This window comes from Peribacillus simplex, from assembly GCF_001542915.1.
Classification (GTDB): domain Bacteria; phylum Bacillota; class Bacilli; order Bacillales; family DSM-1321; genus Peribacillus; species Peribacillus simplex_B.
On sequence record NZ_LNNH01000027.1, the window covers coordinates 1 to 57671 of the forward strand.

Here is a 57671-nt window from a genome sequence, read left to right on the forward strand (position 1 = left end):
GAAGAGCCCAAATCTCGTAACCTTTGGTCAAAATTTCAAAGGAATTTCAAAAGGGGTTCGGAATTTTTTAATTCCGAACCCCTTTTGTCTACAAACTGGGATGACCCTTAATCGGGTCATCTTTTTTTGTTATGAACGAACCTAGCATCCAGCTTTACGATGCAATCCGGTCTGTCTTCCTCGTTTTCCCTCAATCATCCCTATGTATACTCCCAACCATTGCGATGGGCACCGTTTTCTCTTTGATATTTTCATCATGTCTTTCTCTTCCCGCGTAGCAAACACTCCAAATTCCTCATTTTACAAAAATATATAGATTTTTCCATTTATTTGTAATATTATCTTCTTTATTAAAAGGCAGTCTTTAGGAAATGGAGGCGGGCGAAATAACGAAACGAATCGTGCACATTGAAGATTCAGATGTTGCGCTGGATCAGGGGGTACTTATAGGCGGTTTTCCAGTCGATTCTGTGATATTCAGTAACATCCTTTCTGATAGATCGAAAAGAGCCTCCCGAATGATATATTCCCAGTTTGGAATCAAGACTACGATAGCATTGCCATATACCGACAAAGATTCTAAATTATTAGCCGATTATGTAAGCTTGTTATCGGAATTGAATATTGATCAAGTAATACTGAAGGTTGGAACGTGGGGGATCAATCATTCGTTCATGGATCCCGGTGGCTTCCAGCATCAGGATCAACAATCAATCGAGGGTTTACAATCATGGATTTCCGAATTCAAAGAATATCATGACATTCCGATTTATTTACATCCCATTAGACAATTATCACTGCCCCCCCAGTCATTTTATAAAAAGGTAATCACGGAGTTAAGCGGTTTACATGTTCCTTTATCCATCGATTTGGGACTGGTATTATCGGACTGTAAAAATTGGGGAATGAAGTATAAAAAAGAAATCCTCGCATTGCTGAGGAGTAACCCTTCCATATCAATGTTTTGGTTAAGCGCTGTCAGGAAAGCTGGTGATGCTTTCATCCCGTGTGCTTGTGAAAGTGTGGATGATCAAATATGGGAGATGGTTGATCTTTTGATAGGTGAAGATGCTTCACTGATCTTAATGACCGACAGACTGTCCAGTGAAACCCAAATCACTTCGGATGTAGAAAAACTAATGAATGCAAAGGGAGCTGTGCCTAAACATGAATACTACGGTTAAGCCTGAGCTGGCGTTACAGGATTTGCTGGTGAAAATGAGCATCGATCCTAAGTGGAGTCCAGATATCAAGGATGGGAAATTCCAGCGAACAGTAAAAAAAATGAATAAGGAAGAACTTCTTCAATTAAATGTAAGTGCGTTCCACTCAGAAAGAAAAGGAAGATGGTTACAGATTCTAGCCCACTTGATACCGATGTTTTCCATGGGCATTCCCTTGTTGAAGGATGAATTAAAATGCTCCAGTGATAATGAATTGATGGAAACGGATGTATTTAACGAATTCTTTTCATCTCCTTTTTTATGGAATATCGAATTCAGCATTCCTCATCCATTGGGCTATGGCAAAGGTATAGAAAAGGCGACTGCTTTCATTTACTTTCTTAGATCTTATAAGGAGATGCTTCCGCTAAAACTAGTGGAACTTTTCGAATTGGAATATGCCATATTCAAAGCTTCTTATAAATTGCCTAGCAAAAATACTTCCTTTTTGGTTGGAAAGCTCTATAAGAATACTTCAGCGACTATCATGAAAACGAAATACGATGTCTTGAGTGTAATTGAGGGCTGTGCCGACTTTCATGAACTATTGCCATGCGAATCTTTTTATATCATCTCGCCATTAAATAAGACTTATAGAATAAATTCAGATTACTATCGTCTTTTAGCTTCTTTTGAGGAAGGTCATGAAACGGATAACCTTACTGATGGTGAGCGGAATATAATAACTTCCGCTTTAAAACTCAGAATACTATGCGCAAACCCAGTGGATATTGAAGAACAGCTGATTGCCCATAAACGATAGGTATCATTTGTTTAGTACATGGATATGATTTGGCGCACCAATCTATAATAAATGTTACTACATAGTGGAAAGGAGGAATATTTATGGATAAATCAATCAAAAACCAAGACTTACAAACTGATAAAAAAGAACTTTCATTGAATGAATTGCAAGAGCTTGTTGCTCCCGGTTTTCTTGAGGCGAACCCAAATGGCGGCTTGACGGATGCCGTGCTTGGCCAGTTGCTTGGACCACGTACTGATAACTAATTCGGAAGGAGGCAAGGATCATATGAAAAATACGAAGAAGAATCCCGAACTTAATTCAGATAATAAAGAACTTTCATTGAATGAATTGCAAGAACTTGTCGCTCCTGGTTTTCTTGAAGCGAATCCGAACGGCGGCTTGACGGATGCCGTATTAGGTCAGCTGCTTGGACCGCGTGTAGATAATTAAACAGTATGAAAACTAGTATGTAAATTTATTATTTTGGTGCGCCATATCATATCCATGTATGCATTTGCGTATTATCATGTTCGATTTGGAGGTATAACATGTGCGGAATATCGGGTTTTTTTGGAAGGGAAGATAATAAACCTATCTATGTAAAGACTTGTTTAAATGAAATGGAGCATCGAGGACCTGATGATTGCAGCATTGTGGAATTAGATGAAATCGTCATGGGAACAGTTAGATTGTCGATTAGGGATTCAAGTGAAAAAGCGAATCAGCCATTCGTAAGTTCCTCTGGCCGGTGGATTATCACTTTCAATGGGGAGCTAAATAATTTTCAACAATTGAGGCATGAGCTGAACCGTTGTTGGGTGACGGAATGCGATACAGAAGTCCTGGCAGAGCTTTTTGAAACGTATGGGAAAGAAGGGGTGCGGAAATTAAAGGGGATGTATGCCATCGCCGCTTTCGATACGTATACGGACAAGCTTTTCTTAGCACGTGATTTCCCTGGAATCAAGCCGTTATATTGGACAAAAACGGAAATTGGCGCATATATCTATGCTTCGGAATTCCCTGCGCTCCTTAATACGTTGAAAGCCTTGGATGAAGATTGCAAAATGACGGAAGCACAAGTGTATGAATATCTCATGTACCGGGATACCCTGCTTGAACCCAATACCTTGATAAATTCCATTAAAAAGGTCTCTCCAGGGGAAATTCTCGAATTAAGTCTTGATAAAGAGGCCCTTTCAGATAAGATGTCAGGTGTCCATGAAAAAAACGAGCCCTTAGATTTAGAAAGGCTTTTCACGAAGGCCATTACCAGCGTAATTGAACTGAAACAAAAAATGGGGATGTTTCTTTCAGGAGGAGTGGATTCTAGTACCGTTTTATCAGAAATGGTATCGCAAGGAGCCGAGGTGGAGGCATTTACTCTAAGGTATGAAAAAACAGGTGAATTCTCTTATTCCGAAGTGCCCTTTAGTAAGTATGTCTGTGAATTTTTGAATGTACCCCTGCATGAAGTGATTTTAACGGAAAAAGATTTTATTGAATTGTTGCCCCAAGCGTTAGCCAACCAAGACGGATTATCGATGGATCCGACGATAGTCGCTTATTATGCATTAGGCGAAGCGGCAGAAAAAAGAGGCCTAAAGGTTGTTATTACCGGCACAGGAAGCGATGAAATATTCGGAAGCTATGATTGGCTGCATTCCGATTCAATAGAACGGTTCGATCATTGGATGAAATCGGCCACAACCAAAAGTCTTTTAAGGATGGATGAACAAGTCTGGAAAAATATAAGTGATTCAAGTTTTCTGGACAGAAAACATAAAATTGAAACATTTATGTCTGTTGGAGGAAATTTAGGCGATGCGATCCGGCTCTTCGGCTTTTATCATTTAGAAGCTGATGCACTGCCGCGGGTCGATCTTGGGACCATGAATTCCTCAGTGGAGTGCAGAGTGCCTTTGCTTGACCAAGATTTTGTCCAGGCTGCCCTATCCATGTCGCCCGATAAGGAAAAAAGCCTTTTTCGCAGTCTCAGTAAGAATAGAATCCCCATTGAAATACAGCAAAGGCCAAAATGCGGGTTTCCGCATCCTGTATTTATATGGATGAAGCATGGCCAATTAGGACGGGTTGCTTATGACTTTTTAAAAATAAGTCAGCTGAAAGACGTGATCAATTTTGAGGAATTAGATAAATTCCTGAATGATGGCTCAAGCCTTTTAGGTAGGAATCCTTCTGCCCGCTTATATGATGTGGGGAGCTCGTTCTGGTATATATATAGTTTTGCACTATGGTGTGAGATACATAAGGTAAGATTACCTAATTTGAAGAAGTGTAAGGAGGTATATTATGAAAACTGAAACACAACTGGCAAATGAAGTGATTTCAGGGAAAAGATTAGGGATCGGAGTGGCTTGGATAGACTCTCCGGAATATTTGGACTTTATAAATAAAGAGTTGGATCCTTCCTTCCACTATATTGAGGTGCACCTCCCATCGAATATTAATAATGTGCCATCGAATTTCGAGAAGATCGCTCATTGCAGCACGCTGCCATTGGCCGATTTACATGAACCGACAAGAAAGATAATAAAGGATGTTTTCCATCAAGCCAAGGAAATTGAAGCCCATTGGATAGGCGAGCACCTTTCAATTTTGGGAACGACGGATGGGCTTCAATTCGGTTATATTTTTGCTCCGATAAAAGATGAAGACCTGAAGGATAGAGTGATAAGAAGGATAAAAAGATATCAAGAAACCTATGGAATTCCATTTGTCATTGAATTAGGCCCCCGCTATCATGATTGGGGCGGAGTCGATGTTCTGGAGGACTATACCTTACTGAAAGAGATTTCCATTGAAGCCAATATTCCAATCATTCTCGATATTCCTCATACATGGGCAACAGCCAAAGCCTTTAATAAATCATTCGAGGAATTGTTAAGCTTCTTAAAAGGGGCCCATATTGCCGAAATTCATATCGGGGCAAGTGGCGTATCCAAAAAAGGGCAAATCTCATTTGAACAAAGTTGGAATCAGTTGGTCATTTGCCTTGAAATGTTCCCTGAAGTTAGGGGAATTACAGTCGAGCTGGGAAAAAATACGAAAACGGAAGACTATTGCAATACAATAAGGGAAGTATCTAAACGGTTCCAAAGCAGTAAATGGAGGATAAATGATGAAAACAATTGATTTTAAGAATTTATTGACTCCGGCTCCTTCGAATATTGGAAGGGATGTTCATAAACAATTACTTTCTCTCAGAAATATTAAAGCGTTAGAGCTAATCCTTCAATCAAACAAGGAGGAAAATCTAAATTGGCTGGGAAAGGCAATCGACCTGCTCAAGACCTGCGATGCAGCGGAAAGGGATCATGTCCTTAATAAGCCATATGTTTATTTATGGATTGAAAAGTATAAAAATTTCACTTCCATGGGCGAAACCGAAAAGCAAACTTGGATTTGGAAAGGATTTGTGCACATATTCTTACAATTGAACAAAAGGGTAAATCCTGTGCTGGAAAGTTTAAGGCTCAGATTTACCGTGAAACCAAAGGATATTTTTTTCTTGAAGGACATGACAGAAAATCAAGCTGCTAAAGAAATCTTGGTAATAAGCGAAAATAACCACATCACTTTTGAAGTGGAACATGTCCTGTACAGTTTCGATGTTCATACCTTTCATAAAGCATTTACCCTTCCATTCATTACGAACGAAGTTTTTTGGTTTGAGGAATATGTGAACATTGCATCCTCTGCGGAATTGCGCATGAATATGGAAATAACTGAAGTAGTGTCCGAAGACATTAATAACTCCTTTGAAGAAGCGTTGCAATTAATCAAGATCAGCTGGCCAGAAATGTTTGCCGAGATTGATGGAAACATAGAGAATATCGTATTCTTCAACCCGCCTGGTCTGCCGTTCTTTTCCGATTTTCGAGTGCATGGAACCATCTTTGCCTGCCATGTTGCAAGACCTGTGGTGAAAATTGCTGAATGGTTAATTCATGAAGCAAGCCATAATAGATTGAATACAATCATGTGCGCTAGGCCCCACATTTTTAACGATATGAAGCCAATTTACACTTCACCATGGAGAGATGAATTAAGGCCGTTATACGGTATTTATCATGGATGTTTCGTCCATTGCAGAGTATTGCATTTCTATCGGCTATTGAAGAAAAAACGGGCCACTTACAAGGGAGTATCAATGGAATCGGAAATAGAGAGAATCAGCGAAGAGCTGCAATTGGGTTTATCAACGATTGAAGAACATGCATCATTGTCTCCTGATGGTGAAGCGCTTGTACATGGTATGCAAAACTTGGTTATAGCTGATTCCAAGTAAAGATTGAAACTTGAAAGTGATCGATGGTCATTACGGCATCCAAATTAGTTGGGGGTATCTTATTGCATTTATTTCATCCATTTAAGAAATACACACCATTATTAAATGAAAAAAGGTTTACTTATTTATGCTTATCGGAGTCTTTTTCTACCCTTGGGAATATGGCCCAAGGGATAGCTCTAGCAGCATATATTTTCACCTTATCACAGTCGATATTCATCTTTGGTCTATATCTCATCATTCGTTTCGCCCCGCAATTCTTACTATTTTCCATAGCTGGGAATATAGTCGATAAATATTCAAGACGGTTCACCTTAACGATCATCAATCTCTTGTTGGCTCTTTTGACATGTGTAATGGCTTTTAATGCTCATAGTACAACCATCATCCTTATTATCACGCTTCTGATTGGGATCATCGAGCTGCCTTATCATCCTGCACTGTCCTCAAGCATTCCTGCATTGGTGAAGAAAGACCAGCTAGGGCTAGCTAATGGTCTAATCGGGATATTGACAAGTATAGCCAGAGTGATCGGTTCAGCTATTGCCGCTTTCGGATTATTAAATGACACTGTAATCGGTTTATTGATTTTCAATGCGGTTACATTTTTCATTGCCGGAATGATAACATGGACGAAGCTCCCCACTGCCAATGAAGATAGTGACCGAGCCCAAATGAAGGGGACTGAGGAAAGTGACGATCTTGAGCAAAGCGGGTTAAGCACTAGCATTACCTATATCCAAAAACACTCGGTTCTAAAAAACCTGATTTTCGGCTCTTTTTTGGTTTGGGGATGTCTAAGTATCACAGATGTTTTGTTAGTGCCCTTATTGAATTCCACGATTCAAGGCGGAGAGAAGTATTACGGGATTTATCGGTTCATTGCAGCCTTAGGCATGTTAATTGGGAATTACTTGGCTGTTCCTTGGAGAGAACGATATTTATCCTTGAAAAGAACTAAATATGGATTTGTAGTCCCGTTAGTCATTTTATCATTCAGCAGTATCGGCATTGCTTTCTCCCCACTCATATTAGGTCCGATATTATATTTGTTTTTATGGATAGCGATGTTTTTGCCTTCCAATCTCTTGAATGTTGAACTTCAATCCACCCCTAATAACATTAGGGGCAAGGTCATTTCGATAGCGGATGCATTGGATGGAATTCTCTTTATCTTGTTAACGGGTCTTTTACCTTATTTATCTCATTTCATAAGCGTGAAAAAATTGCTGATAGCCGCATCGATACCCTTCGTGGTGATAAGCTTGATTTTAACCTATAGGTTTATAAAATCGGTTTATATCAATAAAAAGAATAAAGGCTTGGAGTTAACATGAGAAATGATTTTGTCACAAGGGAGCAAGGGAATTTCAGTTTTCATCTTTTGCCTTCGGAGAAGTATGTTCAAACGACGATCGCCGTGAGAATCCATTTGGATCTGGATGAGAAAATGACTACGGGTGCTGCATTACTGCCCTACATATTGCTTCATGGAAGTGAACGATTTAGAAATGACTTTATCATCCAATCAAAGCTGGATGAAGAGTACGGAGCGAAACTAGGAGTCTCCATTGATAAAAAAGGCGATAAGCAGGTTTTATGTTTATCGCTAAAGTTTTATAATCAAAAGCATAAGATGATCAAACCGGAAATTTTGACAGTGTTACTTGATTTATTAACCCAGCCATTAATTACTAAAAAATCCGTTGAACTTGAAAAAAAGCTCCACTCACGAAGAATCCAAAATGAGATTTTTAATGCGTATCATTATTCGTATAAAAAGAGTTTTCTATATTTACAAGGAAATCAACAAAAATTGTATCTAGATCAGGTAGGTTCGATAGGTGATATCGAAACGTGGAATGAGTCAAAGTTGCGGAATCTCCACCAAAAGATACTTCAAACAGCCCCCATACATGTATACGTTATCGGTGACATTGATGAAGAAGAGGTGTTGGAACAATTAAGCAGCTGTTTATGCGGAGGAGTCGAAGAATCGGAGCGTTCCATGATACCTCCAACACCCGTGCAAAGCCCTGTAAAAACATATCATTGTGAAAAATTCCAGTCCAAACATGCCATAATCACAGCATGTTCCAGTACTGGTGGGATAACCTTGAAAAGCGAAAAATACCCGGCATTGGTGGTGTTCAACCGCCTTTTAGGCGGGTTCCCACACTCGAGGTTATTCATGAATGTAAGGAACCAGCTCCAAGCAGCTTATTCGATCATAAGCATATTGGATGCAATCAATGGCCTTCTGTTCATCCAAACGGCCATTGATCCGGCTTCTGAAGAATTGGTCCTTAGGAAAATATTTGGTGAAATGAAGTCGATAAAAGAAGGAGGCTGCACCCAAGAGGAATTGGAGGCGACAATCAAAACATTGAAAAATAGTTACAAGCTTTCTCAAGACTCCCCCGTAAGTTTAATTGATTTTCATCAAAATGGGATAATCAGCGGAAAAGTTAGGACCATGACTGAAATGATTGATTGCATCGATCGCATCGAATTACAGGACATCCAGGAAGTGGCGCAAGTTTTTAAAGGCTATTCCATTTTCACTTTAGGAGAGGGATAGGGATGAACCATGGTTATTGGTAGTCATATCGAAAAAAAGAACATAAACGGATTGGACACTCTATTGGTCAATAAAAAAGGTTTTCTCGAAAACTATATTCTCCTATCGGTCGGATTTGGAGGGATGGATAGCCATTTTCAGGATGGATGGAATAGGAAAATCCCCTATGGAACTGCACATTTTTTAGAGCATCTCATTATACAAAATGTGCAGTTCGACGCCATATATAGATTTGGTGAAATAGGGGCTTCTCTAAATGCCAGTACGAATTTCGAACGTACATCATTTTCCATATCCTGTACGGAACAGCTTGGATTAAATATTCAAATGATTCTAAAACTTGTCCAGTCGATTTCCATAACAAAGGACATCGTGGAAAAAGAAAAAAAAATCATCAAGCAGGAGTTTATGCAATTACATAGTAATAGAAAAAACAGCTGTTACACCCATCTATTGTCTGATTTATATGGGGGAGAAAGCGGGTTGGCACAGCCGATCATTGGCAATTCAGGAAGTATAGAATCAATGGATGCCTGCATGCTGCAGAAGTGTTTTCAAAAATTCTATTCAATAGAGAATATGAAAATCATCATCATAGGAGAATTAAATCCTGAAGAGGTCTATGACGTCATCGAACGTGCGCTTGCAAATTCCCCAGTAAAAGAAAAAGAACGTTTTTCGCCATTCATACCAGTCAAAAGAGAGAGCCTGAAAATCGAACAGATTAATAGCACTCAATCTGTCCTCTTCTGGGGGAATGCAATCACTTATGGAAATGATGCTGGGAATCCTTATAACGATATCCGTAAGGAATTCAGCATTAGAGTCGGGTTGGAAATTCTTTTCGGCAGGACCTCCGAATTTCAGCGGAAAATCCATGGCCAGGGTTTAATAGATGGAAGCATCGATGTCAAATGCGAATTTTCAAATAGATATTGCTTTTCGTTATTAAACACAATCACAAACAAGCCATCAGACGTGATGGAAGAAATCGATAAAACAAAAAAAGATATACGGAAGAGGAGTATCGGTGATGTTGAATTTCTAATTTCGAAACGAAGGATTATCGGAAGGATAATCGATGTATATGATCACCCAGCAAAGTTAGCCAATTCGATCCTCCATTATTCCATTAGAGGGATGGATTTTTCCGATGTTCTTGACGTAATGAATCTAATTACAAAAAAAGAGGTCATGGATGCCATGCATTCCCATCTGTTATAAGGAAAGGCGAGCGACAATAAATTCCTTTAAATTTGTTCAATGAGTCACTTGGAGAAGTACTGTTCATGTTGTTGGCAGTAGCCAGTTTGAATTTACCTTAGAATGAAAAAAAAGGCTCCGTAATATAGTCATGGAAAATATATAAAGAAGTTAAGACAAATCATTCCATATAAAATCGTCAGGAGATACACATGAAACGACTGCTTGCTCTATGCATATCGCTGCAAATTGCCTTCGTCCTGCTTTACATCACGGGAATTCTTCCTGAGTTGAACGCTTATGCCGGTGCCATCGTTTGCTTGATCATTGGGTTTGCAAGTATGGTGCTCAGCTTATATTCGGCAGGCAAGAAATTCAGCTTGGGCGTTTCGTTCTTGGCATTCATCTTTTCCTTATTCATCATTTGTTTCACCATTTTCATTTATTTCCTGCCAGAAGCGGGGATGCCTCCGGTAATTCCTTTGTTTGATTGAAGCTTAATCAAGGCATAGGGAGCAGGATGGGGAATCACAAAAAACCGGAACGATGGACTTGTTCCGGTTCTTTATGGTTTTTCAATGAGCGGCTGGGAGCCATCCTTTTTCGATGGCCACTTCTTGTATCGAGCGGTAAACCGTGTCGACCATGGCATTCAATTCCTCTTCCGACATGGCCAGGATCGGCATCATCGTGATGACGGGGCCAAGTTCGCGGATGATCAGGCCATTTCCCCGTGCCTTATTGATGATTCCGGAAACGACGTTCTCTTGAAGCGAGAACGTTTCTTTCGTATGGCGGTCTTTGACGATTTCCACTCCTATCATCAGCCCGCGCTGGCGGATATCGCCGACGATGGGAAGTTCGTATAGCGCCTGCAGTTTTTTTGTAAGCTGCCTGGCTTTCTTCTGGATGTCATGTATGAGTCCGCGCTCCTCCATCAGTTCGATGTTCTTCAGCGCCAGTGCGCAGGCTAGCTGGTTACCTGTATAGGTATGGCCGTGATAAAAGGTTTTATGCTCCTCACGCTCCCCCAGGAAGGATTGGAAAATCCGGTCATTCATGATGGTCGCCGCAAGCGGCATATAGCCGCCAGTGATCCCTTTGCCCATGCACATGATATCCGGGACGACATCTTCTTGCTCGCAGGCGAACATCGTACCGGTACGCCCGAATCCTACGGCCACTTCGTCACAAATCAAAAGGACATCATACTGCTTGCATAACATTTCGACTTCCTTCAAAAAGCCATCTGGATGGGTGATGATGCCTGCCGCTCCTTGAACTAACGGCTCGATGATCAATCCGGCAATTTGTGCGGCTTGCTGCTGCAGCAGCTTCTCCAATTCATTCAGACAATGGTTTTTCACCGCTTCTTGATCTCCGTATTCGGTCATGTGATAGGCATGTGGCGAAGGGACGGAGATGCGTTCGAATAAGAGGGGCTTGAAGATCCTATGATACAGGTCCATGCCGCCCACGCTTACAGCTCCAACGGTATCTCCGTGGTATGCTTCGTCGAGGGAGACGAATTTGTTTTTATGCCGATGCTTGTTTGGATCGATATTCTGCCAATATTGATAGGCGACTTTAAGGGCGATTTCGACAGCCGCAGATCCCGTGTCAGAGTAGAAGACCTTGGATAAATGTCCGGGTGTGATCTCCGCCAGTTTTTTTGCCAGCAAGATCGAAGGAACATTGGCAGATCCGAGCAGCGTCGAGTGCGCGATTTTGTTCACTTGTGCAATAAGGGAGCCATTGAGCTCCGGCTCATTATGGCCGTGGACATTCACCCATAGGGATGCATAGCCGTCGAGATAGCGATTGCCATCCACATCAATCAGGTAGCTGCCCTCACCGCGCTCGATGATTAATGGCTTGCTTTCGCGATACGTTTTCATTTGGGTGAATGGGTGCCAGACATACTCCTTATCCCATTGCTCCAATTCGATATGGTTCATGCATGGAACACCTCTTTCAGTTGTTGGATATATCCTTGGTCGCCAAGGAGTTCAAGGATTTGGGTCCTCAAGTCTTTTCTGACATCGGCAAAAGTGGGCAGGCAGGCAAGCCGCTTGAGACCTGTCAGTTTTTCAATCGTTTCGATATTGTCGCGATGAATCAGATTCTCAGGCCGGTAATGGTTATAAGCAATCGCTTTAACGGTAACATCATGGGTGCGGGCATAGGATTGCGTCGTCACGACTTGATGAATCGCACCTAATCCACATGTCGATACAATTAGGACAGGCATCTCGCAATCCTTGATGAAATCCTTCGTCATATAGAAATCATCCTCCCGTTCAATGAGCGGTACTGCCAATCCACCTGCACCTTCGACGAGAACGATGTCATACAGGCCCTCAAGCTCACGGACCCTTTCCACGGCTTTTTTCTCATCGATTGGACTTCCCGTCAATTTAATCGCCAAATGCGGTGAGGTTTCAGGCTCAAGGGTGTAGAAACCTGGATTTTTAACACCGAGTTCTTGCTCGAACCAGGAAATGTCCGGGTATGTATGATTTTCAACATTGATTCCGGTTTGGAAAGGCTTGAAAATCGTGACGCTTATCCCCAATGTTTGAAGGGATAGGTAAAGGGCACTGGTGATGATCGTTTTCCCGATATCCGTTCCGGTTCCGGTTATAAAGTAGGCTTGGCCCATGGATGATTCAGCTCCTTAACGTTGATATATCTTGATAGGCGCGGACGTACTTGCTTGATGATGACGGCACATAGTATGCACAGCAATAAATCACCGGGTGCCGGTATGAAGAAACCATAAAGCAACGTTTGGTAAAGGGATAGCGGCGCTTCGGCCATCCACTTCATTGCTCCATACAGCCAGACGCAGCCGACTAAGTAAACGGTCAGCAATGTCGCAACATTGGCAAGGAAAATGGAACGGATCGCCGAGAGATTGAAGCGGTTGATCAGCCATCCGTTGACATAGGCGCCAAGGATATATCCAAGCAAATAGCCGAAAGTGGGCTTGAATAGATACCCCAATCCCCCGCCCTCCGCGAACACCGGCACCCCGGCCAGTCCGATCCCGACGTAGCATAATATACTGAGTGACCCAAGCCGGGGCCCAAGCAATGCGCCTGCCAAGTAGACCGCCAAAATCTGCAGTGTGAATGGGATGTAAGGGACAGGTATTTTAACGGTGGCGCCAATTGCCGTTAACGCAGTAAAGAGGGCTACATAAGAAATCGATCTTGCTTTCAAGTCAATCATCTCCTTTTTTAAATAATGGGCAGGCAAAATGCCCACTACTAGTTTGCCTGATTGATATTTTATATGTCAACTAATTTATTATTTAGTTAACATATAAAACCTTGATGCGTAGCGATTAAAAAGGGGATAAAGGAAAATAGTGAGAATTTGTGCTTGGAAAATATAGTGGTTGTATGATATTATTCGTAAATATGTTAACTATATTATATTTAGGTTAACATATAACCAGATTGGGAGGTTCGTTTATGATTGGACGATCGGTGAGTGATGAGGAGCATGCAGGATGATTTGGGATCAGGAACTGGCAGCATTAAAAGAAAAGGGACTATATCGGCAATTACAATCGGTTGAAACGCTGAAAGAAGATGGACAGGCTTTGGTGAATGGACGGAAAATGTTGATGTTCGCTTCCAATAATTACTTAGGACTTGCCCAAGATCAACGAGTGATGGAGGCGTCGGTACAGGCGACCGCAAGATTCGGGGCAGGCTCGACAGGCTCAAGATTGACCACTGGCCATTCCATCATCCATGGGAACCTCGAAAGAAAACTGGCACAATTCAAGCAAACGGAAGCGGCGATCGTGATGAATACGGGATATATGGCGAATATGGCCGTATTGACGACCATAGTAGGCAAGGGCGATCTCATTTTATCGGATGAAAGGAATCATGCGAGCATCATCGATGGCTGCCGTCTATCACGTGCGGAAACGGTGATATACAGCCACGCTGATTTAGCCGATTTGGAAATGAAGCTGCAGAGCAATCGGGGCTTCAAGAAAACCTTGATCGTGACCGATGGCGTCTTCTCGATGGATGGCGATATCGCTTCACTTCCTGGCATCATTGATCTTGCCGAACGTTATGGCTCCTTACTCATGGTGGATGATGCACACGCGACTGGTGTGCTGGGCAAGGATGGCAGGGGAACGTCCGAGCATTTTGGATTGAAGGGGAAGGTGGATATCGAGATGGGGACACTATCCAAAGCGATCGGAGCGGAGGGTGGGTTCATTGCCGGAAGCAAGTCGTTGATAGACTATCTCTTAAATGAAGCCAGACCATTCATTTTCTCTACCGCATTATCGCCAGGTGTAGTGGCCAGTGCATTGGCTGCGGTCGATATCATCCTGACCGAACCTGAACGCAGAGTGCGCCTTCAAAACATGAGTCGGCGGCTTTATGACGAATTAACCTCCTTAGGGTACACGGTGACAGGGGGGGATACGCCAATTATCGGCATTATTTGCGGGGAACCGGAACAAGCCACACTCCTTTCGCAGGAATTACATACGTACGGAATTTATGCACCAGCGATTCGCCCCCCGACAGTGCCGATTGGAACTTCCCGCATTCGGCTCACCTTAATGGCCGAACACCGGGAGCCACATATCGATCACGTGATATCTGCGTTCAAAGCAATCCGCTCCACTATAAAGAGGATAGGGACATGATGGCTGCCCGCTATAAAAGTTAACGAAATGAGGAATTGGATATGGAAACATTAGCAATTGATTGGAAGGTGCTCGCCGAAAGCGTGATCAAGGGGTACAAAGTGACGGCCGAAGAGGCTTTATCCATCGTACAAGCCCCGGATGAAGAAGTTCTGGAAATCTTGAATGCTGCTTACCTCATCCGCAGGCATCATTATGGGAATAAGGTCAAATTGAATATGATCATCAACACGAAATCAGGCTTATGTCCCGAAGATTGCGGCTATTGCTCACAGTCGATCGTTTCGGAGGCACCAATCGATAAATATGCGTGGCTGACGAAAGAGAAGATTGTCGAGGGTGCGCAAGAATCAATCCGCCGTAAAGCGGGTACGTATTGCATCGTTGCTTCAGGGAGGCGTCCAACCAACAGGGAAATAGATCATGTCATTGAAGCCGTGAAGGAAATCCGCGGAACGACCGATCTTAAGATTTGCTGCTGCCTTGGCTTCCTGAATGAGGAGCATGCCGGGAAGCTGGCAGCTGCCGGGGTTCATCGCTATAATCACAACCTGAATACATCACAGGAAAACTACGGCAAAATTACATCGACGCACACCTATGAGGACAGGGTGGATACAGTCGAAGCCGTGAAGGAAGCAGGCATGTCACCATGCTCGGGTGCCATTTTCGGTATGGGGGAATCCGAAAAGGAGGCCGTGGAGATCGCCCTTTCCCTCCGCGGTCTGGATGCGGACTCGATTCCTTGTAATTTCCTCAATGCCATTGACGGTACGCCGCTTGAGGGAACGTCCGAGCTGACCCCCACTACATGCTTGAAATTGATTTCAATGATGAGATTCGTTAATCCAAGTAAAGAAATCCGTCTCGCCGGCGGTCGTGAAATCAACCTCCGTTCGATGCAGCCCATGGCCCTTTACGCGGCCAATTCCATTTTTGTCGGTGATTATTTAACGACAGCTGGTCAAGAACCGACTGCAGATTGGGGCATCATCGAAGATCTGGGGTTTGAAATTGAAGAATGTGCCCTTTAATATCGGATGATCTCACGGATAGAAAAAAGGAAGGCCGCTGATGCAGTAGCCTTCCTCTTTAAAATGTCTCGTGAATGACGGAGCCTGTCCGCGAAATATCATAATCACCTAAAGCATCGATTTCCGCTTGAAACGGAATCGAGTTTACTATCGTTTTGACGGCAGTGATGAGATCCTCGTTTGTTGACGTTTTTAATATAACAAGGTCGTAGCGTTCCGTTATCAATGGAACGAAGTCGACGCCAACCAGTTTAGCCGCTTTTTCGATTCCAACACCCACGTCCGCAGCCCCGGATGAAACGGCCGATGCGACACTTAAATGGTTGGTTTCCTCGTTTTCATAGCCTTTAAGGCTTTTAGCAGAAATCTTGTTGATCCGTAACTGCTCATCAAGGAGGATTCTTGCGCCAGATCCCCTCTCCCTATTGATGAAGGTCAGCTTGTCATGGGTTAAATCCGTCCACGAGGCGAGGTTGAAGGGATTCCCTTTTTTTACGTATAAGCCTGCCTTCCTTGAAAGGAGGTTAAGCAAAATGTAGGGATAACCAACCAAGATTTTTTTTATATAAGGAAGATTGTATTCTCCTGTATCACCATCGAACATATGCAAGCTCACGATATCGGCTTCGCCATTGTACATGGAAATCAGTCCGTTTAAGCTCCCTTTATGGGACCGCAATGCCTTATGGCCGGAATTTTTTTCGATGTACTGCCCAAGTAAATCCAGCACCATGTCCTGCCCGCTGATGACAAGGGGGGAGGCATCTTTTGCCTCGGGCGCTGAATAGGCTGGGGACTTGCTGTCGGCGATATATTTCTCCAAGTCCTTGGCATCCATCCTCATTTGCCTGCCAACGCGGAATACAGGCAGTTCCCCTTTTTTAACAAGATCATAGATCGTCAATTTAGATACTTTCAATAGCTGTGCGACTTCTTCGATTGTATAGGATAGCTCTTTGTGCATGTGCATCCCTCCCTCCACATTGTAGCTTAGTGACCTTTCAAAAGTAAATTGTCAAAGAAAGGGGGATTGATTAAAAGCCTAAATTCGTTTTATACTATTTATAAACAGTTATAATTAGATATAACTAGTTATAAATAGGGTGAAAGGAAGATTGGTTTTGAAAAAATTAAATTTCTTGATTTTTGCCATCATGCTGCTTGTGCTGATCGGTACGGGCTGTTCGAATGATGAAGGGAAAAACAAGCCGCAAAAAGACGGCGATCAAGTCGAATTGACGGTTTCCGCAGCTGTTAGCTTGCAGGATGCTTTAACGGATATAAAGGCAGCTTTTGAAAAGGACCACCCAAATGTGAAGGTCCATTATAACTTTGGGGCCTCAGGAGCGCTTCAGCAACAAATTTCCCAAGGGGCACCTGTGGACCTGTTCTTCTCGGCCGCGGAAGATAAATTCGAAAAATTAGTCGATGAAGATCTGATCGATGAGAAAAATGGGATCGACTTAGTCGGCAATAAGCTGGTGCTCGTCGTTCCGAAGGATTCCGATAAGCAATTGGGATCGATCGAAGACCTCACCAAGGCAGATAAAATATCCATCGGTACGCCCGAGTCTGTACCGGCTGGGCAGTATGCCAAACAAACATTGGAAAACATGAAACTCTGGAAAGAAATTGAAGGCAAAGTCGTATACGGCAAGGATGTCAGACAAGTGCTCACATATGTGGAAACGGGAAATGTCGATGCTGGTCTCGTTTATAAAACGGATGCACTTAGCTCATCTAAAGTTAAGATGGTCGCAACGGCCAAGGAAGATCTGCACGATCCAATCATCTATCCGGCAGGATTGATCAATGACCAAAAACATGCCAAAAAAGCAAAACAATTCTATGACTACCTCCAAACGCCGGCAGCCATGAAAACCTTTGAAAAATACGGATTTGAAGATTTGAATCGATGAGCAGGTAGCCGGAAAAATCCACTCCCTTCTATAATAAGAGCCGCCAATTTGGGGGCTTTTTATTATGGCTTTTTCGTCAAAGCCGATTGGAACGGAGTACGAAACACCGCTGGAAGACCCCGCCGCCCAAGGGAAACACTCGCACAAAAGCGAGGGGGCACAGTCCCTGGGTAACTTCATCGAAACGAAACGTCTAAGACCGAACCGTCCAAACCTGTCGGCGATCAGTCGTTCTTTTTTCGAAGCTTTGAAGTGCTCTTTCAGGGCCATTTTTTTATTTTTTGGCTCGCTTATAGGAAACGGGGGATGTTTGATACGTCCCTCCTTACTTGTTATAATTAAATGAGAACGGATATTCGGGTTCGGTAAGTGTGCAGCTCATTCAATGGGGCAGATGAAGCGATATCTGAATGACAAAAGGAGGAAGAATGATGTCCAATGACGGGAAACGAAGAAGAGTGATTTTAGATTTAGCCGTTACCTTAGATGGTTTTATCGAAGGGAAAAATGGCGAAGTCGACTGGTGCATCATGGACCCTGATATGGGGTTCACGAATTTCCTGAATCAAATCGATGCCATTTTATATGGCAGGAAAAGCTACGATTTATGGGGACAGTATATTCCTGAGACGCAAGACGCTGAGGCGGAAAAAGAAATTTGGGATTTGATTCATCGGAAAGAGAAATATGTGTTTTCCAGAACACAAATGAAGTCGGATGATCAAGCAATATTCATTAATGAAAATATTTTGGAAAAAGTAAATGAATTGAAGAATAAGCCAGGTAAAGACATCTGGCTGTATGGCGGAGCCAGCCTCATTACAACCTTCATGAATTTAGGGCTTGTGGATGAGTTCAGATTATCGATCCACCCTGTTATTTTGGGAGAAGGAAAACCGATGTTCATTGATATAAAACAGAGGGTGGATTTGAAATGGGTCAATACAAGAACGTTCGCATCCGGCGTCGTGCAACTCATTTACCAGGGGAATGGCCATTAAAAAAAGGATAGAGTTATTTCAAGAAGAAAGGGAAACCGTCACATAGTGGGTTTCCCATCTTTCTTATAAAAATGGATAGTGGAGGAGTCTTGAAAATCAATAGGCAACCATTCATTTTCCTGGGGCATGGTCGCGAATGGGCCGGTTGTTTTTCGTTTTGATGAAGATGTGAACCAGCTTAATCGGCAAGTATCCGATAACCCCGCCAAGCGTATTCAGGATTAAATCATCGATATCAAAACTGCCTAATACAAATAAAAGCTGAAGAACCTCATAGGTGAAACTTAAACCGAATGTGGCAAAAACGATTGATCGAAGCCGCGATATTCTTTTCGATAGTAAAGGCAGCAGGAAGCCAAAAGGTATGAACCCAACGATATTGCCGGCTATGTTTTCAATCCGGATGGATGTGTTGATATTCTCTACGAAGATGTACTGGAAAATGGTTTTAAATGGGATGAAGTTATGGGAACCCCAATAGCGCCCATTGAAATTGATTCGAATATGATCATTGATATCGATGATCGAGATGTATTTGAACAGAATTAGCTTTGTCAGGATCAATAGATAAAGAAACATACATAATGATAAGACTGCTTTAACCAATATTTTCATGCTGGACCCCTAGAGTAATATGATTTAATACAATTCTACCCTTTATTTCAAAAAATGAAAATATAACTAGATAAAGAGAGATGAGACTTTTATTTACTTAAATCAATCGTTCAAAAAGATTCAATTGAAATATTTTCCAATGATTGTTAATATTTTTATTAAGATCGACCCTTTTATTAAGGAGGGATAAAGTGGAGGAAGCGATCATGGACTATCTGCTTGCGTTTTTTTTGATGGTTGGTTTCACATATGGTCTTTTTAGACAAATGGGGCAATGCGTCAGAATCAGGCGCGGAAAGGGCAACGGACATGCTTCTTACAGGAGAATCGTCATCGGAAACGATTTGGCATGCCTATCTTATGCGGGTTTCCTTGTTTTTTATATGTTGAATCTTTTATTAGGATTACGGATGATGCCAGCTGGAATCTTTACAAGCGAGAATACTAGTTTTAGCTGTTTTAGCTTCCTAGCCATTTTTTTAATCGCTAAATTTGGGGTTATACCAAAAGAAGTGAAACAGGTTGAATGAAGAAGTTGGGTAACAAATACATAGTCGAGAAAAGGGGATATATGAAGAAAATTTCGCTTACCCTGCTAATGGCATGCATATCGCTCAGCTTTCTTTTGAGTTTTGCCGTGCCTGGTTTCGCCAGCAAAATGAAAGGCAATATTAGCTCGATGAAAATCATGTATTCTTATAGCGTCACGAAGTCATTTTCTGAAAGAACCCACGAAACGATCCAAATAACATCCGTCCCATCAGGAGAGGTAGAGACAAAGGATATCCACGTCCGCATGGATGCCAAGCTTGAGTATACTCCGCTTAATATTCAAGCGGTAGTGAGGGAGAGCCTGAATAAGCCGGAGGAATCCAACTATACATCCACATTTGCGGGACCCGCAAAAGGATTTTCTCAGAGGCATTATTATCTTACGAAGAACTATGATAAAGGAAGATACACCGTCATTCGAACGAATAAAATGACTGGAGCGGAAAAGATATATGACGGAACTTACTATGAACCAAGTGCTCAGGATCCACTCGTCAACTGGTCGCGTGATGAAAAATGACCGCTTACATCCTATCAAAAGCAGGTGGATTTATTGGAAATCGACATCGAGGATTATAACCCGAAATGGGTTAGCGAATTCGAGCAGGAAAAAACGAGGATACTGACAGTGTTACACGGTCATCGTCTATATATGGAGCATATTGGCAGTACCTCCGTCAAAGGATTGGCAGCAAAACCGGTGTTGGATATGATGGCTGGTGTCCGGCACTTGGACGAGGTGGAACCGTTCATCGAGCCCTTGAAGTCGATTGGGTATGAATTTGTCTCACATAAGGAGTTTCCCGAAAGGCGTTTTTTTAGAAAGGGTCAATGGCGGGCGGGTACCCATCATTTGCATATCTATAAAATCGGAAGCGACCAGTGGAAGGATCAACTTTCATTCAGGGATTATTTAATCGCACATCCTGAGGTGCGAAAACAATATCAGCAATTGAAGCAGGACTTAGCCGAAAAGCACTCAAATGACAGGACGAGTTACACGGAGGCAAAAGCTCCGTTTATCCAAGCTGTCCTGAAGAAAGCGAAAGAGGAAGTACCCCATCCGCAAGCAGAGGGGACCGATGTCGATGACGATACCATTTAAAGAGTTTTTCAAAGAAGAGCTAACGATAGGTGAGATACAATCCGCCTTGGAAAAAGGAGACATAACAGCAAAAGAGCTGACCATGTATTATATGTTTCGGATTGCCCACTTTGATCAAGATGGCCCAAAACTGAACTCCATCCTTGAGATCAATCCAGATGCCATCTTCATTGCTGAGGCATTGGATCATGAACGAGCATCCAAGGGAGCCAGGGGACCATTGCATGGCATCCCGATTTTATTGAAGGATAATATCGAAACGAATGATAAGATGCATACGAGTGCCGGGGCGATTGCGCTTGAGAATTATAACAGCAACGAGGATGCATTTCTTGTTAAAAAGCTTCGTGAAGCTGGAGCCGTTATCCTCGGTAAGACGAATATGACCGAGCTGGCGAATGGGATGTCTTATGAAATGTGGGCGGGATACAGTTCACGAGGCGGACAAGTATTGAACCCATATGGGGATGCGAACCTTTATGTGGGAGGGTCCAGTTCAGGATCGGCAGTGGCGGCTGCTGCGAATTTCACGGTATTATCTGTAGGCACTGAAACGGACGCCTCCATCTTAAGTCCAGCGATAACCAATTCCGTCGTGGGGGTTAAACCGACCGTCGGCCTGTTGAGCCGTAGGGGAATCATCCCTTTCACCTATTCACAGGACACGGCAGGTCCGATGGCAAGAACCGTCACCGATGCTGCGATTTTATTGGGAACGTTAGCGGGCGTGGATGAGCTTGAGCCCGCGACACATAAAAGCGCAGGGAGGCTGGTATCGGATTATACGGAATATTTAGATCGAAACGGGTTAAGGAATGCCAAAATCGGTGTATACAATCGGGCACATGACGAGTTTTATGCATCAGCTGAATTTGACGAAAGCTTATTTAAGGATGTTGTTCGAACCTTGAAGGATGAAGGGGCCATCGTCAACGAAGCTATAGACATACCTTCATTCAATCGCGAATGGAGCTGGGCCGTTTCTTTATATGAGCTAAAAGCTAGCTTGGATCATTTCCTTTCGAAGCTACCGCCGCACATACCGGTTCATTCCATTTCGGAATTAATTGCTTTCAATAAGAACATAGGCGAGCGGGCATTGAAATATGGGCAAAATAAATTGGAAAATAGAGAAAGCCTGACCAATACGTTAAGAAATCCTGATTACTTGAATGCCAAACTGGAAGACATCTATTTTTCTCAGGAACAGGGCATTGATTTCACCTTGAAGAAGTATGATTTGGATGCCATTCTTTTTCCTTCTTATATAGGCTCCACCATTTGTGCCAAAGCAGGGTATCCTTCCATTGCCATGCCTGCAGGATTCATGAAATGCGGCAGGCCGTTTGGGGTGACTTTCGCCGGCACCGCTTATAGTGAAGGGAGATTAATAAAACTCGCCTATGCCTATGAACAGGCTACCAAGCACAGACGAAAGCCAAACCTATGACCAGCATCGTTGGACGGAAAGGGAGGTTTCTATGAGAAGAGTCGAGGTCGTTGCACATAAGCAGGAGTGGCGCGTATTATTCGGGGATGAATGCGTACGTTTAAGGGACATATTCGGCGCTGAATTGATGGAAGTATCTCATATTGGCAGTACGGCCATTCCGGCCATCCACGCCAAGCCTGTCATAGATATGTTGGCAGTGGTTCGGAACATCGATCATGTCGCTGATTTTAATGAAGCGATGGGAAGGATTGGCTATAAGGCAAGGGGAGAGAATGGCATCGCTGGGCGAAGGTTTTTCAGTAAAGGCGGGGATGAGCGGTCACATCATGTGCATATGTTTCAAGCGGGTCATGAGGATATTGCCAGGCATCTTGCTTTTCGGGATTATATGCTGGCGCACCAGGATGAAGCCGAAGCGTATAGTCAGCTCAAGCGACAGTTGGCTGCCGAATTCCCGGAGGATATCATGGGATACGTCAACGGGAAGAATGCGTTCATCAAGATGATTGATGAAAGGGCGAAACGTTGGGGATGTGACTGAGAAGTTTTTTGAAAAAGATTTTTGGAATAGGGAGGTGACTGAGATGAAGTTACATCATGATACACAATACATCAGGGGCATGTACCTGAATCGGGAGTGCATTTCTTCTTATGACTTTTTCCCGCTTAATCTGCCGGTTATTAAGCATCTTCGAGAATTGGCTTTCCATCCGAATGTAACCTATGTTGTCGGGGAAAATGGCATGGGGAAGTCGACTTTGCTTGAAGGAATTGCGATTGCGTATGGCTTCAATCCAGAGGGCGGGACGTTGAATTTCAATTTTTCCAATTATGATTCGCACTCCAACTTGGACGAATACCTCCGTTTGAAAAAGGGCGTGTATAAACCGCAGGACCATTTTTTCTTTAGGGCAGAAACCTTTTATAATGTAGCCACGAATATAGAAGAACTGGACAGGGAGGCGCTTGGGCCGAAAATCATTGATTCCTACGGTGGAAAGTCGCTGCATCAACAATCACACGGTGAATCGTTTTTCGCGGCTTTCGTAGAGCGGTTTCAAGGCAATGGGGTGTATATCCTTGATGAGCCTGAGGCTGCTTTGTCACCATTAAGGCAAATGTCGATGCTCGCCAGGATCAACGAGCTTGTCAATCAAGGGTCCCAGTTCATCATTTCCACCCATTCCCCGGTCCTCATGGCGTATCCAGATGCAAACATCCTCCAAATTACAGAGTCTGGAATAAATGAAGTGGCACTGGAGGAAACAGAGCACTATTTGTTAATGAAACAGTTTTTTGAAGATAAAGATCGACTGCTGCATCACCTGTTTCAATAAATATCGTCACATATTTTAGTCCGTCCATGGAAAATCTAGCACCATGATACCCATTTTTGCCGATCATAGGAAGGGTGAAACACATGATTTTAATTACAGGTTCGACTGGCAACGTAGGAAAGGAAGTAGTGAGGGAGCTGCAATCCGAAGGTATTCCGTTCGTAACGGCAAGCCATCGAAGCGGTCACGGTGACCGTTATTTGAACTTTGAGGATGCCTCTTCGTTTACCGGGGCTTTACAGGGAATCGACTCCGTCTTTTTGATGCGCCCTCCGCATCTTGCTGATGTTAATAAGTATTTTCGTCCGTTCATAGAAGAGGCGGTCAAGCAGAATGTGAAACACATCGTATTTCTTTCCGTGCTCGGGGCGGACAAAAACAAAATCGTCCCTCATGCCAAAATTGAAAAAGTCATCTTGGAATCCAATATCCCCTATACATTTCTGCGCCCGAGTTTCTTTATGCAGAACCTGCTTACGGAGCATGGTGAAGAATTAAGGGAGAAACATGATATATATGTTCCGGCGGGCAAAGGGAAAACGAGCTTCATCGATGTCCGTGATATAGGTGTCGCTGCCATGAAGACGTTGATCCAGGAAGAGCATCGAGGGAAAGCTTATGACTTAACTGGAAACGAAGCCTTGTCGTATCAAGAGGTAGCCGAAATATTCAGTGAGATAACAGGGGAAAGCTTCACTTATTCGAATCCAAGCATTCTTGAATTCTGGAAAACATACCGAAAAAAAGGAATGAGTAATGACAAAATCGTCGTAATGGTGGGGATTTACACGACCGCGAAAATCGGTTTCGCGAAGCGGGTGACAAAAGATTTACATACTTTATTGGAACATGCCCCCATTACCTTTGAACAATTTGTCAAGGATAGTATAGACACACTGAAATAGCAGCAAAAACCTCGAGTGCCCTGCATTCGGGGTTTTTGCTTGGAAATTAATGTTGACAGGTTTGGTGTATTACGAGTATAGTACATCTATAAGGTGTATGAACCACGTAGTACATACACGTAACAAGCCAATCAGTTTTTATATAAATAGGGGGTGGTTTTATGAACGTTAATACCCGGGAACCGGTATATTTACAAGTCGTTCGTCATTTTAAAGAGCAAATAGCCATCGGCAACTTCGTGGCTGGACAGGAGATTCCCTCCCGAAGAGAGCTGGCTGCTACATTGAACATAAATCCTAATACTGCACAAAAAGCGTATAAAGAAATGGAGGAACAGGGCTTGATTCATACTGAACGTAATTTTCCCAGTCAAATCACTACGAATGAAACGGTATTACAGGCTGTGAGGCAGGAACTGATCTTGGAAGCCGTCGATTCTTTTGTCGATGCGATCCGTCCGATTAATGTGCCAGTCGATGAGTTGCTTCGTGTCGTGAAAGAAAAATACTCGGAAGAAATCAGGGAGGAGGAAGGGAAATGATCGAGGTAAAACGAGTTTCCAAAAAATATGGCCGCAAAAAAATATTGGATGGTGTGTCCTTTACCGCCAATAAAGGCGAAGTCACCTGTCTGATCGGGATTAATGGTGTCGGAAAAACGACTACACTCAAAGCGATCATGGGCTTGACACCTTATAAAGGGGAAATCCTGATCGATGGTCAACAAATGACAAAGGACAGCTATGAAAAAATCACCTTCATTCCGGACGCTCCGACGATGCTTCCGCAAATGACGGTCAAACAGGCAATGGTGTTCATGGAGGATTTCTATCATTCATGGAATCAGGAAAGGGCCCTGCAATTACTTGAATTCTTCAAGCTGAAAGAAGAAAGCCGCATTTCGGAATTGTCCAAAGGAAATACAGCTAAGCTTAACTTGATGCTCGGGCTGTCCCTTGACGTGGATTATGTCCTGATGGATGAACCGTTTTCGGGAATCGATATATTCAGCCGCGAGCAGATCGCCAATGTTTTTGCGAGCCATCTCATTGAGGACAGGGGCGTCATCATCACGACCCATGAAATCGGTGATATCGAGCATCTGATCGACAAGGTCATCTTATTGGATAACGGGACGGTGCTTAAGGAATTCAATACGGAAGAAATGCGTGAAGAAGAAGGGAAATCGGTAGTCGACGTAATGAGAGAGGTGTATCAAGCATGATGCGTTATATAAAGCTAGTCAATTTCGAAATCAACCGTTTTAGTAAAATTTATCTTACTCTATTGCTGATCACCGTCCTTTCGCAGTTTGCCGGGGTGCTGATCGTAACCAAGAGCCTTATTAATGATGCCAAGGAAACCATGCTGCAGGAAAAGCTAACGGAAGCCGATTATCTTAGTGAATATGGCGGCATTGACTTCACCCATATCGCCAATACCCTTTGGTTTCTAGGCCCGATCGCATTAAGCGCCGTTGCTCTCATTTTCTACATTTTTTTAATTTGGTATCGTGATTGGTTCGGCAAGAATACGTTCATCTATCGCCTCTTGATGTTACCGACATCCAGATTATCACTCTATCTTTCCAAAGCTACGGCCATCTTCCTGATGGTATTGGGACTGATCGCCTGGCAGATGATCCTTTTACCGCTGGAAAATGCGCTATTCAATTCAAGCGTGCCGGAAGCGTTCTTGAATATGGAACTGTCAACTTCCTCCATAGCTGCAGCGAATAGGGTACTGATGTTGATCATTCCAAGTACATTCACGGCGTTCCTGCTTTCCTATGGAACCGGTCTTATGATCATGTCGGTATTATTCACGGCGATCATGTTTGAACGGAGTTTCCGCATGAAAGGAATTCTATTGGGGCTGGTGTATGGCGGTGTTGCCGCTATGCTGTTTTTAACTCCTGTTTTCATAAATAACAGTGGGGTTTTCCATTTTTATTCGATTGAATTATTCGGTCTTCTGCTCACATTGGGAATCATCGTGACAGGGTTATCGATTTGGCTTGGATCATGGTTATTGAAAAACCGCGTAACCGTATAAAAACAAACAAAAAAGGAGCGTGAACAAGGTGAAACGTTATTTATGCAGCATCATCATCAGCTTGGTTGTCCTCTTAAGCATCGGGACTTATTATGTGAAAGTAGCTTCCTCCGCTTCAAGCCTGCCGACGTATACATTCAAGACAAGTGAAGGCAGCGTTAAAGAGCTTGATCCGGTCATCGTCCAAGCAACACTTGAACATCATAATATTTATGAACCATTGACGATTGAATCCGATCGAACCAAATATGACAGCGATAGGCCATTCTGGTCTGACAGAAATGATGTTCAAATTGAACGATTGATAAAGAAACATCGTTCATTCATGCGCGGGAGGGACTTTATCAATTCCTTTTATGAAGACGATGATTTCCTCGCTTACGCATCCGTGAATAGCGAATATACGAAGAGCGGGAAAATGAAAGCGGAGTTCGATATCGGTTTATTGGAGAAGAAAGATGAAGATGAAACGTCCTTCCGCATCGACGTTCCCGGTCAAGAGAGAGTAATGAATACGGAAGTCAGGGATGTGCAGCTGATTCATTCGAAGCTGCAGGTATTGACGATGAATGATGTGTACTCGAATGATGATAAGCAAACGAAAGAAGTACATCTGTATACGATCGATTTAGCCAAGAAAAAGGTAGTGAACGACAAAACCCTTGTCTCCGAAACCTTTACGTACCCAAATCAAGTGGACTTTGAGATGCCGGTGAATACATCACCTTCAAAGCCAAACAATATGATCTTAATTTCAATCATTAAAGCCGTAACTGATGAGGAAGGTGTTTATGAGGAAAAGCTAAAAGAAAGCAAGCTGTTCTCTTACCAGTATGACACGGAAAAATTATCAACGATCAAGGGTGCCAAGAAAGAATCGCTCAATTTGGACATCGCAAGATCCGGCTATACGGATGGGAAAAACCTATACGCAATTGCTTTCAAATCCGGAAAATATCAAATGAAGACATTTGACATAAGCAGTGGAGCGTTAACGAATAACATACAGCTGGACTTAGCTGCTGGTAAAGAGGAAGCAAACTACGTTGCGATTAAAAATGGGCGTGTGTACTTCCTATTAAGAAGCGGTATGGGTGAAAACGTAACGTACAAACCTGCACACCTACTGATCGCTGATTTAAAGACAGGAAAAACTTTATATAAAGGTGAAACGGTCATGCATGCTGCCAAAAAGAAGAATGAACAAAAAACTGGTTTTTCTGTAAATAACCTCGAAGTTAAATGATGAAGCGAAAGGTCCCCTCATTAATGAAGGGACCTTTACTTTTGGACTCGATCTGATCAGGCAAAATGGATGTACCCCGCTTACCCAGAGGCGGTCCGTGAACATTCTCTCCATCTAAGATGAACGTATAAAAAAGGGCTGGGAATGAAATCATTCCCAGCCCTTTAGTCTTAAGCTGAAGCGATTGTTGCTCTTGCTGCACGTTCTTTCCGGCCATGCAGGAAGAAGTACAGGACGGAAGTGGCGATGACCGCGACGCCTAGAATGACATAGAGCGTGCTGTAGCCTGTGATTGGAATGATGAAACCAAGAATATATGGGCCGAACCCAAGACCTGCATCAAGCATGATAAAGAAGGTCGAGGTCGCCATTCCCATACGGTGAGGCGGTGTCAGTTTAACCGCAATCGCCTGCGAGCTTGATTGCATATTACCGAAGCCAAGTCCGATGAGGAAGCCAGCCGCCAATAAAGTGAAGCTATTGGTCGTAATGCTTAGAAGCAGCAAACCTGCACCAAATATCATGAAAGCCGGATACATGATGAAGTTCGCTCCTCTCCGGTCCATTAACGGTCCAGAGAAAGGACGTGATACTAATACAGCCACAGCATAAATGACAAAGAAGAAGCTTGCCGTATTGACCAGGTCGATTTCAATGGCGTAAAAACTGATGAAAGAAAGGACGCTGGAATAGCAGAATGCCAATATTAAAGTGATCAATGAGATGGGCAGTGCTTTTGGTTCGATAAAGTTGGAGAGCTTGAACCCTTTGCTTTCTGCCGCTTTTGCAGTTCCTTTCAAAGCCGGTACATACAGGAAGAATGCTGTGACCAGACTGATCAGCCCTAAGGCCAGGCAGAAACTGAAAATCACTTGGAAGCTTGTGTGCTGAGCCATATATAGACCGATGAAGGGTCCGATTGCCGTTGCAAGTGTCGCGCTCATGCTGTAATAGCCGATGCCCTCGCCTTTACGTGTTGCCGGAATGATTTGGGCGACGATCGTTCCCGTCGCGGTACTGGCCATGCCCATCGCCATCCCATGGATCAGGCGGTTAACAAGCAGGAAGCCGATTCCGAGATCGACAAAATATAGAATGGTCGTCAACGTAAAAAAGATCAACCCGATGAATAACGTTTTCTTACGGCCGATTGAATCGATGAAACGGCCAATGAACAAGCGTCCGATCAATGTCCCGATTATGAAGATACCTGATATGAGTCCAGCTTGGCTTGTAGATGCATTCAATTCATTTACAGCATAGATGGCAAGTGTCACCATCAATAAATAAAAGATTAATGTTATGAAAAAATTAATGGATGAGACGATGATGAAATCTTTCGTCCATAGGTTTGGTCTGGATTGTTCCATTTTATGATCTCCTTACTTTAAGATGTTATTTCTTATTTCACCCATGATGCGTATCGCTGCGAGTTGTTCCTCTTCAGTGATTCCTTCCAGGATGTCCTGTTCATATTGGTCGATCGTTACACGGACTTCGTTGTATATCTTTGTGCCGAGCTCCGTAAGCCGCATCCTTTTCTCGCGCCGATCCTTGCTTGGTACATGCTCGACATACCCCAATTCCTCCAAGCGGGTGATGGTCCTCGTAATCGTGGGCTTTTCAACGCTTTGATAATTGGCAAGCTCCACAAGCGTTGCCGATTCATAATTGAATAAGAAATGTAATATGGACCATTGCGCCCTGTGTAAATCATGCTTGCCCAGCTGGATATTAAGATTATTTTCAAATGGACGGTACAGCAGTAAAAGTTGCTGGAAGAATTTTTGGTAAGTCTTTATAGGAAACACCTCTTTTATCATTATATAGTTACCTTAAGTAATTGTTACCCTGAGTAACTATAATAGCAGAATTAATCTATTATGTCCAATCGGATTGGTATTATTTAAGCAAACAAGGTTATTTATCAGGGAAAGAGGGAAAATAGGAACGGGAGTTGATATGGGACATGTATAAATCGATCATTGCACTGGTTGCCTCAGCAACCATGCTGACTGCTTGCAATAGTGACCTGGCGAATGACCAGGAGAAACCAAAGGAAAATGAACAGCAAAAGGAAACGAAAGCGGGCCCTGAAAAAAATAAATGGTCCTCCTTGCCCGAATACGACGAAATCATCGAGCAGATCGGCGATAAAGACTATACACTCAATAAGGAAACGGATAACGATGATAAACGTGTATTCCTGATTGAACTAAACGGGGAAAAACAATATAAAACCATTTTTATCAAAAGAACCAATCGACTGAAAATCATCGAAATAAATGGCAACGGTGAAGTCTATGATAAAATCATCCAATAAAAACCATTCCGACTTTAAAAAAAGGCCACATTAAATCAATTCAACCGGAAATAAATGGTCCATCTATGCGTATAAATCGACCGAATGTGAAGATAATCAGTCCGTTAGGAGGAAGAATTCGTCCCAACTGGAAATTTCCCCTAGTCGGCGCGACCGGATTCGAGTATAGTGAATGCAACCGACTAGAGGGGAGTGGTACCAGTCACTCCTCTTTTTGATGGTTTAATGGGAGGGATGACATTGTCAGAGGGGTTCATTCATCATATTGAGCTTTACGTTTCAGATTTGAGACGGTCCATTGGTTTCTGGGGCTGGTTTTTGGAGGAAATGGGTTATGAGCCATATCAGGAGTGGGAGAGCGGGAAGAGCTGGCGATTAGCGGACATGTATATTGTTTTTGTTCAAGCGAAGGAGAGGTATTTGGATGTTCCCTATCATAGGGGAAGGGTCGGTCTTAACCATCTTGCCTTTCATGCTTCGTCTCGTCAGCAGGTTGATGAGATGACGATGAAATTGAGGGAGAGGGGAGTACCCGTCCTGTATGCGGACAAGCATCCGTTTGCCGGCGGAGGGGATCATTATGCGGTATATTTCGAAGATCCTGATAGGATGAAGGTCGAACTCGTCGGCCCTTGACTGCTTTGAACGGCGGCGGGAAGCAGGTTATCCATCAAAAATTGGCATAGCTGTACCGGGATAGATGCTCATCACCTTCGGGTTCAGGACGATAAAAGGCGTCGATTAAGATAAAGGCACCGGCAACCTGGGCCCAGCTGCCAAGCAAGAGGATATGCTCCCCTATCCGGCGTTTTTCATTTAGAATGAAGATGTTTCCGATCGACTCAAAAAAAGAACCTGCTGCAATCAAGGCATTTCCTTTCAATTCAAGGGAACGTGAAATGGAATCCTCCGAAAGAAAGGCACCGAACGCTTCAAAAGCGGCTCCTAGACCTTGGATGCCGCTGCCGAGAGCATCCGTTTTCGTCCCCTCCTCATCAGAGCCATTCAGCTGCATATTGATTCCCACTGCATTTGCGGTGTTACCCGCAGCCTCAAGCCAAGCGCCTAAAATGAAATAGGATTCGGAAATTTCATTTTCCGGCTCCAACATTTTCGTTCGTCCGATGGCTTGCAGGGAATTTGCGAAGGCTTCAATGCCATTCCCTTTTAATACCAAGTCCTTTCCGAGGTTCGTTCCGGTTAACGTTTGCTGGGTTTGCCCGATTGCACCTGTGAGTGTGCCGATGCCCAGTAACCATGCTCCTGAAATAAGGAGGTCATCTCCATGAGTGATCATATCTCTAACGCTCCTTAAAAGTGGTTACATTATAATATTCAGGAGGCAGTGTTTGTTTACATATTGCTTGAACACACGATGCGGGCTCCGATTATATGAAAATAAACCAATTATTGGTATAATGTCAGCTGGAGGAGATGGAATTGACTATTAACTATTTTACACAAATGATAATCGCTGCATTTTTCTTTATGCTTTTTTCATTTTGTGCCTGGTATGAGGGCAGCGAAATACTGGATAACTCATGGGAATGGAAGCATTCAACGTATTTTTCGGATCACGTAATCGATGCCGATGATATTTCGGATTTGGACCATTTCGTTTATGCCGCTAAATTCAGGCCGTTATTTCCGGTGCTTATGATTTTGACCGCTTCGTACATCATCATGCTGACGGGCCATCGTCTTTTCAAAAAAAGCATAACAAAAAAAGCTGTATTTCTGTCCGGCTTCGGAGCTCTATTTTTGTTTGCAAGCGGTATTGTTTCCAATTCGCCGACCATAGGGGGGGGTATCTTTCAAGCCATATTTTTGATAGGCGGAATGCTCTTGATTCTTGCGGCGGCCCTATGTTACTTTTGGTTGCCAAAAGGGTTCAAGACAGAAAGATAAGGTTTCCTGGCTGCCAAGAGAGGCAGCTTTTTATTTGCCAGCAAACGAGTGGGATGGACACAAATTAACGGAAAATAATAGCCCTTCACGCGAAATTCTTAGTTTGAACTCCACGTACATCTCAATTATAGTTAAGTCTGAATGAAGGGGATGGGTGGTCCTTTCCTCGTCATTCATGAAAAAAGTGAAAAGGTGATACTATGCCAGGCAAATTCAAAATTGAACAGCCCAAGATCGAAAAAGAGTTACCCCAAGGAAACTTTCAGGAAATCTATTATAAAGATGAGCCATATCTTGATGCCTGTATCATCACCAATTGTACGATTGATCGCGAAAAAATCGACAAAATCGTATTATCACAGGTGGTTTTTAAAAATGTGACATTCAGTGATGTATCGTTCAGGAATATTGAGCTGACGGATGTAATTTTTGATCATTGCGACTTGACCAATGCCGATTTCATGGCTGGTTCGATTCATCGTGTCGAATTCAAGGATTCGAAATTACTGGGAATAAACCTGTCCGATGCCAGTTTAGGAAATGTCCAATTCGATAGCTGCAACTTGAATTTAAGTGCCTTCGGTTATGCATCATTAAAACAAGTGAAATTCGATCATTGCTCATTGGAAAGCGCAGATTTTTACGAGTGTACGTTCAAGAAAGTGATGTTCGATGCCTGCAGATTGAATGAAGTGAATTTTTCCCGGACGCCACTTAAAGGAATCGACCTTAGCAGTTCCACCTTCCAAAGGCTGACCGTATCCTTGGAGGATCTAAACGGCTGCGAGGTTTCCCCGGATCAAGCGATAGGCTTTGCTTCCATGCTCGGACTGAAAATCAAAGAGTGACCTATAATGGGGCATTTATATGAAATCAGAGGATCGCCAATTTGGTGGTCCTTTTTTTGCGGGGTGCGGCCATATATATATTATTTATGTAAATAAAAATGCAGAATGTTTCCACAAATGAAGATTTGCTTTACAATATTTGTTAGGTGGTTGAAGGGGGTCAACGATGATTATCAATAAGGTCACTTTATACAGTCATGTCTTGGATGAAATGCGGGATTTTTATGTAGGTGAGTTAGGGTTCGAGTTACACTCACTAACCGATGATGGTTTTGCCATTAAGGTGGGGGACAGTGTGCTGGAGATGAAAAGCTATCATCTCCAAGATAAGCCCTTTTATCATTTTGCCATAAACATTCCGACGAATTTATTTACCTCGGCAAAAAAATGGGCAAAGTCCAAGGTAGAGTTAATGAAGGAAGATGGTGTGGACGAAGTTCATTTTAGCCTTTCAGATGCCCATGCCTTTTATTTTTTGGACCCATCAGGCAACATCGTCGAGTTCATATCCAGGTATGCCGTATCACCTGAATCCCAGTCAAAGACTTTCTGCGCACGAGAATCGTTGTGCATAAGCGAAATAAACCTTACGACAGATGAAGTGGGGGATATCGGGAATACGTTGATGGGCTTAGGGCTGCCGGTAAGGAAGGATGAATCGATAAATGAAGGCGGATTGAATTTTATAGGGCAGCATGAGGAAGGTTCGTTTTTACTGTTGGGTCCCAGGAATAGGCGCTGGTTTTTTTCGGATAGGGTGTCGGAATCCTTTCCGCTTTCGGTGGTCATTGATGACCAGCTGACCATTTCATTGGATGATGAAGGAAAGATGAAGGCTGAATCAGGTGTAACCGGCCAAGGAGGGCGATCGTTATATGTCAGAAAAGATTTGGAATGAGGTAGATTTATATTTTAGTAATAAGCTCCATACGACGGATCAGATCATGGATTCGATATTGAAAGCGAATGCTGAAGCGGGGCTGCCAGCGATCGATGTATCTCCAAACCAAGGGAAATTCCTTCATCTGTTAGCGAGACTCACTGGAGCGAAAAGCATCTTGGAAATCGGGACCCTTGGCGGCTATAGCAGTGTGTGGCTCGCTCGTGCTTTGCCGGAAAATGGCCGGTTGATAACGCTGGAATATGAGGCGAGGCACGCAAAAGTGGCTGAAGCGAATATCAAGCATGCAGGATTGGCCGATAAAATCAAGATTATCGTGGGGGCGGCGCTGGATACCTTGCCAAAGCTTAAAGAAAAGGGATTATCCAGCTTTGACCTCATTTTTATCGATGCCGATAAGTCCAATAATCCCGAGTATCTTAAATGGGCGCTGGAACTTTCCCGGCCGGGGACCGTGATCATCACCGATAATGTCATCCGTGATGGAAAAGTGCTCGCCCCGGATAGCGATGATCCGAATGTGAGGGGAATCCGTACTTTCATAGATAAGCTATCACAAGAACCAAGAATTGATTCCACGGTGATGCAAACGGTCGGAATGAAGGGGTATGATGGGTTTGTGATCGGGGTTGTAAAAGAGTGAAATGCATGCACAGGGGAAATGAGAAAAGGAAATCACATGTGTGAAACGTACATCATAATTCAGGGAGCCGGCCATGAAAAAACGAGTAAGCATAGTGATCGGAATCGGAGTGATCATCATCGGGATCATCTTCTTGGCAGCGGGGGTGTCTCAAACCACTCAGACGCCAAAGGAAGAGATGGCCGCTAAAAGGGCATTTCCGCAGCATGCAATTTATCAATCAGGAACGATAAAACCTGACCATATATCACAAGAGGAGCTGGACGTTGCGGTCGGGGATTTTTATGAAACTTGGAAAAATCACTATCTCAAACAGCCAGCCGATAAACAAGATGAATATTATATCTATTACAACGATAAAGGATATGCAGAACCCAAAAACGCCGTGACCGTTTCGGAGGCCCATGGCTATGGAATGATGATGACGGCCATCATGGCAGGCAACGAGGATAAGCGGTATTTCGATGGACTTTACCGATTTTATAAAGCGCATAAAAGCGATAATGATCCTTCGTTGATGGCGTGGCAGCAAGTGAAAGATAAAACCGGGAAAATCATCAATACGCCAGGAGATGCCGACTCGGCAACCGATGGCGATATGGATATCGCTTATTCGCTGCTGTTGGCTGATCGTCAGTGGGGAAGCGATGGGAACATCGACTATCTTGCCCAGGCAAAAGACATCATGGAGGCGATCATGGCGCATGAAATCAACCGGTCGAAGTCGCTGATCAAATTGGGCGACTGGGCCGGGGATGATGATGAGGTATACGGAAAAGCCACACGTTCTTCCGATTTTCTTCTCAATCACTTGAAGGTATTCGAGGCGGCAACAGGGAATCATGACTGGGCGGCTGTAACGAATAAGGCGCATGAGATCATGCATACGATTTATGAAGAACAAAGTCGCGATACGGGTCTGATGCCGGATTTCATTGTCCTATCCAGGGATGGATATCAGCCTGCACAAGCGGACTTTTTAGAAGGGGAGAATGATGGCGATTACAGCTGGAATAGCAGCAGGACTCCATGGCGCTATACGGTTGATTATTTGCTGACCGGCGATGATAGGTCGCTGCCGCAATTAAAGAAGATGAATGAATGGATCAGAGCGGAAACGGATGGAGACCCTAACAATATTCAATCCGGCTATACGCTAAGCGGAAAAACAGTGGAGGAAGGCAATAGTACAAGCTTCGTTGCCCCACTCATGGTAAGTGCCATGATCGATTCGTCCAACCAGCAATGGATCAACGATTTGTGGGATCGGACCATACAGTCAAAAGTAGACGATGACTATTTTGCCAATACGATAAAATTACAGGCAATGATTGTGGTATCAGGGAACTGGTGGGCACCATAATCGGGCAATTGATGAAAAGGGAGTTGGATGACCAATGAAAAAAGTGATCCCATTCTTGATGTTCCAGGGAAATGCGGAAGAAGCCATGAATTATTACACCGCTTTGATCGAAGAGTCCGAAATAACAAGCATGACGCGGTATGGAGCCAATGAGCCAGGTGCAGAGGGAAGCGTCACGCAAGCCACCTTCACCTTAAAGGGTCAGGAGTTCATGTGCATCGATAGTAATGTGGAACATCAATTTACGTTTACACCTTCGTTTTCAATCTTCCTTACATGTGATGGTGAAGAAGAAATAGACAGGCTTTATTCGGGTTTATCCGAAGGCGGACAAGTGCTGATGCCATTGGGTGATTATTCCTTTAGCAAGAAGTTCGGATGGATATCCGATAAATTTGGTGTCTCCTGGCAGCTGACCCTCCCTTTGGAATGAACAGGAAACCACCACTAACGGCAGCGTGTAGAAATTTTCCGAGTGTAGGCCGAATTATATGAAATGTAGGACGAAATAATTGGGTGTGGGACGAATTATATGTAGTGTGGGCCGAATTAATGGGCGTGCAGGCCGAATTATATGAGATGAAGGTCGAATTATATAAGTTGAAGGCTGAATGAATGGGCATGCAGGCCGAATTATATGGGTTGCATGCCTTACGCATATAGGCCGGATTATCAACGCCGTGACACAGGTGGGAGCATTTGATTGATGGTTCAGGAGAAACCGTTTGTGCTCCGGAGGAATTAATTATATAGTAATCGTTGAGTACATTCGTCTTGGAGTAAAAACGGTGATAAGAAAAGGCGCGGAGGAGAAATCATGAAAACTATTGGCACAGAACAAGAATACCGTGAACAAATCAAACAAGAGGGGCTGACGGTCGGAATTTTTACGACTACGTGGTGTCCAGATTGTAAACGCTTGGATATGTTCATCGATGAAATCACACAAGAACATCAAGACAAACAGTGGTTCACGATCGACCGTGACGAGTTCCCCGAGATTTCCGAGGAGCAAACGGTGATGGGAATTCCATCGCTATTAGTGTTTAAAAATGGTGAGAAGGTTGCACATCTGCACAGTGCAAATGCAAAAACTCCAGAGGCGGTCAACGAGTTTTTAAATGAACTGTAAATGTCTCTGACAAAGGAAACCCCGCGTGATATCGTCATGCGGGGTTTCCTTTTGCCTTTCTGTATTTCCTCGGTACTGTCCAAAAAGAAAAGACTTGTAAATTTTTCTATAAAATATCTTGATTTTTAAGTTGAAACGCGGTTTAATAATAGATACGAAATATCCATTATGGATATTGGATGTCCACTTATGTATAAAGAGGTGAAAGGAATTGCAATTAACAAAAGGGGTGGAGCAAGCGATATGCATCATTGTCATACTCTCGACTCAGGATAAAAGAGTGCCACTTTCATCTAATGAGATCAGCAGAAGGTTAGAAGTTTCGCCTTCGTATTTGAAAAAGATCATCCGGAAATTGGTCGTGAAGCAAATCATCACTTCCGTACCAGGAAATAATGGCGGTCTCTCTCTTGCCAAAAGTGTAGATGAGATAAAAAACATCGAAATAATTGAAGCGATGGAAGGCCCGATCGCGATGTTTCCGGATACAGGACTTATTGAAAAAGCGTTTAAAGACGGCGAGTATGCGGAAAAGGGAGTGGATGTTCTTCGCCGGATGTTTACTCAGGCGGATGAACTTCTGATGGAGTTCTTTTCTAGTCAAACGGTGGCAGATCTGTTAAGAGAAAGCTTTGGTACAAAAGAACTTCCGACCCTGAATTGGAACTCGGCGTCATTGAATGAATTAAAGTGTGAAGAGACAGGTGATAAAAATTGAATATGCTTAAACAAGAATGGAAGCTTTTCCTAACGAATAAAAAACTGGTGGGTGTCGCCATTGTTTTACTATTCGTTCCGATTATTTATGGAGGATTATTTCTTAGTTCCGCCTGGAACCCGTACGGCAAAACAGGTAATTTGCCTGTAGCCGTCGTGAATAATGATGTGAAGGCAGAATATGAAGGGAAGACCTTGACGGTCGGCGATGAGCTTGTCGATCGGTTAAAGGACAACGACGATCTGGAATGGCATTTCGTTTCGGAAGAACAGGCGAAAAAAGGATTCAAGGATGGTACGTATTATATGGTCGTGACGATTCCGCGTGATTTTTCGAAAAATGCGTCAACCGTTATGGATAAGAAGCCTAAGAAAATGAATTTAACGTATGATGCGAATCCTGGACGCAGTTTCGTTTCTGAAACGGTCGGGACCAAGGCAACGAATAATTTGAAAACGGAGATTGCTGAAAGTGTCACAAAAGAATATGCGGAAGCGATTTTCTCGCAGCTCGGAGAAATCGGGGATGGTTTCAGTGAAGCAGCGGATGGGGCATCGAAATTGGATGACGGCGCCGAAAAGCTTCATGATGGAAACAAAGCAGTGACAGACAATCTGAATAAATTAGCGTCCAGTACATTAACGTTCAAGGACGGGGCGAATAAGCTTCAAATTGGCGTTGGCAAGTTTTTGGACGGTGTTCATAAACTGGAAGGCGGCGCAACGGAATTAAACAAAGGGATAGCCCAATATACGAATGGAGTCGGGCAGCTCCAAACAGGTGTTAATGAACTAGCATCGGGTACAGGAGAGTTAACGAACAACAGTGAGGCGTTGATGCAAGGCTCTTCACAGCTTTCGAATGGATTGGCCAAAGTGGTCCCGGGAGCCCAAAGCTTGAATAATGGCTTAGCGGAAGCACAAACCGGCAGTGCCAGTCTGAATGATGGCTTGAATCTATTATCGGAAAATGCAAGTCAACTGACGGATCAATCGACAGGCATTCCAAAGTTGGCGGAAGGCCAAAGGAGCTTGAATGATGGAATTACCAAGCTGTCGGAGGGAAGTCAGGCGTTGAATGATGGTTTGAAAAAACTGGATGGCCAATTGCCTGCTGGTGAACAGCTAAGTCAGCTTACACAAGGACTGGCAAGCATCCAAAACGGCGTCAATAAATTGCAAGAAGCGATCCCGGCAGGAAGCAGCACGTCCGGCACCGTATCCAGCATCAAGAAGGATCTTGAGAACAGCCAAGCAGCACTAACGCAGCTTCAATCATCCATTGCGAGCAACGGACAAAGCACAATCGATGCCGTCAAAGGAACGGAAGCTTACAAAGGCATGACAAGTGAACAGCAATCCGAATTACTCGGGGCGATTCAAAACGAAGCGCAGATCCAAGCAGGATCCCAAAAGGAAATTGCATCGGCGCTTGCAGGCAGCATATCCGATTTATCTGCACAATTAACGAATCATGTGATGCCAGTATTGAATGGTTTAGGTCAGTTGCCGGAACAAGTGGCAGCCTTGAATAGTGCTGTGAATAAAGTCAATCCGAACGCGGTTTCAGCGTTGAATGGATACACGGCCATAAAGGATTCACTGGAAAATCAGTTCATTCCGGGTGCATCGCAATTAAATACAGGTCTGTCGGAAGCGGTTAATGGCAGCAATCAATTAACGGAGGCAACCGATAGCCTAAATGAACGAACACCGGAACTGGTGAATGGCATCAATCAGCTGGCACAAGGCGGTTCGTCGTTGAATAATGGCCTCTCGAAACTAACTGAGGGTTCTGGTCAATTGGTAAATGGGGTCTCCCAGCTCCAAACAGGCTCGGCAGCCTTTGGAAGTGGTTTAGAAAAGTATACGTTCGGCGTTAAAAAGGTAGGCGAAGGGGCGAGCAAACTGGCCGATGGCGCCAACGAACTGAATGCCAACTCAGCCGCCTTGAACAATGGATCGTCCGCACTTGTTGAAGGTACAGAACAATTGGCAAGCAATCTGCCGACATTAAGCAATGGTGTCATCCAGCTTGCTGATGGTGCAGGTAAGATTAATGAAGGTTCATCGAAACTAGCAAAAGGGTCAAATAAACTGGGAGATGGCATCTCCTCACTGAAAGATGGAACGAAAGAGCTTTCGCAAAAATTAAGCGATGGTGCGGAAGAAATAAACAGTAATGAAACATCAGAAGCTAATTACAGCATGATTGCTGAACCAACAAAGGTTAAAGAACAAAAAATCAGCAAGGTACCGAATTATGGCCATGCCCTGGCTCCTTATGTATTGTCTTTAGGATTATTCGTAGGTGCGATTGCCTTCAACATGGGCTTCCCGACAGGCATGCCGTCCACACGGCCTACATCGGGGGTGGCATGGTGGTTCAGTAAATTCACCGTGCTATTCATTCAAGCAACGATTTCGGCATTAGTTCTTGATGCAATCATGATCTGGGGAATGGATTTACAGGTCGAGAGCTTGGGGCAATTCATCATCGTTTCAATCTTGACCTCCCTGACCTACATGTTCCTTGTAACCTTCCTGACCGTAGCCTTTGGAAATCCTGGTCGCTTACTAGCGATGATTTTCCTTGTATTACAGATAGGTGCAAGCGGGGGAATGTTCCCTGTCGAGCTAATGAATAACTTCTACAGGGCGGTTCATCCGTTCATTCCGATGACGTATTCCGTCATGGGCTTCCGTCAATCGATGAGCGCGAGCCTTGGAGCGGATGCATTGACCTCCAGTTATCTTTTCCTTACTGGGTGCATCATTGTATTTAACCTGCTCTTGTTGCTCACTTTGGTTATTCGCAAGCGCAAAGAACAAACGATCGAAGTTGAAGCATAATAATAAATGAGAAAGCCCCCGGAGCCATTGTGCCGGGGGCTTTAATTTCCTATCTATTCTTCGACCTTCAGTCCCTTTTCCTCGGGATTTTCAACCACATGCTTAAGGATGGAGAGTTTGTTATCCCAGAATCGTTCATAAAATGAAAGCCATTCCTTCAATTCGTTTAAGGGCTCGGGCTGAAGCCGAAAGCGTTTCTCTCTTCCTACCTTCCGCCCGCTGACCAATTCAGCTTCGGATAGAATATGAAGATGCTTGGCAATCGCCGTACGGCTCATCGGAAAATGAGAGGTGATGGCCGAAATGGGTAATTCCCCTCCAGCAAGCAATTGCAGGACTTTCCTGCGGGTGGGGTCGGCCACAGCTTGGAATACATCATATTTTTCTGCGGAAGAGGTCACTTAGCCCTCAACAGCCTTTTTAAGTCGTTCATTAACGATTTGATCCCACCCATGCGCCATTCTATCGCGGACAACCGAGCTTTTTTCATTCGCTTTCGGAAGAATCGATCCAGGCTGCTTCCACCCGCCATGGATCAGGGTGAATTCAGTTTTGCCATCCTGCTCTTTTAAATGGAATGAAACGATCCAACCGTCAGTATCCCACGAGAAAGAGAGGCGATGTGGGGCATCTATCTCCAATACCTTACATGGAGAGGGGCCAAACGGTGATTGTACATGGAACTCATGTCCCACTTTCGGCTGAAAATCATTCGGCATGAACCATGAAGCGATCCCCTCGGCAGTCGATACTGCATCCCAAACCTTTTGGATCGGTGCTTCAATAATGACGGTCTTCTTGACATCCTCTAAAGTATGCTGCTTTTCCATAGTGACTCTCCCTTTTAACTGTAATGTGAAACCTTTTGGTTTTTCTTTAATGATTATATAAAACCATTTGGTTTCATGTCAACGGTTTTCACTGGAGCGATCTTTCCTGGTTTTATTCATTCCCTATTTTTTCAATTTGTTCCGATAAGCTCGTTATTTGATCGATGGTTTGCATGATTTCCGATTCTTCCAATGCTTTAGGATCGATTTGGCCTTTTTCAATATTATTCAGGTATAATTCAATGCCATCTGACAGCTGCTGATTTGAAGCAACGATTTTTTCATGGATGGTTTCGGCGATTTGAGGCGGCTCAATTGCATTGAATTCTTCAATCTCCGTTTTCAGCTGCTGCAGCTCTTTTTCAAGGCTTTGCCTTGCTTCGGTATTCGTGACGGCATCTTGGGCCAATGCAGGTAGCTCATTGGCAAATCCCTTAACGGTATTCACATACTCCGTCGCATTATCTGCATATTCCAAGGATGAATGGACTTCCCCCAAAAGCGAGCACCCGCTTAAGGCAAGGATGGAAAGAAAAGCGATCGCGATTATTTTTTTCATAAGTGCCTCCTGTGTGATTTTATTCGGATCGATTAAATGGGTAAGAATCTTTTTTTATAAATCGCTGCAATCGAATTCAATATGAAACCGGGAATTCGTTTCGGGAAAAATGACTTTGAATAGAAAAGGTGAAAGGCGCTTTTCAAATCATGCCACTGATTGCAGGATTTAACCTGCTTGAACCTTGCTACATCGATGATTTTCACCTTTTTTTCGGAAGTGATGAAGATGTTCCTTAAATGGATATCCGAAGGGTTCAATCCTTCTTTTCTTGCTAATTGCAAAGCATGGTCAATTTCCTCAATATTTTCTTCCGTTATCGGGATCCCTAACGTCAAACATTCAAAAAGGGTGTTGCCTTCGATATGATCGATGACCAGAAAATTCAGTCCGGCAGCATATAGAGTTGGGTAATAATCAATGGATTGAACGGTTCGATATATTTCGGCTTCCACTTTAGCTGTTTGAATTTGGTCCGGGAAAAAAACCTTTAGCGCTTTATTGGTGGAATGTATCCGGAATACATAAGCGCTGCGGCCCTTGCCGATAAGAGTTAGGGATGGGTCGGCATCAAGCAATGAATACTTCTTATCATCGGAAATCTTGACGCTTGCTGCTAAATCATTATAGTTCTGCATACTGTTCACCTCTAATGTGCAAATTTCAAATCAAAAAAGACGGTATGACCGATTATTGGTCATACCGTCTTTTAAAAACCAAAAGACCTCACCAAATAATCGGCAAGGTCTTGCAAACAACTGGAATCAGTTGCCAATAAAGCCGAGGATAAAATCCTGTATTGACGACTTTATTGTATAGCTACTCCCCTTAACAGAAGGATTCTTATAAATTTATATATAGTAATTATATAGTTTATGGGCTTCACCCGTCAAATATGAGGAATGATGGGGTGACCTCGCAACTTTATTCAATGCATATGGCCTATCACGTAATTAATTATTCTAGTATATCATTATGCGCGGCATTAAGCCACGGGTTACCTTTTGTAACATCAATATATTTCAAATATTACTGTAAAGTTACTTAAATGTCTTTTAGTTTACTAATATGTTAAAACCTAAGCAATTACCCGGTGGTTCCAAAGAATTGTGTTATATTTTCAATGAATAAGTACATATACCTATATTATTATATCAGTATTAACCGATATTTAAATAAATGTTAAAAATATAATGCTTTAGTAGGGAGAATGATATGAAGAAATTAATTATACCAACTTTCTGTTTTGCAGTATTGTCGACAGTTGCATTCGAAGAAAAAATATCTGCAGCTCCACTACATGCAGAACAGACCAATGTAGATACAGGCGTCATGTATGTAAATGTAAATTCCGGTTCACTCAATATGAGGAAATCGGGAGCGGAAAGTGCGAGTATAGTTGCCAAGCTTTCAAAAGGCACGCCGGTAACGATTTATTCGGAATCCAAGGGTTGGACGAAGATCAAAGCCAATGGTAAGGAGGGGTATGTCAGTACTAAGTATTTATCGGCAACGAAGCCAGGGGCTTTAACTAGGACCGCCGTAACGGTAAAGACGGTGACGAAATATGTGAATGTCAGCACGGGTTCCCTCCATATGCGGAAAAGCGGGACCGAAAGCGCAGCCGTAGTTACGAAGCTGACGCGTGGCACCCAGGTTACGGTTTATTCGGAATCCAAGGGTTGGGCGAAAGTAAAAGCCAATGGTAAAGAGGGTTACGTCAATGCCAAGTATCTCTCGGCAACGAAACCGAACCAGGCAGCCCAATCTTCCGTCACAAGTAAGACGGCAACAAAATATGTGAATGTCAGCACGGGTTCCCTCCATATGCGGAAAAGCGGGACCGAAAGTGCAGCCGTAGTAGCGAAGCTGACCAGGGGCACCCAGGTAACGGTCTATTCGGAATCCAAAGGATGGGCAAAGATCAAAGCCAATGGAAAAGATGGTTATGTCAATGCCAAGTATCTTTCGGCAACGAAGCCTGATCAGGTAACCAAAGCCGCCGTAACTGGAAAAACGGCGACGAAATATGTGACGGCAAGCACGCTCAATATGCGAAAAGGCGGTAACGTGAGCTCCAGCATCGTCACCATGCTTTCAAAAGGGACACAGGTGACGGTTTATTCGGAATCGAAAGGTTGGGCCAAGGTCAAGGTCAATGGAAAAGACGGGTATGTCAGCACCAAATATTTGTCGGCAACGAAGCCAGCGACAGGATCGGCAGAAACCACCCAAAAAACGACGACGAAATACGTGACGGCAAGCACGCTCAATATGCGTAAAAGCGGGTCGGATAGTTCAAGCATTGTCGCGAGGCTTTCAAAAGGGACGAAAGTGACCGTTTATTCGGAATCGAAAGGTTGGGCGAAGGTCAAAGCCAATGGAAAGGACGGGTATGTCAACACCAAATATGTATCCGCGACAAAGCCGGGAACCGCTCCCAAACCGACTGCCCCTGAAAAAACGACGACGAAATACGTGACGGCAAGCACGCTCAATATGCGTAAAAGCGGGTCGGATAGTTCAAGCATTGTAGCGAGGCTTTCAAAAGGGACGAAAGTGACCGTTTATTCGGAATCCAAAGGATGGGCCAAGGTCAAAGCCAATGGAAAGGACGGATATGTCAGCACCAAATATGTATCGGCGACAAAACCGGCAACCGCTCCCAAACCGACTGCCCCTGAAAAAACGACGACGAAATACGTGACGGCAAGCACGCTGAATATGCGAAAAAGCGGCAGTGAAACCGCAAGCATCATCGCCAAGCTCTCAAAGGGAACCGAGGTAAAGGTCTATTCGGAATCCAAAGGATGGGCGAAGGTCAAGGCCAATGGAAAGGACGGCCATGTCAGCACCAAATATTTAACGGCGACAAAACCGGTAACGGACTCCAAGCCGGCGGTCCCTGAAAAAACGACGACGAAATATGTAAACGTGAACTCAGGGACACTCAATATGCGGAATAAGCCATCAGAAGACGCTTCGGTCATCGTGAAATTGGCAAGGGGTGTAGAGGTGGAAGTCATCTCGGAAGCAGATGGCTGGTCCAAGGTTAAAGCGTATGGCGGAGAAGGTTACGTCAGCACGCAATATCTATCAACAACGAAACCTGGTTCCACACCGGAAAAACCCGGACAGAATCCAGGCGGTGAAGTAACGACCATCACCAAATATGTAAATGTGAATGATGGCTCCAGTTTGAATATGCGTTCAAGCGCATCGACGTCCGCTACTATCATAGCTACGCTAGTAGATAAAACGGCCGTAACCGTGTATTCGGAAGCAGATGGCTGGTCAAGGATCACGGCTAACGGAAAAACGGGTTATGTGAGCACGAAATATTTAACTGAAAAGGCACCGGATGTTCCAGGGAATCCGAATGACTCGGTCATCAAGATCGAAAAAGAGTACAATCTTACAATGGATAAGATGGTGCAAATTCAAATGGCGGCAAATGCGCAAACAGATAAAGCGTACAAAACCTACATACGTGAGGATGGCTTGTCTCTCGTAAATTCAACCAAAGGCACCGTCAAAGGCTCCGGTTGGCGCGTAAGGGGCGGAGCTGGCCCCAATTATTGGGTGGTCGGGGATGTAAGCAATAATCAATCGCTGACGATTAAATCAAAAGTCAAAGGCTCTGACGGGTACTACTGGTATGAGGTGAGCTATAACAAGACATGGGTGAATGCTAGTCCGGAAGACATAGAATATAACCTGAATCCCAAAAATTTCGTCAATGACCCAGTTCATTCTTACCAGTTCGTCAAGCTCTCCCAAGTTACCAATATGAATGTCTCCGAAGTGAATGATAGAATCCTTTCAGGCAAAGGCATACTGCAAGGACAAGCTGCGACCTTCACTTCCGCAGGGGTAAAGTATGGAGTCAATGAGATTTATTTGATTTCGCATGCCTTGCTGGAGACAGGGAATGGCACGTCACCGTTGGCAACAGGAGTGAAGGTGAACGGGAAAACGGTCTATAATATGTATGGAGTGGGAGCTTATGACGGTACAGCTGTCAGCAGCGGTGCTCAATATGCCTATAATGCCGGCTGGTTCACGCCGGAAGCGGCCATTATCGGCGGCGCCGAATTCATCGCCAAAGGCTACATCTCCGCAGGGCAGGATACGCTTTACAAAATGAGGTGGAACCCTACGGCAGCAGAGAAGTATGGCTATGCGTCACACCAGTATGCCACTGATATTGGCTGGGCAACCAAGCAAGTGAAACAGATTTATAATCTATATAGTTTATTAGATTCCTATAAATTGACGATTGAAATTCCTAAATATAAATAAACGATCTTCATAAAAAAACACATGAGTCGACCTCATGTGTTTTTGCTTTTAAATTGAAAGCCCGGAAATCCTCATTTGGAATTGCTTTGCTTATCCTTTTCGATGATCTCCTTGACGACATCCTCGATCGTGACCGCGCCCAATGCTTTTTCCAAGGCAAGTTCAGCGACTGAAAAGAGCGGCTCTATCGCGTCCTGTATATTTCTTCCAACAGGGCATGCCGGGTTAGGTTTTTCGTGAATGCCAAATAATTCTTTATCCTGCATCACATTAACGGCATGATAAACATTGAGCAAAGTAATCTCGGACAGCTCCTTTGCCAATGTAGCTCCCGCGATGCCAGGCCTGACATTCACCAAGCCTGCAGTCTTGAGCATGCCGGTAATTTTCCTGATTAAGGCGGGGTTCGTGTTGACACTCTTTGCAATATAATCAGATGTGTTAATGCATTCCTTATTTATTTCTAAAAGAGATAATATATGGATTCCTACGGAAAAACGGGTACTGATGGACATCTTGTTCTCTCCTTTAAAATCTCGATTCCTATATAGTATAAATTATTTAACATGTAATTCAAGTAGTTACAAGTTATAATGATATTCAATCACGTCCGCTGCCATAAATAAAAGGTATGTTAAATTGACAAACCATCATGGTGAAACTTATATTATACCGTGTAAATCAATCAGTTACAGGTACGCGGCAAATGGAAAGGGGGAACTGAAATCAGCCTTAATGGAGTCCAAGGGACCTGTATAAGGAATTTTAAACAACTATAATAGCTATGGAGGTTCATGATGTCTAATAAAAAAAATAAGAAACAAAAACAATCATCTGCATTCACGTTTTGGATCATCGGGTTGGTGGCTGTAATCATTATCGGGTTCATATTCCTGGCTAACGGGAAAGAAGAGGATACGGCCGCTTATGAAATCGATTATAAATCACAGCCTTATTTAGGAGATAAATCAGCCCCTGTGCAAATTGTTGAATTTGGTGATTATAAATGTCCAGTGTGTAAAACATTCGAGGAGAAATTCTTTCCATCGATCAAAAGTGAGTTGGTCGATACAGGAAAAGCGCAATTTTATTTCATGAATTATTCGTTCATTAATGTCGATTCCACTAGATCCGCTAAATTTGCGGAGAGCGTTTATCAGGAATTAGGAAATGAAACCTTCTGGAAGTTCCATGAGCTATTATTCAGTAAGCAGCCCGATGATCATAAATATGAAAAAGAAGACATATTCACCGATGAATTCTTAGAAGATACATTGAAGGAAATCGCAAATGAAGCTGATGTGAAAAAAGTGGTCACCTCCTTTAAAGCAGGCAAATCCGAAGATCACTGGAACAAAGATATGAAGACTGCCGAAGAATTAGCCGTAACCGGCACACCTTCCCTATTCGTCAATGGCAAGAAGTTTGAGGGGAACACGATAGATGATCTAAAGAAAATGGTTGATGAAGCTGCGAAGGAGAAATAGTCGATGAACAAATCGCTATTATTTGCTTGGATAGTATCCATCATGGCCACTGCGGGAAGTCTCTACTTTAGTGAAATCCTGCATTATGTACCTTGTACCTTTTGCTGGTACCAACGAATCTTGATGTACCCACTCGTCCTATTATTAGGCCGGGCCTTTTATGAACAAGACCTGAAAATCCACCGATACATCCTCCCCCTGTCCATCTTGGGGATGCTGGTATCGGGGTATCACTATTGCCTGCAAAAGATCCCCGCCCTGCAGCAATTCGAAATGTGCCAAAGCGGCGTCCCGTGCTCAGTCGACTATATAAATTGGCTAGGATTCATCACGATTCCATTTTTGGCCTTTATCGCATTCACGCTCATCACCATATGTATGGGAGTGCTAATGAACACAAATCGGAAAAACGAAACAGCAGCATGAAAACCGCACCATTCCTTGTGGAAATGCCTCCACAGGAAATGGTGTTTTTTTATTGATAAAATACGAACGGGAATAGCCATAAATCGCCGAAACTGGCGAGTATATCAACGAAATCCGCAATTATATCGCCGAACATATTTCAAACTAACATTTGACAAAGGAGTAACCTGTAACTTATATTATTACTTGTAATAAAAATGATTACATTTAAGTTATTTCAACCAATCATAGGAGGAATCTACATTGAAAATAGCGATCATAGGTGCAAGCGGAAAAGCAGGAAGCATGATTTTAAATGAGGCAAGGACTAGAGGACATGAAGTTACGGCGGTGGTCAGGGATGAAGCCAAAATTCAGGATCAAACGGTATCCATTTTGGTCAAAGACATATTCGAGATCCAAGCGGACGATTTGAAGCAGTTCGATGTGGTTGTGAATGCTTTTGGTGCAGCTCCAGGGAAAGAACATTTGCATGTGGAGGCAGGGAACATCCTGATCGATGCCCTCAAAGGCGCGCCTCAAACTAAATTGATCGTTGTCGGCGGTGCCGGAAGCCTTTTCGTTGACGAGGAGAAAACGACACGTGTTCTGGATACGCCTGAATTCCCTAAAGAGTACTTTGCCACGGCGTATAATCAATCCAAGAACCTGGAAAGATTGCAGCAGGCAAGCGGCATCCAGTGGACATTCATCAGTCCTTCCGCCTTCTTTGATCCACAAGGGACGAGAACTGGTCAGTATGAACTTGGCAAAGACAACCTGCTCGTAAACTCTAAAGGCGAGAGTTATGTAAGTTATGCCGACTTCGCCATTGCGGTACTTGACGAAATGGAAACTCCGCAGCACATCAATCAACGCTTCACCGTTGTCGGCGAAGCGAAATAATATAAGTCGGACTTGGCCGTCGCGTCCCTGTCTCCCGATATATGCTTTATATGAGACAGAGGCGATGCCCAAGTTCACCCTAACCATTGATGGAACCTCCCCAATTTCAAACTTTCAATTCATGAACAAAGTAGACGTAAGAATCCGAACTAGACTTCCGTTAATTCGTCCTGGACGCTCAATAATTCGTCCCCCATCCGCACTAATTCAACCTAGACGTCCAATAATTCGACCTACACCCGATTAATTCGTCGCCCATCGGAATAATTCGTCCCAGACGCCAACAATTCAACCTACACCCCCCACAACAATTCGTCCTATATCACACGAATTCTTCCTTTTCTCCTGGCCGTCCGGAGTTTTTATGTTGAAAATATTGACTGTTGCCCATTTATTGCTGATAATATAGCGAAGAAAGTCCTATGTACGGCTTTTTTTATGTGGTGGTTTTTAGTAGAATTATCTGGTTTTTCCAATAGGAAACTAGAAAGAAAGAAGGACTGTGTGAAGATGGATTGGAAACGTTCCTACAACTCATGGGTGAATTTCGAAGGCCTTGATGAGGAAATGAAGTCATTACTTACAATGATTAAAGATGATGAGAAGAAAGTTGAAGATGCGTTTTATAAGAACTTGGAATTCGGCACAGGCGGCATGCGCGGGGAAATCGGTGCAGGCACGAATCGGATGAATTTATATACGGTTCGCAAAGCGACATTGGGATTGGCGCATTATCTCCTGGAAATCGGAGATGAAGCAAAAGACAGGGGCGTGGCAATCGCGTATGATTCACGCTTTAAATCGCCTGAATTTGCCATGGAGGCAGCGAAGACCTTGGCTACTGCAGGGATAAAGGCGTATCTATTTGATGAGCTAAGACCGACTCCAGAGCTATCCTTTGCCGTTCGTGAGCTGAATGCTTATGCTGGGATCGTGATCACGGCTAGCCATAATCCACCCGAATACAATGGCTATAAGGTATATGGGCCAGATGGCGCGCAACTTCCGCCGGCCACGGCTGATAAAGTCATTGGATTCGTCAATGCGATCGAAGATGAATTGACGATATCGGTGAAGGATGAAGAGACCTTAAAAGCGCAGGGGCTGATCGAGATGATCGGTGAAGAAATCGATGCCGCTTATAATGAAAATTTACTTACTGTCCCGGAAAACAAGGACATAAGTGAGCAAGTCGATGTGACGGTCGTATTCACGCCGCTTCATGGGACGGCAAATAAATCGGTGAGGCGGGCTTTGCAGGATCTGGGATACGACAAGGTACATGTCGTAAAAGAGCAGGAATTGCCTGATCCCAATTTCTCGACAGTCAAATCTCCGAATCCTGAAGAGCATGCCGCATTTGAAATGGCGATCGATTTGGGCAATAAGGTATCTGCCGACCTGTTGATCGCTACCGATCCCGATGCAGATCGACTCGGAATCGCAGTTAAAAATAAAGCTGGCGAATATGTGGTGCTTACAGGCAATCAAACGGGTGCGCTCATATTGGATTACCTCTTAAGGGAAAAGCAAGCAAAAGGGACGTTACCCGAAAATGGCGTGGTCTTAAAAACGATCGTGACTTCGGAAATCGGCCGTACGATCGCAAAGGAATATGGGTTGGAGACCGTAGATGTATTGACCGGTTTTAAATTCATCGCCGAAAAAATCAACGATTATCGGGAAAACGGCCAGCATACCTTCCTATTCGGTTATGAAGAAAGCTATGGCTATTTAATCAAGGATTTTGCTAGGGATAAAGATGCGATCCAGGCAGCCATCCTTGCGGTTGAGGTTTGTGCTTACTATAAAAAGCAGGGCATGGATGTATATGAAGGGCTGATCCAAATCTTTGAAAAGTACGGATATTACTTGGAGGGGCTTCAATCGTTGACCTTAAAGGGAATCGAAGGCGCCGGGCAAATCCAGGGGATTCTCGATCAATTCCGTCAAGATCCTCCCAAGCACATTGCCGGAAAAGCGGTAGTGGTCCAGGAGGATTATCAAAGCGGCTTGAAGCTGACGATGGACGCTGATACCGAGGAAGTGATTGATTTACCCAAATCAAATGTAATCAAGTATTTCCTTGAGGATGGTACATGGGTTTGCCTACGTCCTTCCGGGACGGAACCGAAAATCAAATTCTACTTCGGCATCCAAGGAGAAAAAATGGAAGAAGCCGAGTTGAAACTGAAGCAGGTAATGAATGCCTTCATGGCGAAAATTAACGGAATCATTAACGGAGCGTAATGCAGCCATATTACTGAACAAAATGAGGCCTTTTCCCGATATCCGTTCGGGGAAAGGCCATTTGGCATGCTGGAGCAAACCCGACCGGATCGGGATATTATTGTAAAGACGGATGTTAATTTTGAAGAAATTGGTATATAATAGGTTGATGTGAAAGTGGTTATATTTGACTGAAACATTTACAAAAAGCGAGACTATGTTACTATGAATAATGTATATGGTAAACTAGTTATCATATGGACTGGTGAAAAAGTTATTACGAAGGAGTTACAAAAGAATGAAAAAAGTTAAAAAGGCGATAATACCTGCAGCGGGATTGGGAACTAGATTCTTGCCAGCTACGAAGGCGATGCCTAAAGAAATGCTTCCGATAGTGGACAAGCCAACTATTCAATATATCATAGAAGAAGCCGTGAAATCGGGAATCGAAGATATTATCATTGTTACAGGGAAGAACAAACGGGCGATTGAAGACCACTTCGATAATGCCTACGAACTAGAGAACAACCTGCGCGAAAAAGGAAAATTCGATTTATTGGAGAAAGTGCAATATCCCTCCAATCTAGCCAATATCCATTACATTAGGCAAAAAGAACCTAAAGGGCTTGGGCATGCTGTATGGTGCGCACGTAACTTTATTGGCGATGAACCATTCGCCGTTCTTTTAGGTGATGACATCGTACAAAGTGAAGTGCCTTCATTGCGTCAATTAATCAATGAATATGATGCAACGGGCTCGTCCATCATTGGCGTTCAGCCCGTGGATGAGAAAGAAACGCATAGGTATGGCGTCATTGACCCGGTTACCCAGGAAGGCAGAAGGTACGAAGTGAATCGTTTCGTTGAAAAACCGAAACAAGGAACGGCGCCTTCCAATTTAGCGATCATGGGAAGATATATTTTAACCCCGGAAATATTCGATTTCTTGGAAACGCAAGAAACAGGAGCTGGCGGCGAAATCCAGTTGACGGATGCGATCCAAAAATTGAATGAAATCCAAAAAGTATTCGCCTACGATTTCGAGGGTAAACGCTATGATGTCGGAGTGGTGGATGGCTTTGTGAAAACGACCATCGAATTTGCGCTGCAACGCCCTGAATTGAGAGATGACATCATCAAGGAAATGGAAAATATACTAAAAATGCATAAGGCAGCAACCAAATAAATTTATTTATATGGATCCAGGAGGGAAAAGCCAGCTATGATAGGCTTTTTCCCCTTGTCCATAAAAGCCCTTGGGATTACTATACATTGAGTATACAGAATAATCAGTTATATGGTAGCTTACCATGAAGAAGAATCGAACCGGTCCATTGGGAATGCGTGGGCAGTTTGGTTTGCTATGGAATGCCTCACCTCACCTTTTATTGAAGAGGCAGTCCGTACAAGATTCAGTCAATCGGTTGCGGATCTTTATTATTTTTTGAAAATTTAGTTTATTTTATTCGGATGTTGAATGACAATTCATAAAAGGGGTTGCCTGTTTAGTGAATAAGAAGGTATGGAAAAGAAAAGCTGACTTCCTAATACAACCTGTTACGAATTTCTTCTTAAGGGAAAATCATAAGCGTGTCATCAGATATGCGAATTATTATGAACAATTGCCTGTGAAAAAGAACACCATTTTATACGAGAGTCGCGATGGAAATAGTATAACCGACAGTCCGTATGCGATGTTTGCCTTTATGATAGCGAACCAAGACTTCAAGGATTATAGGCATATATGGTCGATTCAGGAATTTGACGCCCTCTCTGATGTGATTGCGAAATATAAGGATATGCCTAACGTTACATTTGTCCGGCGGAATTCAAAGGAATATTTAAAATGCCTGGCGACAAGTGAGTATTTAATCAATAATTCGACATTCCAATCTTTTTTCATTCCGAAAAAAGATCAAGTTTATATTAACACCTGGCACGGCACCCCTCTTAAGAGTATGGGCTTCGATATACCGGGTAACCCCTCCGCTTCTCAAAACGTTGTCAGGAATTTCTTAAGTGCGGATTACCTTTTAAGCCCCAATCCCCATACGACGAACATGTATACGAAAAGCTATAAGCTGAACGGCTTGTACAAAGGGGAAATCATCGAAGAAGGGTATCCACGGATAGATTTGACCCTGAATACGGATCCGGAAGAGTATAAGGAATATGTAAGGACACTTGGTCTGGCCCTCCATGATGGCAAGGAGACTATTTTATATGCACCTACATGGAAGGGAACGAACCTTGCCAAAGTGGATAACGATATCCTCCAGATCATTGCCGATATGCATCATCTAGGAACTCAAGTCGGCGAACAATATAATATTTTGATCAAGGTGCACCCTTTTCTTTATAAAGAAGCCGCCAAGCGTGCGGATATCAAGGACAGATTAGTTCCAGATCATGTTGATACGAATGAACTGCTCGCTGCAGTCGACCTGCTTATCACGGATTACTCCAGCATTTTCTTCGATTACCTTGTAACCAACAAGCCGATTCTTTTCTACACCTGGGATATGGACGTATATTCAGAGCAAAGGGGACAGTATCTGAAAAATGACGAACTTCCTGGACCGATGCTTTTCAACGCAAAGGAATTGGCGCAGGCCATCAAGGATATTGAACAGGTGAAAAAGAGCTATGCGGATAAATATCTTAAAATGCAGCAGCAATTCACGAATCATGAGGATGGCCACGTAACGGAGAGAATTGTCCGTCATATATTCAATCACTCTACGAAACACCTAAACACCATTGCCGGTCTAGATTCCTCAAAGGAAAAAATCCTGATCTATCCAGGTGGTATGAGAGATAACGGGATCACATCCTCCTTCATCAATTTAATGAACAATATTGATTATGATAAATATGATGTCACCTGCTTTACCGCGACTCCCCACTCCCAGGAAGCTTTGAAAAACTTGAATAAAGTAAATAAGAATGTGCGTTTTCTCTTTAAACCTGGCTTGCCTGTATATAAATTGGGGGAAGTGTACAAGGATAAATTCATTCATAACAGGGGGGAAAGAGGGGCACTGGGGAAAAAGCTATATCCAGAAGCTGCATATATCAGGGAACATGCCCGTCTATTCGGGAAATCCCAGTTTGATTATGTCATTGATTTTAGTGGATATAGCCATTATTGGGCAAAGCTCCTTCTTGCGGCAGATTCAAAAAAGAAAGTTTGTTATATGCATAATGACTTGCTCTCCGATAGTGAGCGGGTAATCAATGGGCGGAGGCCACACCGGATTAACCTCAGAGGGCTATTTTCCGTCTATCACCGGTTCGATAAGCTCGTCAGCGTATCGGAAGGGACCATGGAATTGAACCGAAAGAACCTACTGCAGTATGCAGACTATGATACATTCGATTATGTCATGAATTCCATCAATCCTGAGAAAATCCTTCAAATCACTCCCGAAGAAACGGAGTCTGTCATAAATGACGAAGGTTCTTCGATTACGACAGAGAATTTCAAGGCAAGAGCGATATTGAGGGGTATCCGGACTCATCATGCCTGGAATACCCTCCCCGGAAGTGCGAAGGCGTTTCAATTTCCTTTGGAAGAGCGACTTGAAGATGCCGAAATCATGATTTCGAGAAAGGCCAACGGTAATGAAGCTACCTTTTATAAATTCAGCTTCAATAATCAAATCATTGGCTGGATCAACGAAGAGGCTGTAGAGTTTTTGCCTGACAGCATCATTTACGAAAAGGAACTCGATAAAATCGCGAAGCTTGTAAGGCCAGGAGGAAACTTCATCTGGTCGCTGCCATACAAGGTTGAAGGGACCTACAAAGTCTCGGGCAGCCATGATTTTAAAGGGATACTCGTAAATATCGATAAGGAAGTAAAAACCCAACATTCGATTTATAGCAGAATATCAATAAACCAGACGGAAATCGGCTGGGTGGATAATTCAGCCTTATCGATACTGGAACAGTGCACGATCACTGGAAACACGAGTGAAAGGGATAAACTGCAAATCATGTTGAAACGAAAGTATATGCAGGGGAAAAACTATAAAAAACATAAAAAATTCCTTGATAAGATTGATGATCGGACGCTCAAGGAAGTAAATACGAGTGCATACAAGTATGGAAAAATAACGAAACCGGAGGACCACACCATCTGGACGAAGGCTTATCCGAATTACAAGACCAAAAGGGTAGCCAAGGCAATCGAATTCGAGGGGCAAACCGTGAAAATCACCAAATATAACCGAACAAGAAAAGGGGGCTATTACCTTTTCGAGATGGATCATAAGAAAATTGGCTGGTTAAATACCAGTGCCTTTGAAATGATAGACGAGCCCGTCGTATTAAAGGAACGGGAAGTGCATGGTACGGCGGAAATCAAGCTAGGAAATTATCATATCTTTGATAAACCGTATGGATTATTGGACGCCATGGTCGTTCCAGCAGGGCCGACCTTAAATGGGTGCCTCGTTGAATTCGATAAAGAAGCGGTAACCCAGCTTGGGACGTATAAACACTTGGTGAAGGACGGGAAATCGCTGGGCTGGCTGGATAAACAGGCGTTAATCGTGCAGGAAGTCCATGGATTGGAAGTGAATGATCACTTCGTCCCTTATCCTGATGAAAAGGATTATAATTTTGTCAATATGGGGAGGCTGTCTCCTGAAAAAGGACAGGATAACTTGATTCGTGCCTTCGCGAGTTTCCATGAGAAGCACAAAAACAGCAAGCTGTATATTTTAGGTCAAGGTCCTTTAAGGGGAGATTTACAGTTCATCATTGATGAACTGGGGCTGAATCATTCGATCCATCTATTAGGTCAGCTCGAAAATCCCTTTTCATTCATGGAAAAATGTGATTGCTTCGTTCTGTCATCACATTATGAAGGCCAGCCTATGGTTTTACTCGAGGCAATGACGTTAGGGATGAAGATCCTGGCTACAGATATAGTCGCGAACCGTACCGTTCTGGAAAACGGTAAATATGGAGTGCTTGTTGAAAATAGCATAAGTGGACTTGAAAAAGGGTTATCGATGATGGCTAATGATGCGGATTCCGGAATGGAAAAATTTGATTATCACCAATATAATGAATTAGCCATGGAAACCTTCAAGAAATGCCTATAAAATATAAGCAGGTACTTCTCGCCAATTCAGGCAGATAAATCCTAACCAGATGTAAGTGCAAAGAAGGCAGTTCGAAAGGGGAAATGTAATGTGATTTTGGTCGTTGGCGGTGCAGGTTATATCGGAAGTCATCTTGTAAAGGAATTAGTAAATGAAAAAGAGGTTGTCATCCTCGATAATCTTTCAACAGGTTTCCGTTCATTGGTTGATTCGAAGGCCATTTTGGTGGAAGGGAATTTAGGGGACGAAACGGTATTGAATGAAATATTCAATACATATCCCATAGAAGCGGTCATGCATTTTGCAGCCAATAGCTTGGTGGGAGAATCGGTTCAAGACCCATATAAATACTATGAAAATAATGTGGGGGCAACCCTTACATTATTGCATACCATGCTCAAGCATGATGTGAAGAATTTCATTTTTTCATCCACTGCCGCTACTTATGGGATACCAAATGTAGATATGATCGATGAGGATCAGCCAACTGATCCCATCAACCCATACGGCCGCTCGAAATTGATGGTGGAGCAAATCTTGGGGGACTTTGCACAAGCATATGGCCTGCGCTATGTTGTTTTGCGATATTTCAATGCAGCCGGGGCCCATGAATCGGCGGAAATCGGTGAGAGCCATGATCCGGAAACACATCTGATTCCGATCATTCTGCAGCATTTATTAGGTCAGCGTGAGAAGATTTCCGTGTTTGGTACGGACTATGATACACAGGATGGTACATGCATTCGCGACTATATTCATGTAACCGATTTAGCTAAAGCCCATATTATTGCGCTTCAAGCTCTTTTGTCGGGAAAAAAGAATACGGCCACCTATAACCTGGGGAACGGAAAAGGGTTTTCGGTTAAAGATGTGATCGACACATGCGAAAAAGTCACAGGCGTGAAACCGAACATTGAATATGCAGACCGCCGCCCTGGAGACCCAGCCCGACTCGTCGCTTCCGCTGCTAAAATATATGAAGACCTAGGCTGGAAAGCAGCCATAGATTTGGAAGAAATCATTGAAAGTGCGTGGAAATGGCATAAATCCCAAGTGAACTAAACGATTAAAGGGTTTCGGATCGCATTCCGAAACCCTTTTGCTTTTAGATTTGAGGTTTTGTCTTTTGTCCGTTCCTTTCCACTCCAGGCTCTTAGCTTTCCAGAGACGGT

General features: G+C 43.5%; 57 protein-coding genes and 1 pseudogene. 45 read left to right on the top strand and 13 right to left on the bottom strand.

The window, feature by feature from the left end; genetic code table 11:
* Positions 1–401 precede the first annotated feature (401 nt).
* The 11 genes from AS888_RS13410 (at position 402) to AS888_RS13450 (ending at position 10561) form a co-directional block, all read left to right on the top strand.
* Positions 402–1184 (top strand): hypothetical protein, encoded by a 783-nt coding sequence (locus AS888_RS13410; RefSeq protein WP_155645489.1) that lies wholly within the window; start codon positions 402–404, stop codon positions 1182–1184.
* Positions 1168–1986 carry a hypothetical protein gene (locus AS888_RS13415; protein WP_061142663.1) on the top strand — a complete coding sequence of 273 codons (819 nt, stop codon included), beginning with the start codon at positions 1168–1170 and terminating at the stop codon, positions 1984–1986. Before AS888_RS13410 ends, AS888_RS13415 begins: the two co-directional genes overlap by 17 nt.
* An 83-nt stretch (positions 1987–2069) precedes the next feature.
* Complete coding sequence (locus AS888_RS25760) at positions 2070–2234, top strand: hypothetical protein (RefSeq protein WP_155645490.1); 165 nt, start codon at positions 2070–2072, stop codon at positions 2232–2234.
* Positions 2235–2256: 22 nt separating this feature from the next.
* On the top strand, positions 2257–2421 hold the full coding sequence (locus AS888_RS25765; RefSeq protein ID WP_155645491.1) for a hypothetical protein: 165 nt from the start codon (positions 2257–2259) through the stop codon (positions 2419–2421).
* 98 nt (positions 2422–2519) lie between these two features.
* Positions 2520–4295, top strand: a complete 1776-nt coding sequence (asnB, locus tag AS888_RS13420; RefSeq protein ID WP_061142664.1) for an asparagine synthase (glutamine-hydrolyzing) — start codon at positions 2520–2522, stop codon at positions 4293–4295.
* Positions 4285–5127, top strand: coding sequence for a multinuclear nonheme iron-dependent oxidase (locus AS888_RS13425; RefSeq protein ID WP_061142665.1), 843 nt, complete (start codon positions 4285–4287; stop codon positions 5125–5127). The genes asnB and AS888_RS13425 overlap by 11 nt, the downstream gene beginning before the upstream one ends.
* A complete protein-coding gene (locus tag AS888_RS13430) occupies positions 5114–6283 on the top strand; it encodes an aKG-HExxH-type peptide beta-hydroxylase (protein WP_061142666.1) in 1170 nt (389 codons plus the stop codon). Before AS888_RS13425 ends, AS888_RS13430 begins: the two co-directional genes overlap by 14 nt.
* A gap of 62 nt (positions 6284–6345) precedes the next feature.
* Entirely contained in the window at positions 6346–7620 is a 1275-nt protein-coding gene (locus AS888_RS13435; RefSeq protein ID WP_061142667.1) for an MFS transporter, read from the top strand.
* Positions 7617–8864: a M16 family metallopeptidase gene (locus tag AS888_RS13440; RefSeq protein ID WP_061142668.1), complete on the top strand. Its 1248-nt coding sequence runs from the start codon at positions 7617–7619 to the stop codon at positions 8862–8864. The genes AS888_RS13435 and AS888_RS13440 overlap by 4 nt, the downstream gene beginning before the upstream one ends.
* 9 nt (positions 8865–8873) lie before the next feature.
* On the top strand, positions 8874–10088 hold the full coding sequence (locus AS888_RS13445; protein WP_061142669.1) for a M16 family metallopeptidase: 1215 nt from the start codon (positions 8874–8876) through the stop codon (positions 10086–10088).
* A 191-nt stretch (positions 10089–10279) separates the two neighbouring features.
* On the top strand, positions 10280–10561 hold the full coding sequence (locus AS888_RS13450; protein ID WP_061142670.1) for a hypothetical protein: 282 nt from the start codon (positions 10280–10282) through the stop codon (positions 10559–10561).
* An 81-nt stretch (positions 10562–10642) separates the two neighbouring features.
* On the opposite strand, the gene bioA is transcribed toward AS888_RS13450, so the two are convergent.
* From bioA to AS888_RS13465, 3 genes are read right to left on the bottom strand one after another with little or no spacing between them, the layout of a single operon-like run.
* Positions 10643–12025: an adenosylmethionine--8-amino-7-oxononanoate transaminase gene (gene bioA / locus AS888_RS13455; protein ID WP_061142671.1), complete on the bottom strand. Its 1383-nt coding sequence runs from the start codon at positions 12023–12025 to the stop codon at positions 10643–10645.
* Positions 12022–12729: a dethiobiotin synthase gene (gene bioD / locus AS888_RS13460; RefSeq protein WP_061142672.1), complete on the bottom strand. Its 708-nt coding sequence runs from the start codon at positions 12727–12729 to the stop codon at positions 12022–12024. The genes bioA and bioD overlap by 4 nt, the downstream gene beginning before the upstream one ends.
* Entirely contained in the window at positions 12708–13292 is a 585-nt protein-coding gene (locus AS888_RS13465) for a biotin transporter BioY (RefSeq protein ID WP_061142673.1), read from the bottom strand. Before AS888_RS13465 ends, bioD begins: the two co-directional genes overlap by 22 nt.
* 292 nt (positions 13293–13584) lie before the next feature.
* On the opposite strand from AS888_RS13465, the gene bioF reads away from it, so the two are divergent.
* A complete protein-coding gene (bioF, locus tag AS888_RS13470; RefSeq protein ID WP_061142674.1) occupies positions 13585–14757 on the top strand; it encodes an 8-amino-7-oxononanoate synthase in 1173 nt (390 codons plus the stop codon).
* A 41-nt stretch (positions 14758–14798) separates the two neighbouring features.
* On the top strand, positions 14799–15791 hold the full coding sequence (gene bioB / locus AS888_RS13475; RefSeq protein WP_061142675.1) for a biotin synthase BioB: 993 nt from the start codon (positions 14799–14801) through the stop codon (positions 15789–15791).
* Between the two features lie 58 nt (positions 15792–15849).
* On the opposite strand, the gene AS888_RS13480 is transcribed toward bioB, so the two are convergent.
* A complete protein-coding gene (locus tag AS888_RS13480) occupies positions 15850–16755 on the bottom strand; it encodes a helix-turn-helix transcriptional regulator (protein ID WP_061142676.1) in 906 nt (301 codons plus the stop codon).
* Between the two features lie 157 nt (positions 16756–16912).
* On the opposite strand from AS888_RS13480, the gene modA reads away from it, so the two are divergent.
* Entirely contained in the window at positions 16913–17710 is a 798-nt protein-coding gene (modA, locus tag AS888_RS13485; protein WP_061142677.1) for a molybdate ABC transporter substrate-binding protein, read from the top strand.
* 431 nt (positions 17711–18141) lie between these two features.
* Entirely contained in the window at positions 18142–18711 is a 570-nt protein-coding gene (locus tag AS888_RS13495) for a dihydrofolate reductase family protein (RefSeq protein ID WP_061142679.1), read from the top strand.
* 111 nt (positions 18712–18822) lie between these two features.
* On the opposite strand, the gene AS888_RS13500 is transcribed toward AS888_RS13495, so the two are convergent.
* Positions 18823–19326 carry a VanZ family protein gene (locus AS888_RS13500; protein WP_061142680.1) on the bottom strand — a complete coding sequence of 168 codons (504 nt, stop codon included), beginning with the start codon at positions 19324–19326 and terminating at the stop codon, positions 18823–18825.
* A gap of 191 nt (positions 19327–19517) precedes the next feature.
* On the opposite strand from AS888_RS13500, the gene AS888_RS13505 reads away from it, so the two are divergent.
* The 11 genes from AS888_RS13505 to AS888_RS13555 all read left to right on the top strand — a co-directional run bounded on the left by AS888_RS13505 (position 19518) and on the right by AS888_RS13555 (position 27979).
* Positions 19518–19856: a hypothetical protein gene (locus AS888_RS13505; protein WP_061142681.1), complete on the top strand. Its 339-nt coding sequence runs from the start codon at positions 19518–19520 to the stop codon at positions 19854–19856.
* Entirely contained in the window at positions 19853–20398 is a 546-nt protein-coding gene (locus AS888_RS13510; protein WP_061142682.1) for a hypothetical protein, read from the top strand. Before AS888_RS13505 ends, AS888_RS13510 begins: the two co-directional genes overlap by 4 nt.
* Before the next feature lie 33 nt (positions 20399–20431).
* The gene (locus tag AS888_RS13515) at positions 20432–20983 is read left to right on the top strand and encodes a GrpB family protein (protein ID WP_397251782.1); all 552 of its coding nucleotides are present in this window, start codon (positions 20432–20434) and stop codon (positions 20981–20983) included.
* Positions 20967–22433, top strand: a complete 1467-nt coding sequence (locus tag AS888_RS13520; protein ID WP_061142684.1) for an amidase family protein — start codon at positions 20967–20969, stop codon at positions 22431–22433. The genes AS888_RS13515 and AS888_RS13520 overlap by 17 nt, the downstream gene beginning before the upstream one ends.
* A 31-nt stretch (positions 22434–22464) precedes the next feature.
* Entirely contained in the window at positions 22465–22977 is a 513-nt protein-coding gene (locus AS888_RS13525) for a GrpB family protein (protein WP_061142685.1), read from the top strand.
* 43 nt (positions 22978–23020) lie between these two features.
* Complete coding sequence (locus AS888_RS13530) at positions 23021–23773, top strand: AAA family ATPase (protein WP_061142686.1); 753 nt, start codon at positions 23021–23023, stop codon at positions 23771–23773.
* Between the two features lie 83 nt (positions 23774–23856).
* Positions 23857–24678 carry an SDR family oxidoreductase gene (locus AS888_RS13535; RefSeq protein ID WP_061142687.1) on the top strand — a complete coding sequence of 274 codons (822 nt, stop codon included), beginning with the start codon at positions 23857–23859 and terminating at the stop codon, positions 24676–24678.
* 161 nt (positions 24679–24839) lie between these two features.
* Complete coding sequence (locus AS888_RS13540) at positions 24840–25220, top strand: GntR family transcriptional regulator (RefSeq protein ID WP_061142688.1); 381 nt, start codon at positions 24840–24842, stop codon at positions 25218–25220.
* A complete protein-coding gene (locus AS888_RS13545) occupies positions 25217–25903 on the top strand; it encodes an ABC transporter ATP-binding protein (RefSeq protein ID WP_061142689.1) in 687 nt (228 codons plus the stop codon). Before AS888_RS13540 ends, AS888_RS13545 begins: the two co-directional genes overlap by 4 nt.
* Positions 25900–26733 carry a hypothetical protein gene (locus AS888_RS13550; protein ID WP_061142690.1) on the top strand — a complete coding sequence of 278 codons (834 nt, stop codon included), beginning with the start codon at positions 25900–25902 and terminating at the stop codon, positions 26731–26733. Before AS888_RS13545 ends, AS888_RS13550 begins: the two co-directional genes overlap by 4 nt.
* Positions 26734–26761: 28 nt before the next feature.
* Entirely contained in the window at positions 26762–27979 is a 1218-nt protein-coding gene (locus tag AS888_RS13555) for a hypothetical protein (protein ID WP_061142691.1), read from the top strand.
* A gap of 170 nt (positions 27980–28149) precedes the next feature.
* Here AS888_RS13555 and AS888_RS13560 read toward each other — a convergent pair whose 3' ends face one another.
* Both AS888_RS13560 and AS888_RS13565 read right to left on the bottom strand, forming a co-directional pair.
* Positions 28150–29349 carry an MFS transporter gene (locus AS888_RS13560; RefSeq protein WP_061142692.1) on the bottom strand — a complete coding sequence of 400 codons (1200 nt, stop codon included), beginning with the start codon at positions 29347–29349 and terminating at the stop codon, positions 28150–28152.
* A gap of 12 nt (positions 29350–29361) precedes the next feature.
* Positions 29362–29802 (bottom strand): MarR family winged helix-turn-helix transcriptional regulator, encoded by a 441-nt coding sequence (locus AS888_RS13565; RefSeq protein WP_061142693.1) that lies wholly within the window; start codon positions 29800–29802, stop codon positions 29362–29364.
* 146 nt (positions 29803–29948) lie between these two features.
* Between AS888_RS13565 and AS888_RS13570 the strand changes: the two genes are divergently transcribed.
* Both AS888_RS13570 and AS888_RS13575 read left to right on the top strand, forming a co-directional pair.
* Complete coding sequence (locus AS888_RS13570; RefSeq protein WP_061142694.1) at positions 29949–30302, top strand: hypothetical protein; 354 nt, start codon at positions 29949–29951, stop codon at positions 30300–30302.
* Between the two features lie 240 nt (positions 30303–30542).
* Positions 30543–30938, top strand: a complete 396-nt coding sequence (locus AS888_RS13575) for a VOC family protein (protein ID WP_061142695.1) — start codon at positions 30543–30545, stop codon at positions 30936–30938.
* A 34-nt stretch (positions 30939–30972) separates the two neighbouring features.
* On the opposite strand, the gene AS888_RS13580 is transcribed toward AS888_RS13575, so the two are convergent.
* Complete coding sequence (locus AS888_RS13580; RefSeq protein WP_061142696.1) at positions 30973–31599, bottom strand: DUF6944 family repetitive protein; 627 nt, start codon at positions 31597–31599, stop codon at positions 30973–30975.
* A 143-nt stretch (positions 31600–31742) separates the two neighbouring features.
* Between AS888_RS13580 and AS888_RS13585 the strand changes: the two genes are divergently transcribed.
* From AS888_RS13585 to AS888_RS13625, 9 genes and pseudogenes are all read left to right on the top strand, one after another.
* Entirely contained in the window at positions 31743–32210 is a 468-nt protein-coding gene (locus AS888_RS13585) for a YjdJ family protein (RefSeq protein ID WP_260320203.1), read from the top strand.
* Between the two features lie 200 nt (positions 32211–32410).
* Positions 32411–33058, top strand: a complete 648-nt coding sequence (locus AS888_RS13590) for a pentapeptide repeat-containing protein (RefSeq protein ID WP_061142698.1) — start codon at positions 32411–32413, stop codon at positions 33056–33058.
* Positions 33059–33224: 166 nt separating this feature from the next.
* The gene (locus AS888_RS13595; protein ID WP_185113090.1) at positions 33225–33956 is read left to right on the top strand and encodes a glyoxalase; all 732 of its coding nucleotides are present in this window, start codon (positions 33225–33227) and stop codon (positions 33954–33956) included.
* Positions 33934–34602: an O-methyltransferase gene (locus AS888_RS13600; RefSeq protein WP_061142699.1), complete on the top strand. Its 669-nt coding sequence runs from the start codon at positions 33934–33936 to the stop codon at positions 34600–34602. Before AS888_RS13595 ends, AS888_RS13600 begins: the two co-directional genes overlap by 23 nt.
* 73 nt (positions 34603–34675) lie before the next feature.
* On the top strand, positions 34676–35965 hold the full coding sequence (locus AS888_RS13605) for a glycosyl hydrolase family 8 (protein WP_061142700.1): 1290 nt from the start codon (positions 34676–34678) through the stop codon (positions 35963–35965).
* 34 nt (positions 35966–35999) lie between these two features.
* Complete coding sequence (locus AS888_RS13610) at positions 36000–36398, top strand: VOC family protein (protein WP_061142701.1); 399 nt, start codon at positions 36000–36002, stop codon at positions 36396–36398.
* A gap of 369 nt (positions 36399–36767) precedes the next feature.
* Positions 36768–37097 (top strand): annotated as a pseudogene (locus tag AS888_RS13615) (thioredoxin family protein); the annotation flags it as partial.
* Positions 37098–37308: 211 nt separating this feature from the next.
* Complete coding sequence (locus AS888_RS13620; RefSeq protein WP_061142703.1) at positions 37309–37815, top strand: RrF2 family transcriptional regulator; 507 nt, start codon at positions 37309–37311, stop codon at positions 37813–37815.
* A 2-nt stretch (positions 37816–37817) separates the two neighbouring features.
* Positions 37818–40667 (top strand): YhgE/Pip domain-containing protein, encoded by a 2850-nt coding sequence (locus tag AS888_RS13625; RefSeq protein ID WP_155645493.1) that lies wholly within the window; start codon positions 37818–37820, stop codon positions 40665–40667.
* A 53-nt stretch (positions 40668–40720) separates the two neighbouring features.
* On the opposite strand, the gene AS888_RS13630 is transcribed toward AS888_RS13625, so the two are convergent.
* The 4 genes from AS888_RS13630 to AS888_RS13645 all read right to left on the bottom strand — a co-directional run bounded on the left by AS888_RS13630 (position 40721) and on the right by AS888_RS13645 (position 42694).
* Entirely contained in the window at positions 40721–41068 is a 348-nt protein-coding gene (locus AS888_RS13630; RefSeq protein ID WP_061142705.1) for an ArsR/SmtB family transcription factor, read from the bottom strand.
* Complete coding sequence (locus tag AS888_RS13635) at positions 41069–41497, bottom strand: SRPBCC family protein (RefSeq protein WP_061142706.1); 429 nt, start codon at positions 41495–41497, stop codon at positions 41069–41071. It lies immediately after the preceding gene.
* Between the two features lie 112 nt (positions 41498–41609).
* Positions 41610–42056 (bottom strand): DUF6376 family protein, encoded by a 447-nt coding sequence (locus AS888_RS13640; protein WP_061142707.1) that lies wholly within the window; start codon positions 42054–42056, stop codon positions 41610–41612.
* Between the two features lie 32 nt (positions 42057–42088).
* Positions 42089–42694, bottom strand: coding sequence for a protein kinase family protein (locus tag AS888_RS13645; RefSeq protein WP_061142708.1), 606 nt, complete (start codon positions 42692–42694; stop codon positions 42089–42091).
* A gap of 577 nt (positions 42695–43271) precedes the next feature.
* Here AS888_RS13645 and AS888_RS25105 point away from each other — a divergent pair.
* Complete coding sequence (locus AS888_RS25105) at positions 43272–46358, top strand: SH3 domain-containing protein (protein WP_081092445.1); 3087 nt, start codon at positions 43272–43274, stop codon at positions 46356–46358.
* A 71-nt stretch (positions 46359–46429) separates the two neighbouring features.
* On the opposite strand, the gene AS888_RS13655 is transcribed toward AS888_RS25105, so the two are convergent.
* Positions 46430–46873: an Rrf2 family transcriptional regulator gene (locus AS888_RS13655; protein ID WP_061142709.1), complete on the bottom strand. Its 444-nt coding sequence runs from the start codon at positions 46871–46873 to the stop codon at positions 46430–46432.
* 282 nt (positions 46874–47155) lie between these two features.
* Between AS888_RS13655 and AS888_RS13660 the strand changes: the two genes are divergently transcribed.
* The 7 genes from AS888_RS13660 to galE all read left to right on the top strand — a co-directional run bounded on the left by AS888_RS13660 (position 47156) and on the right by galE (position 57561).
* On the top strand, positions 47156–47845 hold the full coding sequence (locus AS888_RS13660) for a DsbA family protein (protein WP_260320204.1): 690 nt from the start codon (positions 47156–47158) through the stop codon (positions 47843–47845).
* Positions 47846–47848: 3 nt separating this feature from the next.
* Complete coding sequence (locus AS888_RS13665; RefSeq protein WP_061142711.1) at positions 47849–48271, top strand: disulfide oxidoreductase; 423 nt, start codon at positions 47849–47851, stop codon at positions 48269–48271.
* A gap of 243 nt (positions 48272–48514) precedes the next feature.
* Positions 48515–49156 carry an NAD(P)-dependent oxidoreductase gene (locus tag AS888_RS13670; RefSeq protein ID WP_061142712.1) on the top strand — a complete coding sequence of 214 codons (642 nt, stop codon included), beginning with the start codon at positions 48515–48517 and terminating at the stop codon, positions 49154–49156.
* A 510-nt stretch (positions 49157–49666) separates the two neighbouring features.
* Positions 49667–51406, top strand: a complete 1740-nt coding sequence (locus AS888_RS13675; RefSeq protein ID WP_061142713.1) for a phospho-sugar mutase — start codon at positions 49667–49669, stop codon at positions 51404–51406.
* Positions 51407–51683: 277 nt separating this feature from the next.
* Positions 51684–52571: a UTP--glucose-1-phosphate uridylyltransferase GalU gene (galU, locus tag AS888_RS13680; protein ID WP_061142714.1), complete on the top strand. Its 888-nt coding sequence runs from the start codon at positions 51684–51686 to the stop codon at positions 52569–52571.
* 322 nt (positions 52572–52893) lie between these two features.
* A complete protein-coding gene (locus tag AS888_RS13685; RefSeq protein WP_061142715.1) occupies positions 52894–56499 on the top strand; it encodes a CDP-glycerol glycerophosphotransferase family protein in 3606 nt (1201 codons plus the stop codon).
* Positions 56500–56589: 90 nt separating this feature from the next.
* Positions 56590–57561, top strand: a complete 972-nt coding sequence (galE, locus tag AS888_RS13690) for a UDP-glucose 4-epimerase GalE (protein ID WP_061142716.1) — start codon at positions 56590–56592, stop codon at positions 57559–57561.
* The last annotated feature ends 110 nt before the right edge of the window (positions 57562–57671 follow it).

Coding starts and splice junctions, on each gene's coding strand:
- AS888_RS13415 (WP_061142663.1), top strand. CDS start 1,168: ATGAATACTACGGTTAAGCCTGAGCTGGCGTTACAGGATTTGCTGGTG.
- AS888_RS25760 (WP_155645490.1), top strand. CDS start 2,070: ATGGATAAATCAATCAAAAACCAAGACTTACAAACTGATAAAAAAGAA.
- AS888_RS25765 (WP_155645491.1), top strand. CDS start 2,257: ATGAAAAATACGAAGAAGAATCCCGAACTTAATTCAGATAATAAAGAA.
- asnB (WP_061142664.1), top strand. CDS start 2,520: ATGTGCGGAATATCGGGTTTTTTTGGAAGGGAAGATAATAAACCTATC.
- AS888_RS13425 (WP_061142665.1), top strand. CDS start 4,285: ATGAAAACTGAAACACAACTGGCAAATGAAGTGATTTCAGGGAAAAGA.
- AS888_RS13430 (WP_061142666.1), top strand. CDS start 5,114: ATGAAAACAATTGATTTTAAGAATTTATTGACTCCGGCTCCTTCGAAT.
- AS888_RS13440 (WP_061142668.1), top strand. CDS start 7,617: ATGAGAAATGATTTTGTCACAAGGGAGCAAGGGAATTTCAGTTTTCAT.
- AS888_RS13445 (WP_061142669.1), top strand. CDS start 8,874: ATGGTTATTGGTAGTCATATCGAAAAAAAGAACATAAACGGATTGGAC.
- AS888_RS13450 (WP_061142670.1), top strand. CDS start 10,280: ATGAAACGACTGCTTGCTCTATGCATATCGCTGCAAATTGCCTTCGTC.
- bioA (WP_061142671.1), bottom strand. CDS start 12,025: ATGAACCATATCGAATTGGAGCAATGGGATAAGGAGTATGTCTGGCAC.
- bioD (WP_061142672.1), bottom strand. CDS start 12,729: ATGGGCCAAGCCTACTTTATAACCGGAACCGGAACGGATATCGGGAAA.
- bioF (WP_061142674.1), top strand. CDS start 13,585: ATGATTTGGGATCAGGAACTGGCAGCATTAAAAGAAAAGGGACTATAT.
- bioB (WP_061142675.1), top strand. CDS start 14,799: ATGGAAACATTAGCAATTGATTGGAAGGTGCTCGCCGAAAGCGTGATC.
- AS888_RS13480 (WP_061142676.1), bottom strand. CDS start 16,755: ATGCACAAAGAGCTATCCTATACAATCGAAGAAGTCGCACAGCTATTG.
- AS888_RS13495 (WP_061142679.1), top strand. CDS start 18,142: ATGTCCAATGACGGGAAACGAAGAAGAGTGATTTTAGATTTAGCCGTT.
- AS888_RS13500 (WP_061142680.1), bottom strand. CDS start 19,326: ATGAAAATATTGGTTAAAGCAGTCTTATCATTATGTATGTTTCTTTAT.
- AS888_RS13510 (WP_061142682.1), top strand. CDS start 19,853: ATGAAGAAGTTGGGTAACAAATACATAGTCGAGAAAAGGGGATATATG.
- AS888_RS13520 (WP_061142684.1), top strand. CDS start 20,967: ATGACGATACCATTTAAAGAGTTTTTCAAAGAAGAGCTAACGATAGGT.
- AS888_RS13525 (WP_061142685.1), top strand. CDS start 22,465: ATGAGAAGAGTCGAGGTCGTTGCACATAAGCAGGAGTGGCGCGTATTA.
- AS888_RS13530 (WP_061142686.1), top strand. CDS start 23,021: ATGAAGTTACATCATGATACACAATACATCAGGGGCATGTACCTGAAT.
- AS888_RS13535 (WP_061142687.1), top strand. CDS start 23,857: ATGATTTTAATTACAGGTTCGACTGGCAACGTAGGAAAGGAAGTAGTG.
- AS888_RS13540 (WP_061142688.1), top strand. CDS start 24,840: ATGAACGTTAATACCCGGGAACCGGTATATTTACAAGTCGTTCGTCAT.
- AS888_RS13545 (WP_061142689.1), top strand. CDS start 25,217: ATGATCGAGGTAAAACGAGTTTCCAAAAAATATGGCCGCAAAAAAATA.
- AS888_RS13550 (WP_061142690.1), top strand. CDS start 25,900: ATGATGCGTTATATAAAGCTAGTCAATTTCGAAATCAACCGTTTTAGT.
- AS888_RS13560 (WP_061142692.1), bottom strand. CDS start 29,349: ATGGAACAATCCAGACCAAACCTATGGACGAAAGATTTCATCATCGTC.
- AS888_RS13565 (WP_061142693.1), bottom strand. CDS start 29,802: ATGATAAAAGAGGTGTTTCCTATAAAGACTTACCAAAAATTCTTCCAG.
- AS888_RS13570 (WP_061142694.1), top strand. CDS start 29,949: ATGTATAAATCGATCATTGCACTGGTTGCCTCAGCAACCATGCTGACT.
- AS888_RS13580 (WP_061142696.1), bottom strand. CDS start 31,599: ATGATCACTCATGGAGATGACCTCCTTATTTCAGGAGCATGGTTACTG.
- AS888_RS13590 (WP_061142698.1), top strand. CDS start 32,411: ATGCCAGGCAAATTCAAAATTGAACAGCCCAAGATCGAAAAAGAGTTA.
- AS888_RS13595 (WP_185113090.1), top strand. CDS start 33,225: ATGATTATCAATAAGGTCACTTTATACAGTCATGTCTTGGATGAAATG.
- AS888_RS13600 (WP_061142699.1), top strand. CDS start 33,934: ATGTCAGAAAAGATTTGGAATGAGGTAGATTTATATTTTAGTAATAAG.
- AS888_RS13605 (WP_061142700.1), top strand. CDS start 34,676: ATGAAAAAACGAGTAAGCATAGTGATCGGAATCGGAGTGATCATCATC.
- AS888_RS13610 (WP_061142701.1), top strand. CDS start 36,000: ATGAAAAAAGTGATCCCATTCTTGATGTTCCAGGGAAATGCGGAAGAA.
- AS888_RS13625 (WP_155645493.1), top strand. CDS start 37,818: ATGCTTAAACAAGAATGGAAGCTTTTCCTAACGAATAAAAAACTGGTG.
- AS888_RS13635 (WP_061142706.1), bottom strand. CDS start 41,497: ATGGAAAAGCAGCATACTTTAGAGGATGTCAAGAAGACCGTCATTATT.
- AS888_RS13640 (WP_061142707.1), bottom strand. CDS start 42,056: ATGAAAAAAATAATCGCGATCGCTTTTCTTTCCATCCTTGCCTTAAGC.
- AS888_RS13645 (WP_061142708.1), bottom strand. CDS start 42,694: ATGCAGAACTATAATGATTTAGCAGCAAGCGTCAAGATTTCCGATGAT.
- AS888_RS25105 (WP_081092445.1), top strand. CDS start 43,272: ATGAAGAAATTAATTATACCAACTTTCTGTTTTGCAGTATTGTCGACA.
- AS888_RS13655 (WP_061142709.1), bottom strand. CDS start 46,873: ATGTCCATCAGTACCCGTTTTTCCGTAGGAATCCATATATTATCTCTT.
- AS888_RS13660 (WP_260320204.1), top strand. CDS start 47,156: ATGTCTAATAAAAAAAATAAGAAACAAAAACAATCATCTGCATTCACG.
- AS888_RS13665 (WP_061142711.1), top strand. CDS start 47,849: ATGAACAAATCGCTATTATTTGCTTGGATAGTATCCATCATGGCCACT.
- AS888_RS13675 (WP_061142713.1), top strand. CDS start 49,667: ATGGATTGGAAACGTTCCTACAACTCATGGGTGAATTTCGAAGGCCTT.
- galU (WP_061142714.1), top strand. CDS start 51,684: ATGAAAAAAGTTAAAAAGGCGATAATACCTGCAGCGGGATTGGGAACT.